The sequence below is a fragment of the Bacteroides ilei genome (genome assembly GCF_900128495.1).
GTDB classification, from domain to species: Bacteria; Bacteroidota; Bacteroidia; order Bacteroidales; family Bacteroidaceae; genus Phocaeicola; species Phocaeicola ilei.
The window spans coordinates 3,550,289-3,607,959 of record NZ_LT635801.1; the positions used below are offsets into that span (position 1 = coordinate 3,550,289).

The following is a 57,671-nucleotide window of genomic DNA, read 5'->3' on the forward strand; positions in this document are numbered from 1 at the left end:
GTGGCAGAGCTGAAAGCCATCAGCCAGAATACGGCTAAGGTTGTCTGGAAGAAATGAGTGGCGGGTATTGTAAAGGCAATTCCGGCCAATCCGGCTCCTATCAGCAGCTGCATGCTTATAATCCACCAGCGCTTGGTGCGCAGCAGGTCTACAAAGGGGCTCCACAAGGGTTTGATAACCCAAGGGACGTTCAGCCAGCTGGTATAAAGGGCTATATCGGTATTTGAAATACCCATTTTCTTGTACATGACCAATGATAGGGTCATGACTGCAATATAAGGGAGCCCTTCGGCAAAGTAGAGCGAAGGGACCCATAACCATGGTGAATGTTTTTTCATGTTGTTTTCACTTTAAAGCTGTTCCGGGAAAGGTTGTCAGTAAAGCTTACGTATGTCGGCACCTTCGTAATAGTGGAGTAGGATTTCATTGTAATTGTATCCTTGTTCACCCATGACGGCGGCACCTATCTGACAGAGTCCGACCCCATGTCCCCATCCGGCTCCGGTCAGTTCGAACCATTCTGGGATACCGTCCGGATCAAGCGGCCCTTTGTCGACAACGAAAGCAGAGCTGAAAAGATGCGTGTCTGAAAGGGTCCGGCGGATTTCAAGCTCTTTCCCGATAACCATTTCTTTCTCTGTTCCCATAATCTTCAGTTTGGAGATACGTCCCGATTTACCACGTTCTACAGGAATCAGGTCGAGTATATGTCCGTAGTCATTTTTTGTATTGGAACGGATCAGTCCGGCAAGTTCGTCCTGCGTATAATGGACTTTCCAGCGGTAAAAGTCGGTAGTTTCCTGGTCGTAGTTGTTCAGTATTTGCGAGATAACAGCTTTATCGTTGGTATTGCAGAAGCTTTCAGGACTGGTACGTATCCATTTCCCCGCTTCTTCTTCATTGGTTAGGTCGGGAACCTGTTTGTTGTCATTGCTGTCACGTATGCTGCTCAAGTAAGGATAATCTTTGTTTTCCCAGCATGTGCTGAACAGTTCCGTAACACCGCCGCAACATTTTGAGAAGCGGGCGTCACAGATGCTGTTGTTATACATGAGAACCTGTCCTCGGGTCGCTTTTACGGCATCGGCTACGGCCCGGTTCGATGCCATGGTGATGCCTTGGTAACGTTGACAGTGGTCATCGGCGCAGACATCAAAGATAGTATGGTCTTCACGGTCATACCAGCGGATATATTCTGTATCCGTTTTGATAAACGAAAAGAATCCTGTATCATGCTTGCTCATAGCCTTCCGTTTTTCAATCTGTGCCAGCAGCCAGCTTCGGGAAATGACGGCATGTGCTTTCAGAAATTCTAGGGAAGAGGTGGCGCTCATTTCCGAGGAGATTACACTTATCAGGTAGTCTTCAGCCGGAAGAATATTGATGGCGGTGATTTTCCCTTCATCGACAACCAGTTTCAATGTTCCACTGAAAATTTGTGTTTCCTGCCGTTCCCAGTGGAAGTTGATGCCTATGGTTACATCGTATAGTGAAAAAGAAGCATTGTCTTCAAGTGGGGTAAAAGTAAGCTCGCGGTATATATTCCCGTTCCAGCGGATACCACCTTCGTCGAATGAAACGGCTTGGTCACCGGATACGGTTTCTCCTTTTGCCAGGAAACGTGCGTTTAGGGTAAAGTGAATTTCTTGGGCGTTGACAATCCCTACACTTATTTCGGGTTCCTTCATGTTCGTTTATCTTATTTTTTGTAAGCAACTTCGTTATATATCTGCAGAATATCTGCCGGAGTCAGTTTGTCAAAATCTTCCTTTCGTGGAGTGACCAGTATCCCAGCCATGTCGAGTGCACCCGGGCTGACCAGTATTTGTCTGTCACCTTCAGCCGTATAACATGCGGGACGATGTTTTTCGCGTGGAAAATAGGCAATGGTAAAACCTCGTTTTTCATCCATCCAGGCAAAAAGGTTGTAACGCGGCTCGGGTTCATTCCCGTGCATCGGCAGAGATTTCAGATACCTGTCAATCAGTCCAGAGTCGGTTTCTGCTGTATGGTCGGTTATAAAGGCGTGGATAGGGCATATATAACCGTTTATGGAATAACTGCAGCAAGTATTGCCGTTTTCTGTCCTGACTTCCTCCTGTAATGTGGCTGTCTCCATCAGACTGTTCCATTGCCGGATGAAAGGTATGTCATGTTTGCGGGCGGCCTGGAAATGAAAATGATCGGGAGCTGAAGCCCCACATTTTGCTCCGTTATAGAAAAGGGCATAACCTTTTTCAAAGTTGTTTTCCAGCCATGATACCAGTCTACCAGGCAACTGGCGGTCGGTTTTGTCGGCCAGTGTCTGCCATTGATGCTTCTCACTGGAGATGGTCAGGTGTCTCGGCAGTATAGGATATGGGTTGACGCGCAGGATGAACGGCTCGTCGAGGCTGATGGTCAGTACATCCTGTTCGGCCGGTTTGTTATCGAGGCAGAGGAAGCAGGGACGGGCCTCAATAGTCTGTTTGTCGAGTTTGGCACAGGTAGAGACTGCACGGGCTGGATTGAACTGCACTTCAATGGTACATCCTTCTATCTCCATGTTGCGTATCTGTATATTGTCTAGAGCATTGTAATTGTTCCGGGCAATATCCCAGTGTGCCAGTTGCCGGTTGAAAAATTTTCTTCCTGCCGGTTCTTCTTTCGGCATAGCTTGCCGGATGCTGATTTCCAGGGTACGTAGACTATCTTTATAGGCATTGTTCCGGTTAATTTTGTCGATACTTAGTGCTGCATCTGAGTTTCCTTCCCAGCGCCGGCAGAGGTAGAGGACATCATAGATACGTCCAATATGGTATTCGCGTGAAAAGGCCAGTCCCAACGCATAATCTTCTCCGTAGCTGGTATTCGGTACCCGGATACGGCGGAGCAATGGAGTAAAGAATGCCCGTGGAGCACCCAATCCGTTTATACGGAGGGCATTGTTATGTCCGTTTTCATCGGTCCATTCCTTATGGTCGATTACTCCGGGGGGGAGTGTATTCAGAGAGAAGTCGGTCATCCGGTAGGAACCGATAACCATAGCGCATTTTTCAGTATGGAATTTGTTGATTATGGTCTGTAAGGTACTCCGGCTGCTATAGAGATCGTCGCTGTCGAGCTGTACGGCAAATCTTCCGCATTGCGGGTGATTGATACCGAGGTTCCAGCATCCTCCGATACCCAGATCCTTTCTTTGGGGAATGATATGGATGACTTTGGAATCTGATTTATAGCGGTCAATGATTTCAGTAGTCCCGTCGTCCGAATGATTGTCGATAATAATCAGATTGAATGGGAAATCAGTCTCCTGTTCAAGGACCGACTTGATGGCATCTTCGATGGTACGTACACGGTTGCGTACAGGAATAATGACAGACGCTTCATTATCGAAATTCCCTTCTGTAATGTCTATGATTTTTTTCCCAGGAGTAAGATAAGCGCCGATACGTTTCAGATAATGGGTGAATACCGCTTCACGTTCAATCTGTACTGCCCGGTTTCTGGGGTTGACATAATCGAACTGTTTTTCTCCCGATTTACGTACGTCCTCTTCTATTTCGGTATAGAGATATTCACGGATATGTGTAAGACGGAATGATTCGGAGAGTGCCAGACGGACGGCATAAAGGGCCGAGAACTCGTAATCAGGTTCTGTTCCGATTGTGTCAAGCGCTTTACGGAAAGCCTCTGTACGGAAAAGAATGACTGAGCCGAAATCGAAATCGTCACGTACACTTCCCGGTTGGTAATCGGTTACCGGGTGAGGTTGTTGTTTCTCTTCTATCAGCTGGTAGTGGTCGGAATAGACCATTCCACATTCCGGAGCGGATAGATAGTCGGTCATGCGTTCCAGGGCCATGTATCCCAGATTCAGGGTCTGGAGTTTGGTATAGACCAGCAGGCCGGGTGTCTGCGTAAGCGAAGCAATTTTTCTGAACGTTGCCGTAGAGGTCAGAGAGCCTACAGGCAGAGATTTGCATCCTTGGGGTGGGGCAGTTGGGGTATTCCCCGGTTGTGTCAGAAGATAAACATCCTTTACACAAGGACATGCAAGCAGATCTTCTATTGTTTTATTTTGTTGTGTTTCACCTTTGTAAGGTATAAAACATGTAATAGTTTTATTCATAATTTTATATATTTATAGAGACAAAGATAGGGAATATATCTTATTTTTCTCTAACTTTGTACGCTAATTGTATAGAAACAATAATAAAATGGGTGAGATGAAAGTTCCTTTGCTCGGCAAGACCTTGTCTGAATTACAGACAATTGTACATGATCTGGATATGCCTAGATTTACGGCGAAACAGATAGCTTCATGGCTGTATGAAAAGAAGGTCGGCTCGATTGACGATATGACAAACCTGTCGGTAAAGAACCGTGAGCGCCTGAAAGAGGATTATGAAGTAGGAGCAAATGCTCCTGTACATGAGATGCGTTCTGTTGACGGTACGGTCAAGTATTTGTTCCGTACTCCCGAAGGTGATTATATCGAATCGGTCTATATACCTGATGAGGACCGTGCTACACTATGTGTATCTTCACAGGTGGGCTGTAAGATGAACTGCAAGTTCTGCATGACAGGAAAACAGGGATATACCAATAGTCTGACTGCGACACAGATTCTGAATCAGATCTATTCAGTCCCGGAACGTGATACGTTGACCAATGTGGTTTTCATGGGAATGGGTGAACCATTCGATAATCTGGATGCCGTGCTCCGTGCGCTGGAAATACTGACAGCCGATTATGGCTATGCCTGGAGTCCGAAACGTATCACCGTATCTACGGTGGGCTTGCGTAAGGGACTGGAGCGTTTCCTGGAGGAGAGTGACTGCCATCTGGCCGTCAGTCTACATTCACCTTTCCCGGCACAACGTCAGGAACTGATGCCGGCCGAGAAAGCTTTTTCGATAACCGAAATCATTGAGATTCTCCGTAGGTATGATTTCAGTAAACAACGTAGGCTTTCATTTGAATACATTGTTTTTAAAGGAGTAAATGACAGCCTGATTTATGCGAAGGAGCTTATCAAATTGCTTCGGGGGTTAGATTGCCGTATTAACCTGATCCGCTTTCATGCCATTCCAAATGTGGACTTGGAAGGTACGGATATGGATTCGATGATAGCTTTCCGTGACTATCTGACTCGTCATGGTATTTTTGCCACCATCCGTGCGTCGCGTGGCGAAGATATATTTGCAGCTTGCGGCATGCTTTCTACAGCCAAGCAACAGGCGGAAAAAAAGAAAGAATGAAACCATTAATACTATAAATTATAAATATTATGAAACGTTTTGCATTTTATTTGAGTTTTGTGCTGGTTGTACTGGTGCTGGCTTCCTGCAAGAACAAAGAAGGGAAGGGAATTTTTACTCCAAACTCAAGCGGCCGTCCTTATGAAGTACTGGTGGTGGCCGATGATAAATGCTGGATGAGTCCCGACAGTGCTCTATACCATGTTTTGGATACCGATGTTCCGGGATTGCCGCAATCGGAGCGTTCGTTTGCGATATCTCGTATACGTCCTGCCTATTATGACCGTAGTATGCGTTTGTTCCGTAATATTATCATTGTAGACATCAACCCGAAGTTATATACACAGACTAAACTGAAATATGCCCGGGACGTTTATTCCGCTCCTCAGATGATTATGACTATCCAGTCTCCCAACCAAGAGGATTTTGCCGATTTCCTGTCGAAGAACGGCCAGTTGGTGGTAGATTTCTTTACCCGGGCTGAAATGAACCGGGAGGTGAAACTGCTGGAGGAAAAGCATAACAAGGTTATTTCTGCCAAGGTAGGAAGTATGTTTGACTGTGATATCTGGATGCCACTTGAGATGCAGTCATATAAACAGCAGGATAATTTCTTCTGGGCTTCAAGTAATCTGAATGACTTGAATTTCGTGATGTATACTTTCCCGTATACTGATAAGGATACATTTACCAAAGCTTATTTCATTCATAAACGTGATTCGGTGATGAAGATCAATCTGCCGGGTGAACGTGAGGGTATGTACATGCAGACTGCCGATTCTATGTTTGTTGAAGCAAGAAGTATTTCGGTAAAAGGTGATTACGCTTTTGAAGTCAAGGGCTTGTGGGAAATGAAGAACGATGCGATGGGAGGTCCGTTTGTATCGCATATGCGTGTTGACCGTGCTAACGGCCGTGTTGTAGTGGTTGAGGGTTTCGTATTCTTCCCGTCAGGAAAGAAACGTGACAAGATCCGGAAGTTGAATGCGGCTCTTTATACATTGAAGTTGCCTTCAGAAAAGGAAGTGTCGGAAATACCGGTCGACAAACATTTCACGGAAGAAAAGATAGATACTACTAAAGTGAAATAACCAGTAATAAAGAATTAGATAAATGGAAAATGACAAGATAAGAGTGGGTATCACTCACGGAGACATCAATGGAATCGGATATGAGGTCATTCTGAAGGCTTTTTCAGATCCGGGTATGTTGGATTTGTGTACACCGGTCATTTACGGCTCTCCCAAAGTGGCGGCATATCATCGTAAGGCTATGGATATCCCGACCAATTTCAGTATAGTATCTTCTGCTGCTGATATACAGGACGGGCGTGTCAATATTGTAAACTGTACGGATGAGGAGCTGAAGGTAGAACTGACCAAGCCTACAGAAGAAGCGGGGCGCGCTGCTCTGGCCGCTTTGGAAATGGCTTTGCGGGATTATAGGGAAGGCTTGTTTGACGTATTGGTGACAGCTCCGATCAATAAGCATACCATTCAGTCGGATTCTTTCCATTTCCCGGGACATACCGAATATATAGAGGAAAGGGTAGGAAATGGTGAAAAGGCTTTGATGATTCTTCTGAAGGGAGATTTCCGTGTGGCTCTTGTTACAGGACATGTGCCGGTGAGTGAGATTGCGAAAGATCTGACCAAGGAACTGATCATGGAAAAAATCGCTATTTTCCATAAGTCCTTAAAGCAGGATTTCGGTATTGATAATCCGCGTATCGCTGTTTTCTCCCTGAATCCTCACGCCGGTGATAACGGACTGATTGGTTCGGAAGAACAGACTGTCATTGTTCCGGCTATGGAAGAGATGATCAGAAAAGGGATCCAGTGCTTCGGCCCTTATCCGGCCGACGGTTTTATGGGATCAGGAAACTATCGTCTGTTCGATGGCATTCTTGCCATGTATCATGATCAGGGCCTGGCTCCGTTCAAGGCTTTGGCTATGGACGAAGGGGTAAATTTTACAGCTGGTCTTCCTATTGTCCGTACATCTCCGGCTCATGGTACAGCCTATGATATAGCAGGTCAGGGTATAGCGTCGGAAGACTCGTTCCGTCAGGCTATTTATGTAGCAATCGATGTATTCCGTAACCGGTGTATTGAAGAGGAAATCAATGCCCATCCGTTACGGAAGCAATATTACGAGAAACGTGATGACAGTGATAAATTGAAACTGGATACAATAGAAGAAGAGGATTGACATGAAATTTGCAATTATAGCGGCCGGGGAAGGTTCTCGACTTTCCCAGGAAGGAGTTGCATTGCCTAAACCGTTGGTACAGCTTAATGGTGTGGCAATGATAGACCGTCTGGTACATATCTTTGCGCAGAACGGGGCCGAAGAAGTGGTTGTGATAATCAATAATGAGGTAGAACAGACAAAGGCGTATGTGACTAGGATGAAGGAACGTGCAGAAGTCCCTTTAAGAGTTGTGATAAAGACTACTCCCAGTTCCATGCATAGCTTTTATGAACTGAGTCCTTATCTGAAGGATGACAGGTTCTGTCTGACCACGGTGGATACAATATTCCGGGAAAAGGAATTCGCTTCTTTTATCGAAGCCTTCAAGAAGTCGGACAAGGACGGTATGATGGCTGTTACGGATTATATTGACGATGAAAAGCCATTGTATATCTCAACTGATGACTCCATGAGGATTACAGGTTTTCATGATACGGCTGTTTCTGGCTGTAAGTATATATCCGGAGGTATCTATTGTCTGACACCGAAAGCTATCGGGACATTGGAACGGTGCATGTCGAAGGGCATGTCCCGTATGCGTAATTTCCAGCGGGAATTGATCGCAGAAGGATTGTGGCTGGATGCGTATCCGTTCAGTAAAATATTGGATGTTGATCATGCCAGTGATATAATCAAGGCTGAAACTTTTTTAAACTATAAAGAATAAAAACAGAGAAATGTTGGGAAGAGGAGAGAAAATTCGCTTACTCGGAGTCAGCCGAGGTAACGAGTATTCACCTAATCATGTAGGAAATGATGCTGCTATTTTTCAGGGAACGGCACATGAATTGGAAAAAAAAGGGTTTGATGTCGTAATCTGTCCCGAAAAACAGTTTGTAGAAGAGAATCTGGAGGCTGATATTATTTTTGATATGGCACGTGACCGTGCTACAGTCAATCGGCTGAAAGAGTTGGAAGATAAAGGAGCGTTAGTGGTCAATTCAGCATATGGCATTGACAATTGTGTCCGTAAGGAGATGACAGAACTGTTGATTGCCAATGGGGTACCTCATCCGGAAAGCTTCATCATTCCGACAGACGGAGCCTTTACACCGGATGTATTTCCTTGTTGGATTAAACGGGGAAATTCCCATGCCATTGTAAAGGAAGATGTAGTCTATGTGGAATGTAAGGAGGAGGCCGAACATGTTATGGCGGATTTCCGTCGCCGGGGAATTCCTGTAGCAGTGGTAAATGAACATTTGGTCGGTGATCTGGTCAAGTTTTATGGAGTCTTGGGGACTGATTTCTTTTATACTTTCTATCCGAGTGAACAGTCGCACAGTAAGTTTGGGCTGGAGGCCATCAACGGTGAGACAAGAGGTTATCCGTTTGATGTCAAAAAACTTCAAGAGTATGGAAACCGGGCGGCTACAGCTTTGGATGTGCCGATTTACGGAGGAGATTGTGTCGTTTCAAAGACCGGTGAAATCCGTATAATAGATTTTAATGACTGGCCTAGTTTCGCCCGTTGCCGTGAGGAGGCTGCGCCTAAAATTGCCGAATGTATATATAATCGTATCATGTCAAAACTGGAAAGAAAATGAGTGGGGAGAAAAAGGGACTTGAAGCGTCTTTCAAGTCGATGGATACCGAAGAGTTTTTGGATATTCATTTCAACCGTCCTATCGGTTATGTCTGGGCTTTGTTCTTTCAGCGTCTGGGGGTGCATCCGAATGTTGTGACTATCCTGTCTATTATTTTAGGCATAGGTGCAGCGGTTATGTTCTATTATCCGGATATGACGCATACCATCATTGGTATTTTGCTGTTGATGTGGGCGAATCATTATGACAGTTGTGACGGGCAATTGGCACGGATGACCGGTAAGAAAACCCGTTGGGGGCGTATGCTGGATGGCTTTGCTGGAGATATCTGGTTCTTTTCCATTTATTTTGCCATTTGTTTAAGGCTTACAGACCAGCCGTTGCCTTTTCATATCGGAGCGGAACAAGGTTGGACCTGGGGGATATTTATCTGGCTTCTGGCTCTTGTTTCCGGTACAGTCTGCCACAGCAAACAATGTACGTTGGCCGATTATTACCGGAATATCCATCTGTTTTTCCTGAAAGGAAAAGCAGGGAGTGAGCTGGATAATTTCAGACAGCAGCGGGAAATTATGCATAGCTTGCCATGGAAAGGTAATTTTTGGTGGAAAATGTTTCTTTACTTCTATGGTAATTATACCCGTCAGCAGGAGCAGATGACCCCTAACTTCCAGCGTTTCTATACGTTTGTGCAGCAGAAATACGGTGAAGATATCCCTCAGGATTTGCGGGATGAATTCCGTAAGGGTAGTCTTCCATTGATGAAATATACCAATATCCTCACTTTCAATACCCGGGCTATTGCATTGTATATCAGCTTGCTGATAGGGGAGCCTTGGCTGTATTTTGTTTTTGAGATAGTAGTGATGACATTATTGTTTGTTTATATGCACCGCAGACATGAGGCCATGTGTGCTGCTCTTTATGCAAAATACGCTGACAAATGAAAGAAAAGTTTAGAAATATATTTTGGTTCTTCGGTATATTTGCCATAATCGTGATGCTCTGCACCTTCGATATGGACTATCAGGAGTTGTGGCAGAATCTGAAGAAAGCCGGATATTGGTTTCCGGCGGTAATCCTTTTGTGGGTCTTTATTTATCTGCTGAATGCATGGTCATGGTATATTATTATCCGTGACGGGAAACATGCTGAGGTACCATTCTGGAAAGTCTATAAACTGACTATCTCCGGTTTTGCCTTGAATTATGCCACTCCTGTAGGACTGATGGGAGGGGAGCCGTACCGGATTATGGAACTTACTCCCTATGTGGGGGGAAGTAAAGCTACTTCATCGGTTATCCTGTATGTGATGATGCATATTTTTTCCCATTTCTGTTTCTGGCTTTTTTCTGTGTTTCTGTACATAGCCTTTGAACCGGTAAATGTAGGTATGGGAGTCCTGTTGGCTGTAGTCGGTGCTTGTTGTGTACTGGCTATCTATTTTTTTATGAAAGGATATAAACATGGTATGGCTGTGCGTACACTCAAGTTGTTGTGTCATGTTCCTTACATAAGGAAATGGGCGAGAAGGTTTGTTCAGGAAAGAATGGATAGTCTGGAGCGGGTAGACGCTCAGATTGCGGAACTGCACAAGCAGCGCAAACTCACTTTTTATGCGTCTTTTGGACTTGAGTTTCTTGCCCGTATCGCAGGTTGTCTGGAAGTATTCTTCATCTTGAATATTCTGACTTCCGATGTAAGTTTTCTGTCGTGTATATTAATTATGGCATTTACATCATTGTTTGCGAATTTGTTTTTCTTTTCCCCCATGCAGTTGGGGGCACGTGAAGGCGGATTCGCTTTGGCTACGGGAGGGCTGGCTATATCGAGTGCATTCGGTATCTATACCGGACTGATTACGCGTGTACGTGAATTAATTTGGATTGTTATCGGGGTGCTTTTGATGAAAGTGGGTAACGGCACCGGAAAAATCAATAAGAATGAATAAGTTGACAGATTTGAAAGGTATCATTTTTGATTATGGTGGTACCATTGATACGAACAGCCGTCATTGGGCGGAAGTTTTATGGGAGAAATATCAGCTTTCCGGTGTTCCTGTAACGAAGGAGGAATTCCGTGAAGCATATGTATATGGTGAACGTACGTTGGCAAAAGTTCCGTTGGTGAAACCTGAGCATAATTTTTTGGATGTACTCCGTATCAAGACCGGATTGCAGATAAACTATCTGGTGGAAAACTGTAAATTGGACGGCAGTGTTGCTGTAGGTAAGAGTTATGCTTTGAATATAGCTTCCGCTTGTTACCAGTATGTCATTGACGTTATGAAACGTACCCGTCCGGTAGTCAGAGAACTTTCAGGACGCTATAAGCTGGTATTGGTCTCCAATTTTTATGGGAATATACAGACTATATTGAAAGATTTTCAATTGTATGACTGTTTTTCAAGTATAGTGGAGTCATCCGTGGTTGGTGTACGTAAACCCGATCCTGCTATTTACCGTTTGGGCGTTGAGGCAATGGGATACGCTGCCGAAAATGTTCTGGTGGTGGGTGATTCTTTTTCGAAGGATATTGTACCGGCAAAGTCGGTAGGGTGTAAGGCAGCCTGGTTGAAGGGAGAAGGATGGGGAAATGAAGAGATTGATGAATCTCTTCCGGATCTGATCATTACTGATCTTCCCGAGTTGTTGGAGTACATACCCTGAATTATATTAAAGGATTTAATTTGATAGAAGATGAAAAATCAGCAGACAGCACTTGTCGCAAAACAATATATTATTCCGTTCATCCTTTTGACATCCCTTTTTTTTCTATGGGGGTTCGCACATGCAATATTGGATGTATTGAACAAACATTTTCAGGAACTGTTGTCCATTACGAGGGCCCATTCGGCCATGATTCAGGCAACCATGTATCTGGGATATTTCATAATGGCGGTTCCGGCAGGTCTGTTTATTGCCCGATTCGGATATAGGAAAGGTGTTGTATTGGGACTTCTGTTATATGGAATAGGGTCATTGTTGTTTATTCCAGGACAATATTGGATGTCGTTCAACTTTTTTCTGTTTTCCTTATTCGTTATCGGCTGTGGACTGACGTTTCTGGAGACTGCGGCTAATCCTTATGTGACTGAACTTGGTCCGAAGGAAACGGCTGCCAGTCGCTTGAATTTTGCCCAGTCATTCAATGGTTTAGGGTGCATATGTGCTCCTATAATAGCTGGTGTGATTCTGTTTTCGGACAACGGAGAAATAGGTGGTGGAAATGTAGCTCTTCCATATGCCGGTATGGGAGTCGTAGTCCTTTTGGTCGCATTGGTCTTTTCACGTGTGCAGTTGCCCGAAATCAGGCATGAGGTTGAGGTAGATACCACCGGCCGTAAAGTAGGATTGTGGTCACATCGTCTGTTTGTATTTGGTCTGGTGGCTTTGTTTGCCTATGAAGTGAGCGAGATATCCATCAACAGCTTTTTTATCAACTATGTGGTAGACCAACAATGGATGAGTGCCCGTGACGCTTCTCTGGTCCTTTCGTTCGGCGGCTTGAGTCTGTTCATGATCGGACGGTTTCTGGGCAGTTGGATCATGCGTAGGGTCTATGCGGAAAGAATGTTGCTTTATTGTGCTACCGGTACAGTGATAACTACTGTTGTGGTGATGTTCAATTTGGGATGGATTTCCATGGTTGCATTGATATTGGGATATGCTTTTGAGGCGATCATGTTTCCTACAATCTTTGCCTTGGCGTTGAAAGGATTGGGCGAACATACCAAACGGGCTTCATCTTTTCTTATGATGTCACCGGTTGGAGGTGTCGTTGGTCCGTTATTGATGGGATATGTAGCCGATATGACGACGATTGCCTTTGCTTTTGTTGTTCCTTTGGTCGGATACATGGTAGTGTGGGTATATGCCCGAAAAGTATTGTCTGTCCTTCATCGCTCCTGAAGGGGAGGAGCGTTAAAGGGCAATAGCTTGTAGTTTGCTTTCTCTGACAATTTTCAAGGCTTCTTCTTCCGTACCGCAGAATGGACCGGATTTGGCCAGTTTGATGGTAGACATGGCGGCGGCGAAGCAACCTGCTTCAGCATACGATGCATTCTGGTTGCGCATATAGAGATATCCCAGCATGTAGGTGTCTCCACATCCGGTCGCATCAACTATTTCTGTAGGCGGATAGGCTGGAATCTTATAGAATTTCCCTTCGGCCAGAATCAATGATCCTTCGCTGCCCAATGTAAGCAGAACTTCTTTTACTCCCCATTGGGCCAATAGGGTAGAAGCTTCTTCATAGTCTTTTGAACCTGTAAGGACTTCTGCTTCATGCTCGTTGACTTTCAGAATATCAATGTGTTTCAGTGCTTCTTTCTTGTCTTTCCAGTCGACCGGATAGACTTGTTCTCCTCTTACTTCGCGCAGATATCCTTGTGCATCGACCGAAAGGGTTCCTTTTTGGGAGAGGTATTTGATGACATCCAGTGAAAAATCATCCGATAGCAGACTTCCCAGGTGGTAAAAGCGTGCGTTTTCGTCTTTCAGGTCATTTACCGTAAAAGGGTCGGCCTTTGCCAATACCCGCTGTTTGCGGTTATTCTGGTTTTCCCCATAGATGTTTTCAAAATAGACCGTATGCCGACTGGGCAGAACTTTTACTTCAATTCCTTTTTCTCGAAGCTCTTCTACCGCTTTGATTTCGCTGGGAGCTAAGGCTGTTACCAGTTTATAGTTTTTCTTATTGTTCAAATGATTGATCCCATGTGAAAAATAATACGATGTACCTCCCGGCATGTATGTGGTTTGTTTGGGAGTGACAATTTTGTCTAATGTTATGTGTCCGATACAACAGATGTCATTCATTTTAACTGCAATTTTCTTTTTTACCCAAAATGACTGCAAATATAGTGCTTTTACCTTGATTTGTGGTAAGATTTCAGGTTTTTATCTCAGTTTTTATTTATGCTTGTTACCGTTTTGGAATACTTTTTGTTAGAGTGGAGAAGCGTATTTCTCTTTTTCTTGTCTGTTTTATCTGAAAAAATATCCAATTCTTCTGATTCTTGCAGATTTTTTTAGGGGAAAAGTAAATAAATTCAAAACAAAGTCTTACATTTGACAACATTAAAATTATATAACTTTGTGATTTAGGATAAAGAGAAAAACACATTTGAAAAATGGAAAAAATGAATGTAAAGCCAGCTACAGGTAAACTTGGTGTGCTGTGTGTAGGTTTAGGTGCAGTAGCGACCACTTTTATGACAGGCGTGTTGATGGTTCGTAAGGGACTGGCAAAACCTGTCGGTTCAATGACTCAATATGATAAGATCCGTGTCGGAAGAGGAGCCAATAAAAAATATCTTCACTATAATGAAATCGTTCCAATTGCAGATTTGAAGGATATCGTTTTCGGTGCATGGGATGTATATCCGGCCAACGCTTACGAGTCTGCCATCAATTGTGAAGTGTTGAAGGAAAAAGACATCAATCCGGTTAAGGATGAACTGGAAAAGATTGTTCCTATGAAGGCAGCTTTTGACCATAATTATGCCAAACGTCTGGACGGTAACAATGTGAAGGATTGTGCTACCCGTTGGGACATGGTTCAGGAGCTGCGTAAGGACATACATGATTTCAAGGAAAAGAATGGATGTAGCCGTATTGTCGTGCTTTGGGCTGCATCTACAGAAATCTATGTTCCTGTGTGTGAGGATGTCCATGGAACTTTGGCTGCTTTGGAAGAAGCCATGAAGAAGGACGACCGCGAGCATATAGCCCCATCCATGTGTTATGCATATGCGGCGTTGATGGAAGGTGCTCCGTTTATCATGGGGGCTCCTAATACAACAGTCGACATCCCGGCTATGTGGGAGCTTGCCGAGAAGACCAAGATGCCTATTGCGGGTAAAGATTTCAAGACGGGACAGACATTGGTCAAATCAGGTTTCGCTCCGATTATCGGTACCCGTTGCCTCGGATTGTCGGGATGGTTCTCAACCAATATTCTTGGAAACCGTGACGGATTGGTTTTGGATGAACCGGCCAATTTCCATACGAAAGAAGTAAGTAAGCTTTCTACATTGGAATCCATTCTGGTTCCGGAAAACCAGCCTGATCTGTATACCAATTATTACCATAAAGTACGTATCAACTATTATCCTCCACGTAATGACAATAAGGAAGGATGGGATAATATCGATATTTTCGGATGGATGGGATATCCGATGCAGATTAAGATTAATTTCCTGTGCCGTGATTCGATTCTGGCAGCTCCGTTGTGTCTGGACCTGGTTCTGTTGAGCGATCTGGCAGCCCGTGCGGGTCGTTATGGTATCCAGCGTTTCCTGAGCTTCTTCTTGAAGAGTCCGATGCATAACTATGAAGAAGGTGAGATTCCTGTAAATCATCTGTTCCAGCAGTATGTTATGTTGAAGAATGCCCTGCGTGAAATGGGCGGATACGAAGCTGATGAGGAAATAGACTAATGCATGTAAATATTTTTGTTTTCTGTTTTTACTATATATTTGCAGAGGCCGGTCCGTGAGGATTGGCCTCTGATGTTTGGAGGAATGTGGGTATTAACGTTTTTAAAATAGATTATTAAAATGGTTAATACTACATAAAAGTCGGTCTATTTATCATTTTTTCCATGTGCCTATTTGCCAAATAGAATTAAGAGCAGTAATTTCGCCTGAATTCTGTAGAAATTTAAGTGTAGCTAGATTGTTATTATGATAAAACAATTACTGTCGGTAATTATATTGTGGCTTTGTGCATTGAATGTCTTCGGGCAGATACATGGAGTTGTAACAGATTCCGATACAGGAGATCCGATTCCTTATCTTAATATATATTATGAGGGGAAAGGGGTTGGTACAATAACCGATATTGATGGTAAATACTCTATTGATTATCATGAAGGTTGGAATAAATTGACCTTTTCAATGGTAGGTTATGCCACACAGGTTATTTCTGTATCTGCCAGAACTGGAGAGTTGAATTTGAAGATGAAGTCGGATCTCGTATTGGATGAGGTTATTGTGAAGCCTAAAAAAGAAAAGTATTCCAGAAAAAATAATCCTGCCGTAGAATTGATGAAAAAGGTTATTAATGCCAAGAAGGCAAGTAACCTGGAAGAAAAGGATTATTACAGTTATAACAAGTATCAGAAAATCACTTTCTCTTTGAATAACATTACACAGGATTCTTTGAAGGAGTCGAATCTGTTCAAGAAATATCCTTTCTTCAGAGATCAGGTGGAAGTCTGTGATGTGACAGGCAAGAATATATTGCCGATTTCTGTTGATGAAACAGTTTCCCAGAAAGTTTACCGCAAGGAACCGCATAGTGAGAAGACTATTATCAAGGGTTTGAATTCGTCTGGTGTAAATGAACTTTTTAATACGGGAGATATGCTGACTACAGTCTTGAAAGATGTTTTTCAGGATATCAATATCTATCAGGATCGTTTCCGCTTTTTGCAGTATCCGTTTGACAGTCCGGTCTCGAATGCCGGTATCGGATTTTACCGCTACTATATCATGGATACGTTGGATATCGATAAGGAACGTTGTTTCCATCTGACTTTTGTGCCGAATAATTCACAGGATTTTGGGTTCACGGGACATCTCTATATCTTGGCCGATTCGACGTTCCGCGTCAAGCAGTGCATCATGAACCTTCCTAAGAAGACTGATATCAATTTTGTAGACCATATGGTGATAACTCAAAAGTTTGAGGAACTGTCTACCGGTGAATGGGTGTTGGCGGAAGACGACATGTTGTGTGAACTTTCTTACCTGAAAAAACTTCTTGGCTCATTCCAGGTAAGGCGGACAACCCGTTATTCCGATTTCGGTTTTGAAGAAATTCCGGATCGTATCTTTAAACGGAAAGGAGAGGAAATAAAGGATGTGAATGCCATGATGCAGGGGGATGATTTCTGGAATGAGTATCGTCCTACGCAATTGACCCGGTCGGAAAGTAAGATGGACCAGTTCGTAGATAATCTGGGCAAGATAAAAGGCTTCAAGTATATCATATTTGTGGCAAAGGCGTTTATCGAGAATTTTGTGGAGACAGGCTCAAAGGATCATCCAAGTAAGGTGGATATAGGACCGATCAACACTATCATTTCCGAGAATTATATTGACGGATTACGTTTGCGTGCTTCGGCACAGACTACGGCCAATTTGAATCCTCATTTGTTTTTAAGGGGATATTATGCATATGGTTTCAAGGATGAAAAGTCGAAATATAAGGGGGAAATTGAATATTCTTTCAATAAGAAGGAATATCTTCCGCGTGAGTATCCTATCAATTCATTGACTTTCTCTTATTCGTATGACAACATGTTACCGACGGATAAGTTTATGGCTACCGATAAGGATAACGTGTTTACTTCGTTTAAGGTCTGCACGGTAGACCAGTATAACTATGAACGTACGGCCAGTATCAAGTATGAACGGGAACAGTTGTCTGGATTGAGGACAACGGTCATTCTCAAACATTCCAATTATGAGCCATGCGGCAAGCTGTTTTACCGTACGATGGCTGGAGAAAGTTTGCTGAACGAGGCAATACAGAATGGAGAACTGACTGGTAATGATTGGGTGAAGTCACCTTATAATGTACATGACTTTACGGTAGCCGAAGCTACTTTTGCATTGCGTTATGCGCCAGGAGAAACTTTTGTGAATACAAAACAACGCCGTTTGCCGGTTAATCTGGATGCTCCGGTCTTCACTTTGTCGCATACGGTTGGCCTCAAAGGGGTTTTAGGTTCGGATTATACCTATAATATGACCGAAGCCGGTCTCTATAAACGGTGGTGGCTGAGCTCGTGGGGAAATATCGATACGCACCTCAAGGGAGGAATCCAATGGAATAAGGTTCCGTTCCCGCTGTTGATTATGCCGGCTGCTAACTTGTCGTATATCATTCAGGATGAAACGTTTAACCTGATCAATAATATGGAGTTCCTGAATGACCGTTACGCATCGTTGGATGTGTCATGGAATATGCAGGGCAAGCTGTTTAACAGGATTCCTTTATTGAACAAACTGAAATGGCGTGAGTTTATCGGAGTGAAATGTCTGTGGGGTAAGCTTACCGACAAGAATAATCCATTTCTGGCTGAAAATGCAAGTGATCCCGACCTGATGCTGTTCCCCGGCCATTATGATGAGAATGGAGTGTACAGAACGTCCAGTTATGTTATGGACCCTAAAAAGCCTTATGTTGAAATCAGTGTCGGAATTCATAATATATTCAAGCTGCTGCATGTAGAGTATGTACGCCGTCTGAATTACAACAATCTGCCTACGGCCAATAAATGGGGCATCCGGTTCATGATTCGTACGGTATTCTAATTTTTTTGCCAGAATTGCTGAGAGTCTTAAACTTTTTGTAATTTTGTCATTATAGAATAAAAGACATATGGTTAAATCAGAGATACAAAATATTAAGTTGCGGTTTGGCATTATCGGTAATACCGAAGGTTTGAACCGTGCAATCGATATAGCTATGCAGGTTGCACCGACCGATCTGTCCGTTCTGGTGACAGGTGAGAGTGGGGTAGGTAAGGAAAGCTTTCCTCAGATTATACACCAGTTCAGCCGTCGTAAACATGGTCCGTATATTGCCGTGAACTGTGGAGCGATTCCGGAGGGCACCATTGATTCGGAATTGTTCGGCCATGAGAAAGGGGCATTTACAGGAGCTATCAGTGACCGTAACGGATATTTTGCAGAAGCGAACGGAGGTACCATTTTTCTGGATGAGGTAGGAGAATTGCCTTTGTCTACACAGGCGCGTCTGTTGCGTGTACTGGAGTCTGGTGAATATATAAAGGTAGGTTCTTCCAAGGTGCAGAAAACCGATGTCCGTATTGTGGCGGCTACAAATGTGAATTTCAACGATGCTATTGCCGAAGGTCGTTTCCGCGAAGATTTGTATTACCGGTTGAATACGGTTCCTATCAAGGTTCCCCCATTGCGTGAGCGTCCGGACGATATTGTGCTGCTGTTCCGTAAGTTTGCATCCGATTTTGCCGAAAAGTACAGGATGCCTGCTATCCAGCTTACAGAAGATGCCAAGCGTGCGCTTACTGCTTATTCATGGCCGGGAAATATCCGTCAGTTGAAGAATATTACAGAGCAGATTTCTATTATTGAGACCAATCGGGACATTACGGCCGAAATATTGCAGAACTACCTGCCCGCCCAGCAAGTGTCCGGAGGACTTCCGGCGTTATTGGGTGTAAAAGGGACGTCAGGTGGGAAAGGATTTGAAAGTGAACGTGAAATATTGTATCAGGTTTTGTTTGATATGCGCAGGGATGTAACCGAACTGAAAAAGCTTGTACATGACATCATGGCCGAGCGTGCCGGTGGGCAGAGAGGGCATGTAGATGATGCTCCTGTACAATATATCCAGGATCCTCTCAGCCTGGTTCAGGAACCGCCTGTAGTTTCTGTTCCTTCCGTTAATCCGGCAATAGCTCCTGTCAAAAAGATTTCGAAGGTGACGACTCCGGTTCCTGAAGAAATGCCTGAGGTTCAGGATACGGAAGAATACATAGAAGAGAATCTCTCTTTGGATGAAGTGGAGAAGGAGATGATCCGTAAGGCGCTGGAACGCCATCACGGTAAGCGTAAGAATGCAGCTAATGATTTGAAAATATCAGAGCGTACGCTCTATCGCAAAATAAAGGAATATGGGCTTGATTAAGAAATATTGGAAAATAGCATCTTTGTTGTCGGTAACGATGGTTATGCTGGTGGCTTGTACAATATCCTATAAGTTCAACGGGGCATCCATCAATTATGATAAAGTGAAAACCATTTCATTCGAGAATTTCCCGAACCGTTCATCTGCTTTCGTGTGGGGTCCGATGGAATCGATGTTCAATACGGCCTTGCAGGATATCTTTATGCGCCAGACCCGTCTGAAACAGGTACGGCAGAATGGTGATTTGGAGTTATCTGGACAGATTGTGAATTATGATGCCTATAACAAAGGTGTGGGTTCGGACGGTTATTCAACGATGGTTGAATTACGTATGACTGTCAGTGTGAACTTTGTGAATAATTCGAACCATTCGGAAGATTTTACTGATAAACAGTTCTCGGCGAGCAGGGAATATCAGTCGTCTTTGCAGCTTTCATCGGTACAGGAAGAGTTGGTTGATCAGATGATCGATGAAATAGTGGACCAGATCTTTAATGCAACAGTAGCCAACTGGTAATTTGAAGGTGCCATGATACAGCAGCGTTTATTGGAATGGATCCGGCATCCGGAATTATTGGATAAGGAAAGTCTGCATGCATTGAGGGAACTATTAGCTCGTTATCCTTATTTTCAGACTGCCCGTCTGCTTTATCTGAAGAATTTGTTTTTGATACAGGACACTGATTTCAAGAAGGAATTAAGGAAAAGTGCTCTTTATGTCGCAGATTTGAGTATGCTTTTCTATTATATTGAAGGGGAACGTTTTGCCATAAAGAAGCACCCTTCGGCCGAAAGGAAGGAAAGGGTGTCCGATACTGACCGTACTCTGGACTTGATAGACCGTTTTCTTTCGGATATGCCAGACTGTCCGGATGAGGATAAATTACCGGTCCAGGCAGATGTGAATGTGGACTATACCTCAATACTTATGGAGGAAGATACTTCTGTGCCTGGTGATGTACCGCCTTTGAAGGGTCAGGAGCTGATAGATAACTTTATTGAACGTGATAAAGGGGTCGGTAAGAGTATGGATGCCGTCACGCTGCCTGATTCTCGACAGGATTATGTGGAAGATACCCGGTCGGAGGAGGAAACGGACGAGACCGAAGAAGAAGATTCCGATGAGCGGTATTTTACGGAAACCTTGGCTAAAATTTATGTGAAACAGAAGAGATATGACAAGGCTCTTGAAATAATTAAAAAATTAAATTTGAAATATCCAAAAAAAAATACTTATTTTGCAGACCAAATTAGATTTTTGGAAAAACTGATTATTAACGCTAAATCAAAATAAGAGAAAATGATTTATTATTTATTTGTAGGATTAATGGTACTTGCAGCTGTATTGATGTGCTTTGTAGTATTGATACAGAACTCTAAGGGAGGAGGTCTTTCTTCCAGTTTTGCAGCTTCAAACCAGATTATGGGAGTTCGGAAGACAACCGATTTTATTGAAAAACTGACTTGGGGTCTGGCTATTTTTATGGTTGTAGTAAGTATAGCTACGGCGTACGTGATTCCAAAGGCTGCAGAAGATTCGTCTGTTATTTTAGATCAGGCCGTAAAGGAACAGAAAACGAACCCGTTGAACGCTCCTGCCGGTTTTGCTGCTCCACAAGCTGGTGAAACGACAACTCCGTCAACAACCGATTCAACTTCTGCCAAATAATCCGGTAATTTTAATCGTTCAAGATATTATAGAAATGGCTTTCCACTTATGGAAAGCCATTTTTTTGTAATTGGGAATTGGGGAGGTTACGCATAATGATATAAAAAAGGCCATCCCGTCAATACGGGACAGCCCTTTTATAAGATTTTTTGCTTACGCCAGTAATTATTTCTTGAAATATCTGTTGTACAGACCTTCGAAACCTTTACCATGACGTGCTTCGTCTTTAGCCATTTCGTGAACTGTATCATGGATAGCATCCAGATTCAGCTGTTTAGCACGAGTTGCGATACGTTTCTTGTCTTCGCATGCACCACATTCGGCATTCATACGTTTTTCAAGGTTAGTCTTGGTATCCCATACACAGTCGCCCAGCAATTCAGCGAATTTTGAAGCGTGTTCAGCTTCTTCCCATGCATAGCGTTTGAAAGCCTCTGCTACTTCTGGATAGCCTTCGCGGTCTGCCTGACGGCTCATAGCCAGATACATACCGACTTCTGTACATTCACCCATGAAGTGATTGTTCAGGTCCTTGATCATTTCTTCGTCACAACCTTTTGCTACGCCGATTACATGTTCGTCAACGAACTGGAGACCGTCAACAGTTTCTTCCAATTCTTTGAATTTAGAAGCTGGAGCTTTACATAACGGACACTTTTCAGGAGCTGTTTCACCTTCATAAATGTAACCACAAACAGTACAGATAAATTTTTTCATGATTGTTAAAGTTTAAGTTATTAGTATATATTAATAAATTATATAAGCACAAGGCTTAAGTTCTAGTTGTTGTTCTTTGTCTGACATTCGGGGCAGATACCTTTATAATAATGGTGGATTTCATCAATAGTGAATCCGTTGTCTGCCAGTGTGCCGGCTTTCTTTTCTTCCTCTTGGATGGGAATATCATAGATCTTTCCACAAGCCTTACACTGGAAATGTGCATGTGTGCTTAAATCACCGTCGAAACATGCGTTCCGTTCGTCTATCGTAAGCATGCGGGCAGCCCCATGTTCAATAAACAGTTTCAGTGTATTGTAGACTGTAGTTTTCGAGAGGGTAGGGATATCTTTGCATAAGGCAAGGTAAATCTCATCTATGCACGGATGAGTCTTGTGCTTCAGCAAGTAATCCATAATGGCAATGCGTTGAACGGATGGCTTGATATTAAAACTTAGCAAGTATTCGTAAACGTTCATTTTAGTCTTATATATATTTGTAATTGTTACAATTTTAATTCAAAGGCAAAGATATAAACTTTTCTTTAAATCCAAAACATAAATCACTTTTTTTAGGTCGGAATTTAATATTGTTTATCTTTGCATCTGTTATATAAACAGTGAATATGAAATATGGTTTTGTGAAAGTGGCCGCCGCCGTACCTGCATTGAAGGTGGCCGACTGTCAGTTCAATGTCTGTGAGACTGAGAAATTGATTGTTGAAGCTGAAAATAAGGGAGTGCAGATAGTGGTGTTCCCTGAGTTGAATATAACGGGTTATTCCTGTGGTGATCTTTTTGCCCAAAATTTGTTGCTTGAACAGGCAGAGATGTCTTTGATGCAACTGTTGCAGAATACCCGCCAGCTGGATATCATTTCCATTATAGGTATACCGCTACGGGTAAGTTCCATGCTGTTTAATTGTGCTGTAGTGTTCCAGAGGGGCAAGATTCTGGCTGCTGTACCTAAAACTTATCTGCCTAATTATAAGGAATTCTATGAGAAGCGCTGGTTTGCTCCGGCCACGTCTTTATCGGAGGGTGTAACGGCACGTTTCTGTGGCCAGCAGGTGCCGGTAGGGACGGATGTGCTGTTTGAATCGGCCGATTTGTGTTTCGGTATAGAATTGTGTGAGGATGTATGGGCTCCGGTTCCTCCCAGCTCTGCCTTGGCGTTGAAGGGTGCCGAAGTTATATTTAATCTGTCGGCCGATACGGAGAATATCGGCAAGCACCAATACCTCCGTTCGTTGTTGGCCCAGCAGTCGGCACGTTGTCTGGCCGGATATGTCTTTTCTTCCTGCGGCTTCGGTGAATCGACTACCGATGTGGTGTTTGCCGGAAACGGGTTGATTTATGAAAACGGTATTCTGCTGGCTGCATCCGAACGCTTCTCGTTCAGTGAACAGCTGGTGGTGAGTGAAATAGATGTAGAGCGTCTGCGTACGGAACGTATCGTGAATACGACGTTTTCTGAGAGTATACGCAATTTCAAGGGTGGTGAAACGGTGAGGATTCCGGTAGATCTTTGTTCGGAGAAGGATACTGTATTGACGCGTCCGGTGGAGCCACATCCGTTTGTTCCGTGCGGAGGGCAATTGCTCGACGACCGTTGTGAGGAGATTTTCTCTATTCAGGTGGCCGGTCTTGCCAAGCGTTTGGTGCATACCCATGCCAGTAAAGTGGTGGTAGGTATTTCCGGCGGGTTGGATTCTACGCTGGCATTGCTTGTCTGTGTGAAGACTTTCGACAAGTTGGGGCTTTCACGTGAGGGTATAGTAGGTATAACTATGCCTGGTTTCGGTACCACCGACCGTACTTATCATAATGCTTTAAGCTTGATGAAGTCCCTGCAGGTTACTACGCTTGAAATTCCGATACGTGAGGCTTGTATCCAACACTTCAAGGATATCGGTCAGGATATGGCTGTGCATGATGTAACATATGAGAACGGACAGGCACGTGAACGTACCCAGATTCTGATGGATTATGCAAACAAGACAGGAGGTCTGGTGATAGGTACGGGCGACTTGTCTGAACTGGCTCTGGGATGGGCCACCTATAACGGCGACCACATGTCGATGTATGCGGTGAACACCAGTATTCCGAAGACATTGGTCCGTTACCTGGTCAATTGGGTGGCGATGACAGGAGTGGACGAGGAGTCGCGTGCCACTTTGCTTGATATCATTGATACCCCCATTAGTCCGGAACTGATTCCTGCCGACGAGAACGGGAATATCAAGCAGAAGACGGAAGATCTGGTAGGTCCGTATGAGCTTCATGATTTTTTTCTGTATCATTTTATGCGTTACGGTTCGCGTCCTGCCAAGATTTATTATCTGGCTCAGATTGCCTTTAAGGGTATGTATGATGATGCTACCATCAAGAAATGGCTGGTCAATTTCTGCCGCCGTTTCTTTAACCAGCAGTTCAAACGTTCCTGTTTGCCCGACGGACCGAAAGTGGGGTCTGTTTCCTTAAGTCCCCGTGGTGACTGGCGTATGCCTAGCGATGCCAGTTCTGCATTATGGCTGCAGGAGTGTGAACAGCTGTAATTTCTAGGATAGAAAGATGATATGGCTATAAATTTATTAGCCTGTCCGGACTTGTCGTTTCGACGGGGTCGGACAGGCTTTTTTGTTATTCTTTATTTGTGAAGTTGCAGGAAGTTTTCAATCCGTGCCATTCCTTCCTCTATATTTTCAAGCGAGTTAGCGTAGGAGAAGCGCAGACACCCTTCTCCCTGACTTCCGAAATCGACTCCCGGAGTTACACCTACATGAGCCTTTTCAAGAAGTTCGAACGCAAACTTGTAGGAATCGTCCGTATAGGCAGATGCATCAGTAAAGATATAGAAGGCTCCCTGCGGTTCGGATATAGGGGGCAAGCCTATTTCTGTCAGGCGACGGAGCATGTAGCGGCGGCGTTCATCATAGACTGTTCTCATCTGTTCCACTGCCGGATTACCTTCTTTCAATGCGGCGGTTCCAGCTTTCTGGGCTACACTCGGAGCGCATATGGAAAAATTCTGTGACATGATCTGTAATGTCCGGACATATTCTTTCGGGGCTATTACATATCCCAGGCGTGCGCCGGTCATGGCATAACGTTTGGAGAATCCGTTCAGGACGAATGCCTTGTCGGTATATTCCAGAATGGAATGTGCACGGCCTTCATAAACCAGTCCGTGATAGATCTCATCCGATATGACCGGGACTGGAAGTCCTGCTATTTCCTTAAGGGTTTCTTCCGGTAGGACGGCGCCTGTAGGATTCATCGGTGAATTGATGATAAGGGCGCGTGTTCGGGATGTGATTGCAGATTTAATTTTTTCGACATCGAAACGGAACTGGTTTTCCTTGTTCAGATTCACTTGAATAGGGACGGCTCCGGCAGCTTCGATGAAATTATGGTAGCAGGCATATCCCGGGTTGGTAATGATTGCTTCCGAGCTTGGTTCGCACAGCATGAGCATCAACATGAGCAGTGCGGGTGAGGTACCGCTGGTTACTATGATCTGTTCGGGCGATATCGTTACTCCATATTCATTCTGATAGAAACGGGATATTGCTTCCCTGAGTTCAAAGGCTCCCTGAGAATGGGTATAATGGGTATAGCCTTCACTGTATGCCTGTTGGGCTGCCAGGCGGGCACATGCCGGAATGTCAAAATCAGGTTCTCCAACTTCCAGATGAATAATGTCTATACCCTCTCTTTGAAGGGCATTTGCCCTTTCCAGTACGTCCATTACGAGGAAGGGTGTAAGCTTTTCGATATTTTTGTTCATGTCTTTGACTTGTTTGGCCACAAAGTTATTCAATTTTATCCTTTTGACGGATGTTTTATAGTTGTATGATAAAACTTTCCATAGTCCGTAAATCAATTTGCCACAGTTTTCCGGCAAGCACTTCACCGTATCCGGTTATAATCTTGATCACTTCATTGGCTTCGGCACATCCTACTATTCCTGGTGTAACTCCCATTACGCCTTTAGGAGGGAGTGGCATGCCTTGGGTTTCTGTTTCCGGAAGAAAATCATGGTAGCTTTTCCCGCCTTTGTAGTTGAATACGGATACCTGTCCGTCGAAAGCCCGTATGGCTCCGTATACATATACTTTATCCAGTTCCTTGCAAGTCTTGTCAATCAGGTAGCGTGTTTCGAAATTGTCACAGCCGTCTACTACAATGTCATACGCTGAAATCAGTTCCTTGGCGTTTTCTACTGTGAGCCGGGTGGGGTAGGCTATGATATGTACGTTGCGGTTCAGTGCACTTAATCGTTTCTGGGCCTGTGTTGCTTTGGGCAGTCCTAATTCCGGTTCGGAATAGAGGACTTGGCGTTGCAGGTTCGTTTCACTCACTACATCATCGTCTACCAAGCCTATAGTTCCTACACCGGCTCCGGTAAGATACAGGGCGATGGGAGAACCCAGTCCGCCTACACCTACAATCAGTACGCTGGCTTGGCCGAGTTTTTTCTGTCCTTCTTCCCCTATTTCAGGGAGCATGGTCTGGCGGCTATATCGTTCGTTCATAGTCAATGTCCTTAAATATGTGGAAATATTATCAGAAAAAGAAAGCCGGGTCCGAAAAGCCCGGCTTTCAATATGTCTGTTTTGGTTGTTTTTGTCCGTTTCCTTTATGCCTGGTGTGCAGTGGCGTAACCGTCGAAGGAGGCATCCCAGTCTTTCCATACCGGTTCACGTCCTATGGCTTTCAAGGCATTCTCTACTTCAACGGCGGTACGTTCGTCGCTTACGTGGAACTGCTCCAGTGCCTGCGGATAGGTAAAATATCCACCCGGTTCGGTCTTGCTTTCGGCACTCATGGTAGTTACTCCCAGCGTAGCCATATGGTCACGGATGTATGCCGGTTCACGTGTGGAATAAGAGATATCCACATCATGGTCAAAGATACGCATGGCAAATGTAGCCAGTGCCAGTTCCTTGTCGCTCATGATCACATTGGGTTGGAAACCTTCGTTTTCTGCCGGACGCATACGGGGGAAATTCACGCTGTACTTGGTTTTCCAGTAATGTTTCTGCAGATAACGCAGATGGTATGCCATCATGGTGACATCTGTACGCCAGTCTTCCAGCCCGATAAGTACTCCCATTCCGATTGAGTGTACTCCGGCCTGTCCCATACGGTCGAAACCGTTGACACGCCATTCGAATTTAGATTTCATGCCACGCGGGTGGTATATTTTGTAACGGGCTTTGTTATAGGTTTCCTGGAAACAGATCACACCGTTCAGTCCGTGTTTTACTAGTTCGGCATATTCTTCAGTCTTCAATGGCATGACTTCAATCTTCAGGTTCGAGAAGTATGGCTTTGCCAGATCGAGTGCCTTTGCCAGATAGGGGACACCAGCTTTGGCAGGGTTCTCTCCGGTCACGATCAGCAGATTCTCGAACGGAGCCAGTTTCTTGATAGCCTTGTATTCATTCTCTATCTCTTCGGGGGTCAGGATGGTACGTGCCATCGGGTTGCTGATGTGGAAGCCACAATACACGCACGAGTTGGTGCATGAGTTGGTAAGGTAGAGTGGGATGAACATTGAAATGGTTTTCCCGAAACGCTCCTCAGTATATTTACGGCTCAGCTGGGCCATCGGTTCAAGGTGTTTTTCGGCAGCGGGTGAGATAAGTGCCATAAAGTCGTCTACATCACAATGTGATTTGCCCAGTGCCCGGAGCACATCGGCTTCCGTCTTGGAGTAGATGGCTTTGGTCGTCTCCTCCCAGCTTATTTTTTCCAATTCGTCTGAAAACATAATATATTAATGTTTAATGGTTCTGTATTTGCCTTTGGTCAGGCTTTCTTGACATCCTTGATGTCACGGCTCAGTTTCATTGCGCAGAAATTCGGGCCGCACATCGTACAGTATTCGCCGTCGGTATGGCGCCCTTCCTGGAAATATTCCAGGGCGCGTTCCGGATCAAGACTCAGGTGGAACTGGTCACGCCAGCGGAATTCGTAACGTGCTTTGCTCAAGGCGTTGTCGCGGATCTGTGCACCCGGATGTCCTTTGGCCAGGTCGGCGGCGTGTGCGGCTATTTTATAGGTGATTACTCCTGTACGCACATCTTCTTTGTTCGGGAGTCCCAGATGTTCTTTCGGAGTTACGTAGCATAGCATGGCGGTACCCAACCAGCCTATCTGTGTGGCACCGATGGCAGACGTGATGTGGTCATATCCCGGAGCGATATCGGTAACCAGCGGGCCCAGGGTGTAGAACGGGGCGTTGTGGCAATGCTTGATCTGGCGTTCCATGTTTTCCTGGATCTTGTGCAGAGGCACATGTCCCGGACCTTCAATGAATGCCTGCACATTCTTGTCCCATGCACGGAGAACCAGTTCGCCCAAGGTGTCAAGTTCGGCAAACTGTGCTTCGTCGTTTGCATCGGCTATACAGCCCGGACGGAGACCGTCGCCCAATGATACGGCTACATCGTATTGTGCGAGGATATCGCATATTTCGTCGAAATGTTCATACAGGAATGATTCCCGGTTATGGATGAGGCACCATTTGCTCATGATGGATCCGCCGCGGCTCACAATTCCACAAAGGCGTTTGTCGGCCAGATGTACGTTGTGCAGGCGTATACCGGCATGGATAGTAAAATAATCCACTCCCTGTTCGCATTGTTCAATAAGTGTATCCTTGTAGATTTCCCAGGTAAGGTCTTCTACCTTTCCGTTCACTTTCTCCAATGCCTGGTAGATAGGTACGGTACCTACCGGAACCGGACAGTTACGTACAATCCATTCACGTGTTTCGTGTATGTTGGCTCCTGTAGAAAGGTCCATCAGGGTATCGCCTCCCCATTTGCAGCTCCATACCGCTTTGTCCACTTCTTCTTCAATGCTGGAGGTAGTGGCCGAATTCCCGATATTGGTGTTGATCTTTACCAGAAATTGGCGGCCGATAATCATCGGTTCGCTTTCCGGATGGTTGATGTTTGCCGGGAGGACAGCACGTCCGGCGGCTATTTCATCACGGACGAATTCCGGTGTTATGTAGGTTTCGATGCCCAGTTCACGGCAGTTCATGTTTTCACGGATGGCTACATATTCCATTTCGGGTGTAACGATTCCTTTTTTGGCGTAGTACATCTGTGTACAGCATTTGCCGGCTTTGGCACGGTAAGGCAAAGCTATGTGTTCGAAACGCAGGTGGTCCAGTGAACGGTCGTCACGGCGCATCTTTCCATATTCGGATGTGATGGAAGGAAGCTGTTCCACGTCGCCTCTTTCCAGAATCCAGCTTTCACGCATACGGGGAAGTCCTTTTTTCAGGTCGATCTTGATAGTCGGGTCACTGAACGGGCCGCTGGTATCATAGACATATACCGGTGCGTTCGGCGTCGTGACTTTCTCCCCGTTTACGATTTCTACAGTCGGTGTGAGGTTTACTTTCTGCATACCTACCTTGACAAACGGGTAGAGTGTTCCTTGCATGTAAGCCTTTTCGGCGTGTGCGTAAGCTTTTTTGTCTTTGTCTTTTTCCATAATATGTCTGTGGGGTTATTGGTTTAAGAAGGCTGTTAACGGAGAGGATGCGGAAGCTATCAGGTTTTCCGACTGTATACCCAATCCGGCTTCGTAGGCACGCCGGCCGGCAATGACAGCCTCTTTGAATGCTGTTGCCATTTCTACAGGGTTACCTGCTACGGCAATGGCTGTATTTACCAGGCATGCTGCAGCACCCATTTCCATGGCTTCAGCGGCATGGCTGGGGGCACCGATACCTGCATCTACAACTACCGGAACATTGCTTTGTTCAATGATGATACCCAGGAAGTCACGGGTCTGCAGTCCTTTGTTTGTACCTATAGGGGCAGCCAGCGGCATTACTGTGGCTGCTCCGGCTTCTTCCAGGCGCTTGCACAATGTCGGGTCGGCCTGGCAGTAGGGCAATACCACAAATCCCAGTTTGACCAGTTCTTCCGTCGCTTTCAGCGTTTCGGTCGAATCCGGGAGCAGGTAGCGCGGATCAGGATGGATTTCCAGTTTCAGCCAGTTGGTACCGAATGCTTCGCGTGCCATCTGGGCTGCAAATACAGCCTCTTCGGCGGTACGTACTCCTGAAGTGTTAGGCAACAGTTGGATATGGGGGTGAGTGATATGGCGGAGCATGTCATCTTCCTTGTTTTCAAGTTCGATTCGTTTCATGGCTACAGTTACCATTTCTGTGCCGGATGCAAGGATGGCATCTTCCATCACTTGGTTTGAGTTGAATTTGCCGGTTCCCAAAAACAGGCGGGAGTTGAATTCTTTGCCGGCTATAATCAGTTTTTCCATTGTTATATAGTTTAAAAAAGTCGTTTCTTCTTTTATTTATTAAGTTGATATGTGATATGTTGATATTGTTATAGGGCCATGATGCGTCTGGTTTCGGCTACGGGATCGTCGGCGCGTAATATGGTCCCACTCAGTGCAATGCCGGTGACTCCGGTATCCATGATAGACGGAATGTCATCATAGGTGATACCTCCTATGGCGACAATCGGAATCCGGATGCCGTTTTCTTTCATCCGTGAAACGATGGAACGGTATCCCTCCAGTCCCAATATAGGACTCAGGTTCTTTTTGGTCGTGGTGAAGCGGAAAGGTCCGCATCCGATGTAGTCGGCTCCCGCTTTGTAATGTGCCTCCACATCTTCGAATGTATTGGCTGTCCCTCCTATGATGAAGTCTTTTCCCAGTATGTTGCGGGCTTCGGCTATCGGCATGTCTTTTTTTCCCAGATGTACACCGTCGGCATGTATTTTTTTCACCAGCTCTACGTGGTCGTCAATGATGAATGTCGCATCGTATTGCCTGCACAGATCCTGTATGTACAGGGCTTCCTTTTCCAGTTCCTCGGCAGTTGCCTCTTTCATCCGGAGCTGTATCCAGCGGCATCCTCCTTCCAGGGCCATACGGGCCGAATCAGAATAAGAGAACCTGTCGGTAAAATGTGTGATGAATTGCAGTTCCATGGCCTTATCCTCCACAAGCTGCTTTGATGATAACCAGACTGTCATTCGGCTGCAGCTCCTGTTCGGCCCATTGTGCACGCGGAACCATGCGGTTATGCAGGGCGATGGCTACCCCTTTTTCCGGGAGCTCCAGCAGTTTGGCCAAATCGGCGATGGTATTTCCGCCCGTAAGTTCTGTCTCTTTGTTGTTTACTAGTACTTTCATATTAGTGTATATTAAAAAGGTGAAGAAAGTAATCCAAAGAGTGCTAGCGGATTCGAGAAGAGTGTCATGCTGTAACAATCCCTTCGGCGGTACTAACCGCATCAGGTTCGTAGGGTATGATCTCAGCCGCTTAATGGGCACCCCTTTGTCTTAACGTCTGCAAATATACGGTATTTTTTGAAACCTGAGGGCTGAACAGTGTTATTTTTCTGAAAGATGAAGCCGACTTTTCTTTATGTTATCTGTGACGGTTGTTTTTACAGCTTTTCCATTTTTGATATATTCTTTGTGTAAATGATAGGTATTTGCGTATTATGGTAGCAAAAAGATATTTTAATTGTAGTATTTAAAGCAAATTAATTTGTGTGTGTTTTTGATGATTTCAAAATGATAATATTGATATGATGGTATGTTTTAATTTGTTATTATAAGTGCCAATTTTATTTCAGAATGAAATGTCGGTTAAAAAATTCGACAAAAATAATGCTATTATGTGTTTTGTAAAGCAAAAAGACGTACATTTGCATATCGGTAATACAAAAAGTTACAGATAATCATATTTAAGTTTCAAAAGGATTGAAGATTGAAACTCGTAAGGTAATAAGTAATATAGGTATTAATTAAAATCTAAAGCAAATGAAAACGAAGTATCAGAAAGGAATGTTGTTGTTGGCGGCTGCCATGGCACTTCCGGCAGTTTCACAAGCTCAGGATGAGGTAGAGGCGAGCGTCGGTGTTGACCTTGTAAGCGGTTACATCTGGCGTGGCCAGGATTTGGGTAATGTAAGTATCCAGCCGTCGGCTTCTATCGGTTATAAAGGTTTCTCTCTGTCCGGCTGGGGGTCTGTAGGGTTCGAAAAGGAAGATACGAAAGAATTCGATCTTTGCCTCGGTTATTCTACCGGTGGATTCAGTGTATCGGTTACCGATTATTGGTTTAACAACGGTCCCGGTTACCTTCATTATGGAAGCCATAATACCAGCCATGTGTTTGAAGCACAGGTGGGCTATGATTTCGGTCCGTTGGCGGTAAACTGGTATACTAATTTTGCAGGAAATGACGGATTGAATAAAGACGGTGAACGTGCCTATTCTTCCTATATATCAGTGGCAGCACCGTTCCGCCTGGGCGGTCTGGACTGGACTGCTGAAATCGGTGCTACACCATGGGCCACTACATTCTATAACGGTGGAGCGAACGGTTTTGAAGTATGCGATGTCAGCGTAGGAGCATCGAAAGATATTACGATTACAGATTCTTTCTCACTTCCGCTTTTCGCTAAGGCCACCTGGAATCCGGCTACCGAGGGTGCTTATTTCGTAGTCGGTCTCAGTTTCTGAAAAAGCTGTTATCATTTATAAATAGAATACAAGATACAACAACTGGAGATGTGGTAGATTTTATGAAAATGTTATTGATGGGTTTTTAGTTTAGGTAAAAAGACAGGATAACTTTTTTGGTAAAACAAACAAGATACAAATACAATTATGAAGAAGATAGAAGCGATTATTCGTAGAACCAAATTTGAAGACGTAAAGGAGGCCTTGCTGGCTGCCGATATCGAATGGTTCTCATATTATGAAGTTAGAGGGGTAGGAAAAACCCGTCAGGGACGTATCTATCGTGGGGTAGTGTACGACACGAGTTCAATTGAACGTACACTTGTTTCTATTGTAGTCCGTGACAAGAATGTGGAAAAGACTATACAGGCTATCTTGAGCGCTGCTCATACCGGTGAGATTGGAGACGGCCGTATTTTCGTGATTCCAGTAGAAGATTCTATCCGGATCCGTACAGGCGAACGGGGTGATATAGCCTTGTATAATGCAGAGCAGGAAAAATGATCTGCACCGTTCGGATGAAACAGGTAATAAAGATGTTGTACTAAAAAGATGATTTATATGAAAACGATAGATAAGGGTATGCGTACTGCATACCGGAAAGGTATAGTTGCCTTATTGTTGGCATTGCCTTTGACGGCAATGGCTCAGGATACTGCCGAGGCTGCGGGCAGCACTGATACGGTGGCCGAACTTGCAACAGGTGTGAATACGGTATGGATGCTGCTTGCAGCAATGCTGGTGTTCTTCATGCAGCCGGGATTTGCATTGGTTGAAGCTGGTTTTACCAGAACGAAAAATACAGCTAATATCCTGATGAAGAATCTGGTGGATTTTATGGTAGGTTCTTTGTTGTTCTGGTTTATCGGTTTCGGATTTATGTTCGGTGTGGGAGGATTTGTAGGTGCTCCTCATTTCATTGATCTGGATATGATGGACAGCATTATTGACAATGGGTTACCTATAGAAGGCTTCCTTATTTTCCAGACTGTATTCTGCGCCACTTCCGCTACAATCGTATCGGGTGCAATGGCTGAACGTACCAAGTTCTCCATGTATCTGGTATATACCATAGCCATCAGTGTATTGATCTATCCTATTTCAGGACACTGGACTTGGGGTGGAGGCTGGTTGATGAACGGCGATGAAGGTTCATTCATGATGAATACTTTCGGATATGCGTTCCATGACTTTGCGGGTTCTACTGTGGTTCACTCTGTAGGTGGCTGGATTGCTTTGGTAGGTGCTGCCATCCTTGGTCCCCGTTTGGGTAAATACGGTAAGGACGGAAAATCAAGAGCTATTCCGGGACATAATCTGACTATTGCATGTCTGGGTGTGTTCATCCTCTGGTTCGGATGGTTCGGATTCAACCCGGGATCTCAGTTGGCTGCTGCTACATCAGGTGACCAGACTGCTATCTCACATGTGTTCCTTACTACTAACTTGTCGGCTTGCGCCGGAGGTCTTTTCGCTTTGATCGTGAGCTGGATCAAGTACGGCAAACCTTCCTTGTCACTGACATTGAATGGTATTCTGGCCGGTCTGGTCGGTGTAACTGCAGGCTGTGATCTTGTATCCCCGCTGGGATCAGTCATTATCGGTGCGGTTTGTGGAACAGTCATGATTTACTCGGTTGAAATTCTGGATCACAAGTTCCATATCGATGATCCGGTCGGAGCTTCTTCCGTACACGGTGTATGTGGTAGCTTGGGTACTATCATGACCGGTTTGCTTGCTGTAGACGGCGGTACTTTCTATGGAGGCGGATTTGGCTTCCTCGGTGCACAGATTTTTGGAGCATTGGTTGTAGGAGCATGGGCTGCTGTAATGGGATACATCATCTTCAAGATTCTTGATAAAGTTCACGGTCTGCGTGTTCCGGCAAGAGTTGAGGAAGAAGGATTGGATATCTACGAACATGGAGAATCCGCTTACAACAATTAATGATATAGATTTATCCCGGGCGGGCTTGGCCGCCTTCCCGGGAACTGATAAAGAGAAAAGTCTTTTTTTATTATAACAACTAATTAATGAAGTATTATGTCAAAATTAAGATTCAGAGTCGTTGAAAAAGCGTTTCAGTCGAAACCTGTGGAAGTACCCGCTCCAAGCGAACGTCCGAGCGAGTATTTCGGAAAGTATGTGTTCAACCGTGAGAAGATGTTCAAGTATCTGCCTAGCAAGGTATATGCCCGCTTGGTAGATGCTATGGATAACGGTGCTACCCTTGACCGTGAAATTGCCGATCAGGTAGCTGAAGGCATGAAGCGTTGGGCCATGGAACTGGGCGCTACACACTATACTCACTGGTTCCAGCCGCTGACTGAAGGCACAGCCGAAAAGCATGATGCCTTTGTAGAACACGACGGCAAGGGTGGAATGATGGAAGAGTTTTCAGGAAAACTGCTGGTTCAGCAGGAACCGGATGCTTCTTCTTTCCCTAACGGTGGTATCCGTAACACATTCGAAGCCCGTGGCTACAGTGCATGGGACCCGTCATCTCCTGTATTCGTAGTGGACGATACATTGTGTATCCCGACCGTATTCATTGCCTATACAGGTGAATCACTTGACTACAAGGCTCCGTTGCTGAAGGCTTTGCGTGCCGTAAACAAGGCTGCGGTAGATGTATGCCATTATTTCAATACTGACGTTAAGAAGGTAGTTGCCTACCTGGGATGGGAACAGGAATATTTCCTGGTCGATGAAGGACTTTACGCCGCACGTCCCGACCTGCTGCTTACAGGCCGTACACTGATGGGACATGAAGCTTCTAAGAACCAGCAGTTGGAAGACCACTACTTCGGTGCTATTCCTACCCGTGTAGCTGCATTCATGAAGGATCTTGAAATCCAGGCTCTGGAACTGGGTATTCCGGTCAAGACACGTCACAACGAGGTTGCCCCCAACCAGTTCGAGCTGGCTCCTATCTTCGAAGAATGTAACCTGGCAGTCGACCATAACATGCTTATCATGTCACTGATGCGTAAGGTTGCACGTAGCCATGGATTCCGCGTACTGCTCCATGAAAAACCGTTCAAGGGTGTAAACGGATCAGGTAAGCACAACAACTGGTCATTGGGAACAGATACAGGCATCCTGTTGATGGCTCCGGGAAAGACATCGGAAGAGAACCTGCGCTTCATCACATTCATTGTCAATACATTGATGGCGGTATACCGTCATAACGGATTGCTGAAGGCTTCCATCATGAGCGCCACTAACGCTCACCGTCTGGGCGCTAACGAAGCACCTCCCGCCATCATCTCTTCATTCCTGGGTACTCAGTTGAGTAAGGTACTGGATCACATGGAAGACAGTTCAACCAATGAGCTGATTTCATTGGGAGGCAAGCATGGTATGAAGCTGGATATCCCTCAGATTCCGGAACTGCTCATCGACAATACCGACCGTAACCGTACTTCACCGTTCGCCTTCACCGGTAACCGTTTCGAGTTCCGTGCCGTAGGTTCTGAAGCGAACTGTGCCAGTGCAATGATTGCCCTGAACACAGCCGTAGCCGAACAGCTTACAGAATTCAAGACTGCTGTCGATGCATTGATCGAAAAGGGTGAACCTAAGGTTTCAGCTATCATTCAGGTTATCCGTGAATACATCAAGATCTGTAAGCCTATCCGTTTCGACGGCAACGGTTACAGCGAAGAATGGAAGGAAGAAGCTAAGCGTCGTGGTCTGGACTGCGAAACAAGCTGTCCGGTTATCTTCGACCAGTATTTGACTCCTGAGTCAATCAAGATGTTCGAGAGTGCCGGCGTAATGACACGTAAGGAACTGGAAGCCCGTAACGAAGTGAAATGGGAAACCTATACAAAGAAAATCCAGATTGAGGCACGTGTATTGGGCGACTTGGTTATGAACCATATCGTTCCGGTAGCAATCAGCTATCAGAGCAAGTTGATTGATAACGTGTTCAAGATGAAGTCTATCTTCCCGGAAGAGGAAGCCGACAAACTTTCTGCCGAAAACAAGGCTATTATCAAGGAAATAGCAGAACGTACTACCTTCATCAAGGAACATGTTGATGCTATGATTGAAGCCCGTAAGGTTGCCAACAAGATTACCGATGAACGTGAAAAGGCCATTGCATATCACGATACCATCGCTCCTATGCTGGAAGAGATCCGTTACCATATCGATAAGCTGGAACTGATCGTTGACGACCAGATGTGGACATTGCCTAAATACAGAGAGCTGCTGTTTATAAGATAAAGGATAGATTAGAATTACCTCTAATTCTTCTTATTGGTTGTTTGATGAAAGAGGCCGGATTCCTGTGAGGGAGTCCGGCTTTGCTTTTTGTTGGCCGCTATGGATACATGGCCGTTCATTTTGAATGTCCGGCCATCTTTTTGTGTATGGATTTCTAGAAAAAAGGGCTGGAGAATTAATCCGGATGTCATTTATTTGTAAAGATGGATTTTTTTTGCGAATATTGCACCTTATTATGATATATAAAACCTATTTCAGGTTTATTATATGAATTTGTAAACAGATTTCAATAGATGATTTGAGTATGCCCCTGCTGACGTTACATGAACTGGAACAGACGTTTCCTGCCTTTAAAGGAAAAGTTGGCCATGCTTTCGCTAGATTTGTGATGAAAGTGCTTGCCATTGATTCTATCAATGATCTATACGACAGGTACAGTTCACTGCAGGGACCTGAGTTTACAGAAGCTCTGTTGAAGGATGTGGGAGTGAGTTATGAGGTGAAAGGTGTTGAAAGGATCGGGCTGTTGGGCGACAAGCCTTTCATTACAATCAGCAATCATCCGTATGGAGGGATAGACGGAATTGTCCTTATAGACCTGTTCGGACATTATAGAAACGACTATAAAGTGATTGTCAATAAGTTTCTGGCCAGGATCGAGGCCATGGACATGAATTTCATCACGGTTACTCCAACAGGAAAAGTCCGTTCTACACCGACACGCGACAGTATTCTCGGCATCAAGATGGCTATTGAACATGCCCGTTCGGGAGCTCCGTTAGGTATATTCCCTTCGGGAGCAGTCTCCGATTTGAGTCTGAAAGACAGATGTATCAGGGACCGGAAATGGCAGAAGCCGATTATACGCATGATAAAGGAACTTCGTCTCCCTATACTTCCAGTGAAGTTCCTGGATGGGAATTCATTGGTATATTATCTTTTGGGGCTGATAGACTGGAGAGTCCGTTTGTTGAAACTTCCTTCCGAACTTCTGAATAAAAGAGGGAAGAGAGTGCGTCTTGTGATAGGGGATGTCATAACAGCCGAAGAACAGGACCGTTTTCCGGATTTGGATGAATTCGGAAATTTTTTGCGCCACAATGTCTATCAATTGAAGTGGGAACAATGAGTATATAACTATTAACATAAAAATATATATGGATATAAAGCATGAAAAATCCGTTAGAATACAGACTTCCGTTTTGAATGGGCTGGAAAAGAAGGTTCTGGTTTATCTGGCTGGCAAGCAGCCTGGTTGGGTGACTTCCAATTTTCTGACAGCGATAGGGACGATAGGTGCTGTCATTATTGGGGTAGGCTATGTCCTTGGAGGAGAAAACATTAATTTCTTGTGGATCAGCTCTCTGGGATTTCTGATAAACTGGTACGGTGATTCCCTTGACGGGACTTTGGCGAGAGTCCGTAACACCCAGCGTCCTTTATTCGGATATTATATTGACCATACGTTGGATGCCGTGAATGAGCTGATTATGTTCTTGGGGCTCGGATTATCCGGACTGATACATTTCGAACTGGCACTTCTTATATTCATTGTCTATCTGATGCTTACGCTGAATGTAAGTATCAATGCACATCTTAAAAAAGAATTCTGCCTGACTTATGCAGGGATGGGACCTACAGAGTTCAGGATCATAGCTGTCATAATCAATACGATATTGATTTATGCCACTCCTATCAGGGAGTTTGCTATGAATGTCCATATATCAGGAAATAACATATCTCTCAGGGCATTGGATCTGGCAGGCATAGTGATTCTTGTCGCTCTTGTCATCATCTATATTTGTACTATTCTGAAGGATATACATGATTACTCCTTGAGAGATCCGATGCCAGGCAAAAACAGACAACAATCGAACTGATCGGTCCGATTGTTGTCTGTTTTTATATTCTCTTTTTCTCCTATGTTATTTCAGAAAAGGATCAATGACGGAAAGAAGATCGGCCTTTGACAAAGCACCGCTCTGCCGCCACAGTATCTGACCGTTGCGGAACAGGATAAGTGTCGGTACAGCCTGGATTCCATATTCTCCGGCTGTAGTGCCGAACTTATCTACGTCAATTTTGACGATCCGGATTTTATTGCCCAGAATTTCCTTTACTTGCTCCAATATCGGATGCATCATCTTGCATGGTTGGCACCATGTGGCAAAGAAGTCTGCCAGAACAAGCTTGTCGCCTGCTATTACGTCTTTAAATGTTTCCATACTTTGTTTTTTATTTAATTGTTTTGTCAGAATCTTATTGCAATATCTCTTCCGAACGGTGCCAGTGAAAGTCCCGCTATCTTGAAATGCTGCTTACCGAACGGTATGCCTATTATCGTGATAAACAGCAGTACACCGAAGAATATATGTACAAGAAAAGTCCATAATCCTCCGAAAATCAGCCAGATAATGTTCATCGGTATTCTGATGCAACCTATTGGACTGTCTGTTTTCCTTATTTCGGCTCCAAACGGCCAGAGGCACAACAGGCCAATCTTGAATGTCTGTAAGGCCAGTGGAAATCCGATAATGGTAATAGCCAGTGCAAGGCTTCCTGTAAAGTATCCGATAGCCGCTTCAAGTCCTCCGAAAATCAGCCAGATGATATTTCCCAATATTTTCATAATTCCTTTCAATGAGATCTTTGTCGGGTAATTTATTCATTTACCTTATTGCAAATCTGTATATTTCTGCTTAGCCGACAAAATAAAAACGGGTAATAAGGTACTCCCGTTTATACAATTTAACTATATACGGGGCTTAGAGGGATCCGTCATAACAATAAAGCCGGAGGTTTTGCCCCCGGCTTATATGTAACATCAGATATAGTTGTATTATATCCGTCGTGGCTTAAAGCCAGGCACGGATCCGTTTCATCGCTTCGATACAGTCTTCACGTTTACCGAAAGCGGTAAGGCGCAGATATCCTTCGCCGCTGGGGCCGAATCCTACTCCCGGCGTACTTACGATATTTGCTTCGTAAAGCAGCTGGTCGAAGAATTTCCATGAGCTCAGGTTATCGGGAGTTTTCAGCCAGATATAAGGAGCGTTTACACCGCCGTAAACCTTCAGGCCCGATTCGGTAAGGCCTTCACGCATAATGCGTGCATTTTCCATGTAGTAGTCGATGGTAGCCTTCACCTGTGCCTGTCCTTCGGGAGTATAGATGGCTTCTGCTCCCCTCTGGGTGATATAGCTGGTACCGTTGAACTTCGTGCATTGTCTGCGGTTCCACAATTTGTTCAGAGGCACCCGTTCGCCTGTCAGTGTAGCGGCTGTCACTTCTTTCGGTACAACGGTATAGCCGCAACGTACACCGGTAAAACCGGCTGTCTTGGAGAAACTGCGGAATTCGATGGCACAACGTTTGGCACCTTTTATCTCATAGATGGAATGAGGTACATCGTCTTCACGGATATAGGCTTCGTATGCGGCGTCGAAGAAGATGATGGTATCATTGGCCAGTGCATAGTCTACCCATTTCTTCAGTTCCGATTTGGTCAGGGTCGTACCTGTAGGGTTGTTCGGGTAGCAAAGATAAAGGATATCTATGCGTTTGTCCGGTATGGCAGGGATGAAGTTGTTTTCGGCTGTACATGGCAGGTAAGTAACATTGCTCCATTTGCCGTCTGCCTGCAGATCGCCCGAGCGTCCGCACATCACATTGCTGTCTACATATACCGGATAGACCGGGTCGGTTACCCCGATGCTGTTGTCATGGCGCAGTATTTCACCTATGTTTCCGGTATCGCTCTTTGCACCGTCACTGACAAATACTTCCGATGGGCTCAATGTGATGCCTCGTGCAGCATAGTCGTGCTTGATGATTGCCTCAATCAGGAAATCGTATCCCTGTTCAGGACCGTATCCATGGAATGTCTCTGCCTTTGAAAGCTCGTCTACAGCTTTATGCATGGCTTCGATGGAAGCGGCTGGAAGCGGCTGGGTCACATCACCGATACCCAGACGGATCAGTCGTTTGTTGGGATGGGTTACTTGAAAAGCTTTTACTTTTTGTGCGATATCCGAGAACAGATAACTTCCCGGTAATTTCAGGAAATGTTCGTTAACTAATGCCATATATTATTGTTTGTTTGCTGTTTATGTCTTTATTGTCCTTTGTCTTTCAGGTTTGAAGGGGGAGTGGGATTATAACTCTATCTCTCCTTCAAAAACGGTTGTAGCCGGTCCGGTCATGAAAATGTGGTTGTTGTCCTTCCAGTCTATATGGAGTACACCTCCGTCCATTCTGATGTCACTGCTGCGTCCAGCCTTCCGGTTCAAGGCGGCAGCTACAGCCGTTGCGCATGCGCCGGTACCGCAGGCCATGGTAATGCCCGAGCCGCGTTCCCATACTCTCATGCGTATACTGCCGTCTGTACATATCTGTGCGAACTCGATGTTGCAACGCTCGGGAAACAGCGGGTGGTGTTCCAGTTTCGGACCGATCTCTGTGAGCGGTATTTGCATCACATCGGGTACAAAGATAACAAAATGCGGGTTTCCCATGCATACATAAGTGCCGGTATATTTGACACCGTCGGCTTCCACTTCACCGGCTATCATACCTCCGGTCTGTGTGGCAAGCTGTTTTTTGTTTTCCAGGATAGGTTCACCCATGTCGACGGTAGCCGATTCCACTTTCCCGTCTTTGACGTGCAGTTCCAGAATCTTGATTCCTGAAAGCGTATCGATGGTGACTGTCTCCTTGTCGGTCAGATGATGGTCGTATACAAACTTTCCTACACAACGGATACCGTTTCCGCACATCATGGCTTCCGAACCGTCATTGTTGAATATACGCATGGAAAAATCGGCCTTGTCCGACTTTCCGATCAGGATCAGTCCGTCGGAACCGATGCCGAAGTGGAACTTGCTCCATTCAACGGATGTCTGCGCCGGCGATTCGATCGGATTGTCGGGTGTATAGACATATATATAGTCATTGCCCGCACCATGCATTTTAGTGAAATGAATCTTCATAAAGGTCGCTTTTATTTTTGGTATGCCTCTTCGTGGACTCCTGCAACGGCACGTCCGCTCGGTTCGTTCATGTTCTTGAACGATTCGTCCCATGCCAGTGCTTCGGCGGTAGAGCAGGCTACGCTCGGTACGCTCGGTACACTTTTGGCTGCACTTTCACTGGGGAAGTATTCCTCGAAAATTGTACGATAGTAATATTCTTCCTTGTTACGCGGTGTATTGATCGGGAAGCGTTCGGCGGCGTGAGCCATATCTTCATCCGATACCTGCTGTGACGTGATTTCTTTCAGTGTATCGATCCAGCTGTATCCTACACCGTCACTGAACTGTTCCTTCTGGCGCCAAGCCACACTCGCAGGCAGCAGGTCGGCAAACGCTTCACGCACGATTTTCTTTTCGATGGTCTTTCCCGGACACATCTTGGCTTCCGGATTCAGGCGCATGGCCACGTCAAGGAATTCCTTGTCGAGGAATGGCACACGTCCTTCCACGCCCCATGCAGCCAGTGACTTGTTGGCGCGAAGGCAGTCGTACAGATACAGTTTCGACAGTTTCCGTACCGTTTCTTCATGGAATGCTCTGGCATTCGGAGCCTTATGGAAATACAAGTATCCGCCGAACACTTCATCGGCACCTTCACCGCTCAATACCATCTTGATACCCATGCTTTTGATGACACGGGCCAGCAGGTACATCGGGGTAGAGGCACGTACGGTGGTGACATCATAGGTCTCGATAAAATAGATCACATCGCGTACGGCATCCAGACCTTCCTGGATGGTATAGTTTATTTCATGATGGATGGTTCCGATGTGTTGGGCCACTTCACGCGCCTTCACCAGGTCGGGAGCACCTTTCAGTCCGATGGCGAAAGAATGGAGCTGAGGCCACCATGCGTCCTTCTTCCCGTCCGATTCGATACGGCGGGCGGCGTATTTCTTTGCGATAGCCGAAATTACGGAGCTGTCCAGACCGCCAGAAAGCAGTACCCCGTAGGGGACATCACTCATCAGCTGGCGTTTTACCGCAGCTTCCAGGGCATCGTGCAGTTCCTGTACCGATGCAGGGTTGTCTTTTACGGCATCATATTCAAACCAGTCGCGGGTATACCAGCGGGTCATCTTGCCTTCCTTGCTTGAGTAGTAATGTCCCGGAAGGAACGGTTCGTAGCTGTCGCAGAAACCTTCGAGGGCTTTCAGTTCACTGGCACAATATACTTTTCCGTCCTTGTCATACCCTATATACAGAGGAATGACACCGATAGGGTCGCGCGCGATAAGGAACTCATCCTTTTCCTCGTCATAAAGTGCGAAGGCGAAGATACCGTTCAGGTCTTCCAGAAAATTGATTCCTTTGTCACGGTAAAGGGCAAGTATCACTTCACAGTCGCTTCCGGTCTGGAACTCGTATTTATCTTTATATTGTTTACGGATGTCACGGTGGTTGTAGATTTCACCGTTTACGGCCAGAATCTGTTTCCTGTCGGGCGAATACAAAGGCTGTCCGCCGCTTTCCGGGTCTACGATAGACAGACGTTCGTGGGCGAGGATAGCCGATTTTCCACAATAGATACCGCTCCAGTCCGGTCCGCGGTGACGGATCTTCTTGGCCATTGCAAGAGCCTTGTTACGTAATTCGGGCTTCTGCTCTTTTATATTGAATATAGCTGCTATTCCACACATAAGTATTTTGTATTTGTAAGCCGATGCTCCAATGAGCATCGGCTTGGTTGTTCTTTATAACTTATAACGATTTCAGATAGTTGTCGATGTCTGCCGCAGCCTTACGTCCGCCGGCTATACATTTCACTACCAGGCTGGCACCGGTTGCCGCATCCCCAGCCACGAATACGTTCTTGGGGAATTCGGGAAGCTGCTGTTTCAGGAATCCCATGGCCAGCAGTACCAGGTCGGCCTTCAATATTTCCTTTTTTCCTGTAGGTTTCATGGTAGGGCGGCTGCCTTCTGCTGCCGGAATCCATTCCACTTCTTCCACTTCCACACCGCACACATGACCGTTCTTTCCGATGAACTTGTTCGAATTGAGGCTCCAGCGCCGGATACATCCTTCTTCGTGGCTGGAACTGGTCTTCAATACGAGGGGCCATTGCGGCCACGGAGTTGCCGGATTATAGCCTACAGGCGGTTTCGGCATGATTTCAATCTGGGTTACACTTGCGGCACCCTGGCGGTTACTTGTTCCTATACAGTCGCTTCCGGTATCACCTCCACCGATAACGAGCACGTGCTTTCCCTTGGCAGTGATACGTTCGTCCTTCGAGAAGGTCTGTCCTGCCAGTACCCGGTTCTGCTGGGCCAGCATTTCCATTGCGAAATGGATTCCCTGCAGTTCCCGGCCCGGAATCTGAAGGTCGCGGGCCTGTGGGGTACCTGTACAGATGCAGTATGCGTCGAAACCTTCCGGCAACTTGTTGTAGTCGACCGGTGTGCTTGGCTTGAATACGATGCCTTCCTCTTCCATCAGTTTCAGACGGCGGTCTATGATGCTTTTGTTCAGCTTGAAGTTCGGAATACCGAAACGTAACAGTCCGCCTATGTATTCGTCCTTCTCAAATACGGTAACCGCATATCCTTTGTGGTTGAGCTGGTTCGCTGCAGCCAGTCCGGCCGGTCCGGAACCGATCACTGCAACCTTCTTTCCGTTGCGGTGGTATTCCTTAGGAATGACGAAACCTTCACGGAAAGCGGCTTCGATAATGGCAGCCTCGTTCTCGCGGATGGTTACCGGTGAGTCGATGGTGAGTTTCAGAACACAACTTTTTTCACAGAGAGCCGGACAGATACGGCCGGTAAACTCCGGAAAGTCGTTGGTCATGGTCAATATTTCATAAGCTTCTTTCCAATGTCCTTTGTATACGGCGTCCTGGAATTCTGGAGGACGGTTAGATATCGGACATGCCCAGTGGCAGAACGGGACACCGCAGTCCATACAACGCGAAGCCTGCAATTTGCGGTCGCTGGTATTCAGAGTCTGTTCCACTTCGCCGAAATCGGCTATACGGTCGTGTACCGGACGGTATCCTGCTTCCTGGCGAGGTACAGTTAAGAATGCTTTTGGATTTCCCATATATATAGTCTAATTTTTCTAGGTTGATGATTCGGTTAATAATCTCTCTGAACTTCTGCGATCTTCTGTTGCAGCTTGCGCATCTGTTCTTCTGCCAGAACTTTCTTGTATTCGATAGGAGTTACCTGGATGAATTCATCTACGTAACGTCCCCAGTTGTCGAGCATGGTACGTGCCAGCTGTGAACCTGTATACAGGTAGTGTTGGCGTATCAGTTCATGCAGCTCTTTGCGGGCCGTAGAATCTTCGAGCAGTGAAAGCTCTACCATTTCCATGTTACAGAAGTAGTCGAAGTTATGGTTCTTGTCCCATACATAAGCTACACCGCCACTCATACCTGCGGCAAAGTTTCGTCCGGTTTCTCCCAGTACTACGACGCGGCCTCCGGTCATGTATTCACAGCAGTGGTCGCCTACACCTTCCACTACGGCGATAGCTCCCGAGTTACGTACGGCAAAACGTTCACCGGCACGGCCGTTGATGTAGACTTCACCTCCGGTGGCTCCGTAAAGCAGTGTGTTACCTACAATGGTGTTCTTTTCGGCATCGAAGTTACTGCGTACAGGCGGCTGTACGGAGATATGTCCGCCGCTCAGACCCTTGCCCAGGTAGTCGTTTGCCTCACCTTCCAGCTTGAAGCTGATTCCGTGTGTAAGGAATGCTCCGAAGCTTTGTCCGGCAGAGCCCTTGAACTTCACGTTGATGCTTTGGTCGGGCAGACCTTCGTGTCCGTAACGGGCAGCTACGGCACCCGAAAGCATTGCACCTACCGAACGGTCGGTATTCGAAATGGCGTATTCCAGTGAAACCTCCTTCTTGTTTTCCAAAGCTTCTTTGGCAGCCTCAATGATGCTTACGTCCTTTACGAATTCGATATCGTGGTGCTGTTTGGTTACATTATGCAGAGCCGAACCGTTGTCAACCTTATGCAGGATGCGTTCGAAGTCAAGCAGGGAAGCTTTGGTTCCGAACGGAGCCTTCTTGATTTCAATCAGGTCTGTACGGCCTACAATGTCTTCCAGACGGGTGAATCCCATATCAGCCAGGTATTCACGTACTTCCTGTGCCAGGAAGCGGAAGTAGTTGACTACATATTGATAATGGCCGCGGAAATGTTCACGCAGTTTCGGATCCTGTGTAGCTACACCCACCGGGCAGGTATTGGCATGGCATTTACGCATCATGACGCAACCCAGTACGATAAGTACGGTAGTTCCGAATCCGAATTCTTCGGCACCCAGCAGAGCCATACTGATGATGTCACGTCCGGTCTTCAACTGTCCGTCGGTCTGCAGGCGTACCTGTCCACGCAGTCCGTTCAGAACCAGTGTCTGCTGTGTTTCGCTCAGACCTATTTCAGGAGAGATTCCGGCATATCGCATGGACGATGCGGGTGATGCACCTGTACCGCCTTCGGCTCCTGAAATCACAATCAGGTCGGCTTTGGCCTTGGCTACACCGGCAGCGATGGTTCCGATACCGCTCTCGGCTACCAGCTTCACGCTGATCATTGCCTTCGGGTTCACGTTCTTCAGGTCGAAGATGAGCTGTGCCAGGTCTTCGATTGAATAGATATCGTGATGAGGCGGAGGTGAAATCAGTGAGATACCCGGAATGGAGTGACGTGTCTTTGCGATGATCTGGTTTACCTTGAAGCCCGGCAGCTGACCTCCTTCACCCGGCTTCGCACCCTGTGCCACCTTGATCTGGAGCTCTTCTGCGTTCACCAGGTATTCGGTCGTTACGCCGAAACGTCCTGATGCGATCTGCTTGGTCTTGCTGCATAGTGAGATTCCGTCGAATGTCTCGTGGAAACGTTCAGAGTCTTCACCGCCTTCACCGGTGTTGCTGCGTGTGCCCAGTTTGTTCATCGCCAGTGCCAGCGCTTCATGCGCTTCCTTGCTGATGGCACCGAATGACATTGCACCGGTCACGAAATGTTTTACGATGCTCTCTACCGGTTCTACCTGGTCTATTGAAATCGGGTTCCGTTTGAATCCGAAGAAGTCACGCAGGAATATCGGACTTTCCTTTTCATCGACCGAACGGCTGAACTCCTTGAATTTCGCATAGTTGCCGAGCCGTGTAGCCAACTGCAGCTTGCTGATGGTTTCCGGGTTCCATGCATGTTTCTCACCGTCTTTGCGGTAAGAGAACTGTCCGATGTTCGGCAACAGGTCGTCCATTTCTTCCGGATCGAAGCCCAGATCATGGAACTTGATATAGTCTTTGGCAATTTCTTCCAGACGGATACCTCCGATGGTGGAAGTCGGGGTGCCGAAATATGCTTTCAGCAGTTCTTCGCTCAGGCCTACAGCCTCAAAGATTTTGGCTCCGCGGTATGAACGGATCGTACTGATACCCATTTTACTCATTATCTTATACAGACCCTTGCATACAGCCTTGATATAATTCTTCTCGGCCGTTTCGTAGTTCATCTGTACATCGCCTTTCTTTACCAGATCGTCCAGGATGGCAAATACCATGTACGGATTGATGGCGCTGGCACCATATCCCAGCAGCAGGGCGGCATGCATCACTTCACGTATTTCACCGCTTTCCACTACCAGAGCGGTCTGTACACGTTTCTGTACAGATATGAGGTGATGGTGTACGGCACTTACCGCCAGCAGTGACGGGATGGCTGCATGATCCTTGTCGATACCTCTATCGGAAAGGATGATATAGTTTACACCGTCGTTTACCGACTGTTCCGCCTTCTGGCAAAGGTCGGTCAAGGCTTCCTGAAGTCCTGCTTTTCCGCGTTTCACTTCAAACAGGGTAGGAAGTTTTACGGTATTGAATCCTTTATAACGGATGTTACATAAGATATCCAGTTCGCCGTTGGTCAGGATAGGATAGGGCAGACGTACCATCTTGCAGTGCTTTTCGCTCGGAATCAGGATGTTGGTACCTACCGCACCGATGTATTCGGTAAGTGACATGACCAGCTCCTCACGTATCGGGTCAATGGCGGGATTGGTTACCTGGGCAAATTGCTGACGGAAGTAGTTGAACAGGAGCTGAGGCTGGTCTGAGAGTACAGCCAGCGGAGTGTCGTTACCCATTGATGCCGTCGGTTCGGCTCCGTTTGTACACATCGGTGTCAATGTCCGTTCAATATCTTCACGTGTAAATCCGAAAGCACGAAGTTTGCGCTCGAAATCAGATACAGTATTAGGAACCTTACGTCCGCTTTTCAGTGTATTCAGCTCAATGCGGTTGGTCGACAGCCATTGGCGGTACGGACGAGCTGAGGCAAGTTGTTCTTTCAGTTCCCCGTCATAATAGATACGTCCTTCCTGTGTATCGATCAGCAGGATTTTTCCCGGTTGCAGGCGTCCCTTTTCCTTGATGCTTTCGGGCTCGAAGTTGATGACTCCGGCTTCGCTGGCTACCACCATCATGTCATTACGTGTGATAAGGTAGCGTGCCGGACGTAATCCGTTACGGTCGAGCATACCTCCTGCATAACGGCCGTCGCTGAACAGCAAGGCAGCAGGTCCGTCCCACGGTTCTATCAGGATAGAATGATATTCATAAAATGCCTTCAGGTCTTCACTTATCGGATTCTTGTCGTTGAATGATTCGGGCACCAGCATGGCCATGGCATGCGGAAGGCTCAATCCCGACATGACGAAGAATTCCAGAACATTATCAAGTGAAGCACTGTCACTCATACCCGGCTGGATAATAGGCCGGATGTCTTTGATGTTTCCCAGTGTAGGGGTTGACAGTACGCTTTCACGTGCATCCATCCAGGCACGGTTACCACGGATGGTATTGATTTCGCCATTGTGTGCCAGCAGGCGGAAAGGCTGTGCCAGACTCCAGGTCGGGAAGGTGTTCGTACTGAAACGTGAGTGTACGATAGCCAGTCCGCTGGTGAAGTAAGGCTGGGTAAGGTCGGTGAAGTATTCACGCACCTGTACTGACGAAAGCATACCTTTATAGATAATGTTCTTGCTTGAAAGCGAAACAATGTAGAAATCTTTATGGTTGACCCGTTTCTCTATCTTTTTACGTATAATATATAATGTACGTTCCAGGTTCTCCGTATCGGTGGATCCTGTAATGAATACCTGGCGGATGGCCGGTTCCGTTTCGGCCGCACTCTTACCAAGTATGGAAGAATTTACAGGAACTGTACGCAGATGCATCAGAGAGAGACCTTCACGCTCAATCTCTTCTATCATGATGCTGAGGATATGGCTCTGTTCCTTCTCATCTTTCGGAAGGAAAACCAATCCTGTACCATATTTACCCTTTTCTGGAACCGGAATTCCTTGTAAAAGGATGAACTCATGGGGAATCTGCAGCATGATTCCGGCACCGTCGCCGGTCTTGTTGTCGGCTCCTTCGGCACCACGGTGTTTCATGTTTTCCAGTACCTTCAGAGCAGCGTCTACAAGCTCATGCGATTTGTTACCATGTATGTTTACAATCATTCCTACCCCACAAGCGTCATGCTCATTTTCCGGAGAATAGAGGCCGGTTTGTTGCCCGTGTTCTACGTTGGCAATGTCTTCTTTGATAAAAATACCCTCTTTCATTGGCGTTTGCTTACTTTTTATTGTTATTCTGTAGTAATCATTTTCTAATTGCTTACAAAAGTAATAAAAGAACTGCCAATTCGTTTTATAATTTCTGCCTTTTCTATTCTAAAAAATGACATAAAAAGCTTGTGATTACAATCTGGGTATTTTTTAGATAATTATGTTTTGATTTATTATTTAATGGCCGTATTTTCCTTACGGATTGATATGTGCTAAAAATAAAAAACAGATTTTTCTCTATATTCTTTTGGAATAGCAGACCGGATTTTACAGACATATTGTAAACGGATATCTCAAAAATGCTTCCTTTTTGTATGAAATGGAGGAAATGGCAAATAAAAAAGGGAGTCTTAAACTCCCTTTTTGTACACCCTCAGGGATTCGAACCCTGGACCCACTGATTAAGAGTCAGTTGCTCTACCAACTGAGCTAAGAGTGCATTGCTGTTTTTTTTTGAGGTTCCTGGCGGATTCGAACCGCCGTACACGGTTTTGCAGACCGCTGACTAAGCCACTCATCCAAGGAACCGTTGTTCTTGACAACTGTTTTTCTCAATTGCGATGCAAAGGTAAGACTTATTTTTGAATCTGCAATATCTGGGAGGATAAAATTTGATGTTTTTCTGCTCTTTTTCGGACATGCAAGTGCCTCTGCAAGCCTTTCTGGACGGGAAAAACGGAGGTAAGTCGATAGAAATCAGAAGCAAAGTGGCAAATGTGGAAACCGGGTCCGGTATCTGTCCCGGAAAAGGAAAAAAGCTTCATAAACCGTTTTTTTCTGTATGGAGCGGTTCATGAAGCTTTTTCCGGGGTTGCCGTTATATGACGCCTTCGGTTATTTGTTCTTCAGTTCATATTCCAGACTTGCCATGATGAACGGGCCGATGGCTTTTCCTTCATTATTTACGATGGTAACGTCCTTACCGCACAGGTAATAGTCGGCACTGCCGTCGCGCGACGGGTCTTTGGCCGGTCCCAGGCCTGCCGAGCGGCAGCTCTGGTTCAGATTGATGGTTCCATCTTCATTTTTTGTGACGAATGTCTTCAGCAGACCTTGGTATGCTTTTTCAGCAACCCCGGCAAAACTGTCCGGGAGTATACCCAGGCGTATTCCTTTCAGGTATGCGTAAGTGAACATGCTCGATGCCGATGATTCCAGGTAGTTGGCTATGCCGCATTTGCTTTTGTACGAGTCGTCGTATTGCAGCAGTTGGTACCACGTACCGCTTTCCTTGTCCTGCCAGCGTTCCAGCCCTTTGGCCACCTGGAGGGTTATCTGTTTCAGTTCGGCATAGTCGGGGTGTGATTGGGGCATGTCTTCCAGTACATCTACCAGCGCTGCGAAGTACCATCCCATGGCGCGTCCCCAGAATTCCTTGGAGCAGCCTTTGAACGGTTCCGTCTTGTTTGCCCAGAATGAATTGGCGTCGTCCGGATCGTACGACCATGCGTGGTAGTTCAGCTGCTTATCCTTGTCATAAGTATGGCGGTTCACACTCTTGAACTGGTTGGCTATATCGCTCCATGCCCCGGCATTGTCCGGGTCGAACTCACCCTGCCATTCGGCATAGAAAGCCGCTCCCATGTACAGTCCGTCCAGCCACATCTGGTTAGGGTAGATGTCTTTGTGGAAGAAACAGCCTTTGGCGTCGCCGCTTTGGATACGTGAATATTCATTTACCAGGTAGTTATGCAGGTAGTCGGCCGCTTTCTTGTAGCGGTCGGCGTTGTGGGTGCCGTTTTTTTCGTCCAGCGCCTTTTCATGTTTATATAGGGCGAAGAGCACCTTGCCCGAGTTGATATTGTCTATGTTCCCTTTCTTGAAGTTCTTGAAAGTCCCGTCCGGGTTGATGGCATTGTCGGCGTATGCTTTGGCCCATTCGTAATACCGGGTAGTCCAGTCGGCATATTGATATTGTTCACACAGGTTCAGGAGAGATTTGGCTACCAGTCCGTTTACATAGTCCCAGTTTTTGCCGTGAGTCCATTGTTTGCCTTGTGAATCGGCCATTTCCTGCGAGTAGCGGGTTTGTGCTCCGGCCGTGAGTGATGCCATGAACAGACATACGCTTAAAAATAGAGTTTTCATGGTTGAATAAAAGATTATAGAGTTATTATAAAATAATTGGTTTCGGTTTCTGGCGTTGAATATACGAAAAAACCGGCAAATGCAAACAAAAAAGGCCGGCTGATTCATCAGCCGACCTTTTCTAGGAGGTTCCTGGCGGATTCGAACCGCCGTACACGGTTTTGCAGACCGCTGACTAAGCCACTCATCCAAGGAACCGTTTTTCCTGTTTGACGGACAACCGTCCGCCTTATTGCGTTGCAAAGGTAATACTAATTTTTAAATGTGCAATACCTTCTGTTAATTTTTTCCTCCACCACATTCCGGGCATTGCGTTTTCTTGCCATGCGGGCATCCGGGGCATCCGCTGCAACAGCATGAATGTGAAGAAGATTTCTTACCGAATGATCTGAAAATGTTTTTCCCTGCATAGACTATGCAGAGAAAAACAATCAGATATACCATGATGTTTTGTATGTCCATATATTCTTATACCATTATATTATTATAAAAACAGTCGTCCTGTCTGATAAACCACAAAGGTAACTATCCAGGCCAGTATGGTGGTATAGGCTGCCGTAAATATGGCCCATTTCCATCCGCCGGATTCATTCTTGATGGCGGCAATCGTGGCGATGCACGGGAAATAGATGAGTACGAACAGCATGTAGCAGAAGGCCACCAGCGGCGTTATCGGGATTCTTTCGGCCAGGTTTACGCTTTCCACATCTTCATCATTCGTATACAGTACACTTAGTGTACTGACCACCAGCTCTTTAGCTCCGATTCCGGAAAGGATACCGATTCCCATTTTCCAGTCGAAGCCCAGCGGTTCGATGACCGGTTCGATGGCTTTACCTATTTTCCCGATGTAGGAGTTTTCCTGCTGTTCGGCAGGTGTAGCATATGCGTCATGATTCGGGTAGTATCCCAGGAACCAGATGATGATGGAAGCTATCATAATGATTCCTCCCATCTTTTTCAGGTATTGGGCACCTTTCTCCCACGTGTGACGGAGTACCGATTTTGCCGTAGGCATACGGTATGGCGGCAGTTCCATAACGAAAGGAGTGTCGTCTCCCTTTACGATGAATTTGGAGAAGATGCGCGCCATGAGTACAGCCAGCAGGATTCCGATGGCATAGATGGAAAGCAGTACCAGACTTGCGTGGTTAGGGAAGAACGCGCCTATCAGCACCAGGTAGATAGGAAGCCGCGCACTGCACGATATCAGCGGAGTGACCAGCATGGTTACCAGTCTCGACTTGCGGCTTTCCACTATACGTGATGCCATAATAGCCGGAACGTTACATCCGAATCCCATAATCAGCGGAATGAACGATTTGCCGTGAAGCCCCATCTTGTGCATGATCTTGTCCATGATGAAGGCCGCCCGCGCCATGTATCCCGAGTCTTCCATGAAAGAGATGAACACATACAGCAGCAGGATGTTGGGCAGGAACACGATTACACCGCCCACACCGCCTATGATACCGTCGGCTATCATGTCTTTCAGCGCCCCTTCGGGCATGTAGGTATGTACCAGGTTTCCTATTTCTCCTACTATCCAGTCAATCCAGTCCTGCGGATAGGCCCCCAGTATAAAGGTACACTGGAACATGAGGTAAAGGAATACAAAGAAGATAGGGTATCCCCAGATCTTGTGGGTCACGATGCTGTCTACAATCCGGGTAAACATTTCCGTATCGTGGTTGTTGTTCGTGAACGTTTCCTGCAGCGCTCCCGAAATGAAGCCGTATTTGGCGTCGGTGATGGCCTGTTCACTGTCTTCGTTTGTGACCAGCCGGATGCGTTCGGCTTCACGCTGCTTTATTTCCATGATTTTGGCGGCGTTCGGCAGCGTTGAGATTACGTTTTCTTCAATGTCCTTGTCGTTTTCCAGCAGCTTGATGGCCAGGAAACGGGTGGAATATTTGTGTCGGATCTGTTCGTTCTTGCCGATTTCAAGCTTGATGGCGTCAATGCTGCGTTCCAGTTCCGGTCCGTGGTTGATGTGGATATGCCGTATGAAATATCCTCCTCCCTGATTCAGATGGTCCTCGGCATGGGTACCGTATTTATGGTCGGATACATACTTGTCATGCCACTCACGGTATTCTTTCATCGCCTCGTTCTTGATGCTGTCTTTCTGTCCGAAGAAATCGGCACCTTCATACAGGCTGATGATGACATGGAACAGTTCGTCAATACCTTTGCCGTTACGGCTTATTGTAGGGACTATAGGCACACCCAGCAGTTCTCCCAGCTTGATGTGGTCCAGCTTGTTGCCGCTGTGTTCCAGCGCGTCGTACATGTTCAGTGCAATCACCATCCGCACGTTCATGTCAATCAGCTGGGTAGTGAGGTAGAGGTTCCTTTCCAGGTTTCCTGCATCTACTACGTTGATGATCACATCCGGCGTTTCGTCGATGATGTGCTTCCGCACGTACAGTTCTTCGGGGCTGTAGGCCGAGAGCGAATAGGTTCCGGGAAGGTCGATCAGGCGGAAATGGTAACCCTGGAATTCAAAGTCGCCTGCCTTGGCGTCGACCGTTACACCGCTGTAGTTTCCCACATGCTCGTGTCCGCCCGAGGCGATGTTGAACAGTGAGGTCTTTCCGCAGTTAGGATTACCCACCAGCGCCACGTTGATGGTACGGCGCTTGCCCTGGGCTATTTCTTTCATCTGTTCTTCCGAAACCGGTATGTCTTCCGAAATAGGGGTGTGGAATTGGGTTTCTCCCAGCACTTCGCGCGCTTCTTCCTCGCTTACCACTTCAATCATTTCGGCTTCCTGGCGGCGGAGGGAGATTTCATATCCCATAATCTTGTATTTGATAGGGTCCTTCAGGGGGGCGTTCAGCACCACTTCAACGGTCTTTCCTTTGATGAAGCCCATTTCAACGATACGCCGACGGAAACCTCCATGTCCCATCACTTTTATTATTACACCTTTTTCTCCGGTCTTTAAATCTGATAACTTCATGGTTTTCTATCTAATTTTGTCGCAAAGATATAAGAATAGGGCCTAGTTTGCAAGTTATTTAGACCGTTTTTAAATAAAACGGAAACCGGTATGCTAATTTAGAATGATGGAAATATTCAAACTGTTGTTTTTCAGTATTTTATAATTTAAGCTACCGATGCGTCGGGTAATTTTCTAAATTGTCGGGCCGCACTGCCGATGAATTTCGTATCTTTGCGTCATGTTCAGAAGGAAAGTCATACGGTTTATAGAAGAGAAAAAGATGTTTTCTTTTTCGGACAAGGTACTGGTGGCCTTGAGTGGGGGAGCCGATTCGGTTGCCTTGCTGCGGGTCTTGCTGCAGGCCGGTTATACCTGTGTGGCCGCCCACTGTAATTTCCATCTGCGTGGTGAGGAGTCTTGCCGTGACGAAGCCTTTGTCCGGGACTTGTGCGGACGGTTGCAGGTACCTCTGCATGTCACTCATTTCGATACGGAAGGCTATGCGTCTGTCCATGGCGTGTCTATCGAGATGGCTGCCCGTGAACTGCGTTACGCCTGGTTTGAAGAAGTGAGGACAGCCGAAAAGGCGAAGGTAGTGGCGGTGGCCCATCACCGTGACGACAGTGTGGAGACTTTTCTGTTGAATCTGGTGCGCGGTACAGGGATCAACGGGCTGAAGGGCATGATGGCGGTCAACGGGACAGTGGTCCGTCCGTTGCTTGAAGTGAGCCGGAAAGAGATACTGGAATACCTGCAGGCTTTGGGGCAGGATTATATGACCGACAGCACCAACCTGGCCGATGAATTTACCCGTAACAAGCTGAGGCTGGACGTGATTCCGCTGCTGGAAGAGATAAACCCTTCCGTTCCGGAAGCCATATCCGAAACGGCCCGCAGGCTGGCCGATGTGGAACGGGTGTATCGTAAGGGCGTATCCGAAGCCTGTGCAAGGGTGACTACCGGTGAAGGGAAATACAGCATTGCCGGAATCTTGTCGGAGGTTTCGCCGCAGGCAGTCCTGTTCGAACTCTTGCATCCTTATGGTTTCAACGCCTCCCAACTGAAAGACATCGGCAGGAGCCTGGAGACAGAATCGGGACGGCGGTTCTATTCGGACGGTTATGTCCTGCTGCGCGACCGGGATTCCCTGTTGCTGAGAAGGAAGGAAGAACTGCAGGCTGTAAAGACATTCCGTCTGTGCAGTTCGGTGATGTTACGCGGAGCCGGATTCGAACTTCCGAAAGATCCGCAGACGGCCTATCTGGACGCCGATGCCGTAAAAGGGGAGCTGACGTTACGCCGGTGGGAGTCGGGCGACCGTTTTGTACCCTTTGGAATGAAAGGTTTCAAGAAGGTGCGCGATTACCTGCGCGACCGCAAGTTTTCACTGTTCGAAAAAGAAAACCAGTATGTGGTGTGCGAAGGAGAGAATATCGTATGGCTGGTCAATGAACGGACGGACAACCGTTACCGGGTGACGGACAATACACGTAGGATACTGGTTCTGAGAGTTTCGGAAGGTGAGTGATCCGTCCCTGTTTTTCCCGTTTCAGAAAAGAACAAGGTCTTTTCTGAAATTACCTTGAATTTCTCTTTGAAATACCTTGTTCTTTTCTGTCAGATTCCTTGTTCTTTTTCTTGACATACCTTGATCTTTTTTGGGAAAGATCTTGAATTTTTGTAAAGCTTGATGAAATCCGGCTAGGGGTGTGTTGTTTAACTTTTGAATGAATTTGAATGAATGGGTAATGTAATATTGTTAAATCAATAATTCTTTATTGTATGGACACAAATCAATTGTCAGTTCTTTGAGTTGTTCATTCGAGAGATGCATATTTTTCAAAAGATTCAACAGTTCTTCCTGGCGTGGCTGCCCCAGTGTCATGCGATACAAAGCAAGTACCTTGATGAGATGCTCGTATTTATATCGGTCGCGGCTGAGCGGGTAAAGCGGAACAATGCGCTCAATATATTCCAATTTAGCCTGTTGTTCTTCCGTTAGTTCTGCAACAGGCAGGCACCAATAAGGAACAATATCCGAATGTGTACCTTTCAAATTTGAATAGGCCATAGAGAACAGTTCATCCCAAGTATGATAAGTTTCACTGCCATACAATTTTACCACATTCCTGCGAATAGCCAAGCACTTAAAACGGTTGATACGACCTTCTCGTTGTTCCAGGTCTACAGGATTGGAAGGTAGGTTCCAGTGAACAATTTTTCTGGCATACCAATGAAAATCAAGACCTTCCTGGCCGATAGAGGTTGTGGAAAGCAGGAATGGACGGAAAGGAGAGTTGAATGCCTTACGGATATTGGTGGTACGTGCGACAGATTTGTCTGTGACTGTCTTATCAATAAATGGGATAGCAAAGTGGCAACGCATCAGTTGTTTTTTCTCTTCCTTACCCAAAGAATCAGTGGTGTCTATGCTGAGATTGCTTGTGCCGATAATGGCATCTGTGACTACTTGTCCCAGTTTCTTATCCTCTGTTTGTGTCATGTGCAGATATTCATCGAGTACAGCCTGCAGATTCCCCATCGCACAATAATCAAGGACTGATTCGTAATAATCATCATCGTTCTTTTTATTGTATATCAAGTCTATCACAGCTGCACTTTCAGGCTTGTTGAATACAGAGACTACTGCTTTGGCCACCATCTGGGCATCTTCTTCATTGCCAGATTGCCGATAAGCACATACCGCCGGTGAAGCGATGGCAATGTCCGTCATCACATCCAATGCATTTGAAGGTACATACAAGCCGGTCAAATCTTCTACTGGCTTTCCATCCAGTATTTTCATGAGCGTAAGAACAAGTCTGGCGTTGTTTCGCCCTTGTTGTGGAAGGGTACGTATAAGTGAATTCCGCACAAATTCTTCTTGAATTCTCTGTTTGATAATTTTCCGGATTGAGGAAAGTTTCTCTCCATAAAATGTGGCAGGAGAGAAAATATCGGCTAAGGTTCGGCAAGGATACTCCAATATTCCGTCGGCTCTTAAACGATTCTCACCGTAACGGTTCTTCTTTTGAGAGGTATAGCGTATCTCTGGTTCTGTTTTCTTTAATTCTCCAAAAGTATATAACTCCGAATAATATGACATCATGATGGAAATCA

At 45.9% G+C, this 57,671-nt stretch carries 45 protein-coding genes, 3 tRNA genes, 1 pseudogene and 1 riboswitch (2 of these 50 running past the window's edge); of the genes and pseudogenes, 23 read left to right on the forward strand and 26 right to left on the reverse strand.

Annotation, left to right across the window (positions count from 1 at the left end):
* From BQ7489_RS15210 to BQ7489_RS15220, 3 genes and pseudogenes are all read right to left on the reverse strand, one after another.
* Positions 1–338, reverse strand: a pseudogene (locus BQ7489_RS15210) (MFS transporter) (it extends 932 nt beyond the left edge of the window).
* Positions 339–374: 36 nt separating this feature from the next.
* On the reverse strand, positions 375–1,688 hold the full coding sequence (locus BQ7489_RS15215; protein ID WP_072531762.1) for a SpoIID/LytB domain-containing protein: 1,314 nt from the start codon (positions 1,686–1,688) through the stop codon (positions 375–377).
* Positions 1,689–1,699: 11 nt separating this feature from the next.
* On the reverse strand, positions 1,700–4,111 hold the full coding sequence (locus BQ7489_RS15220; RefSeq protein ID WP_072531763.1) for a DUF4922 domain-containing protein: 2,412 nt from the start codon (positions 4,109–4,111) through the stop codon (positions 1,700–1,702).
* 97 nt (positions 4,112–4,208) lie between these two features.
* Here BQ7489_RS15220 and rlmN point away from each other — a divergent pair, with 97 nt between their 5' ends.
* The 9 genes from rlmN to BQ7489_RS15265 are packed head-to-tail and all read left to right on the forward strand — an operon-like array spanning position 4,209 to position 12,954.
* Positions 4,209–5,243, forward strand: coding sequence for a dual-specificity RNA methyltransferase RlmN (gene rlmN, locus BQ7489_RS15225; RefSeq protein WP_113745302.1), 1,035 nt, complete (start codon positions 4,209–4,211; stop codon positions 5,241–5,243).
* Positions 5,244–5,272: 29 nt separating this feature from the next.
* Positions 5,273–6,334 carry a DUF4837 family protein gene (locus BQ7489_RS15230; protein WP_072531765.1) on the forward strand — a complete coding sequence of 354 codons (1,062 nt, stop codon included), beginning with the start codon at positions 5,273–5,275 and terminating at the stop codon, positions 6,332–6,334.
* 22 nt (positions 6,335–6,356) lie between these two features.
* Positions 6,357–7,454, forward strand: a complete 1,098-nt coding sequence (pdxA, locus tag BQ7489_RS15235; RefSeq protein ID WP_072531766.1) for a 4-hydroxythreonine-4-phosphate dehydrogenase PdxA — start codon at positions 6,357–6,359, stop codon at positions 7,452–7,454.
* A 1-nt stretch (position 7,455) separates the two neighbouring features.
* Complete coding sequence (locus tag BQ7489_RS15240) at positions 7,456–8,163, forward strand: nucleotidyltransferase family protein (protein ID WP_072531767.1); 708 nt, start codon at positions 7,456–7,458, stop codon at positions 8,161–8,163.
* 10 nt (positions 8,164–8,173) lie between these two features.
* Positions 8,174–9,043 carry an ATP-grasp domain-containing protein gene (locus BQ7489_RS15245; protein ID WP_072531768.1) on the forward strand — a complete coding sequence of 290 codons (870 nt, stop codon included), beginning with the start codon at positions 8,174–8,176 and terminating at the stop codon, positions 9,041–9,043.
* The gene (locus tag BQ7489_RS15250) at positions 9,040–9,990 is read left to right on the forward strand and encodes a CDP-alcohol phosphatidyltransferase family protein (protein ID WP_072531769.1); all 951 of its coding nucleotides are present in this window, start codon (positions 9,040–9,042) and stop codon (positions 9,988–9,990) included. Before BQ7489_RS15245 ends, BQ7489_RS15250 begins: the two co-directional genes overlap by 4 nt.
* Positions 9,987–10,994: a lysylphosphatidylglycerol synthase transmembrane domain-containing protein gene (locus BQ7489_RS15255; protein ID WP_072531770.1), complete on the forward strand. Its 1,008-nt coding sequence runs from the start codon at positions 9,987–9,989 to the stop codon at positions 10,992–10,994. The genes BQ7489_RS15250 and BQ7489_RS15255 overlap by 4 nt, the downstream gene beginning before the upstream one ends.
* Positions 10,987–11,712 carry an HAD family hydrolase gene (locus BQ7489_RS15260; protein WP_072531771.1) on the forward strand — a complete coding sequence of 242 codons (726 nt, stop codon included), beginning with the start codon at positions 10,987–10,989 and terminating at the stop codon, positions 11,710–11,712. The genes BQ7489_RS15255 and BQ7489_RS15260 overlap by 8 nt, the downstream gene beginning before the upstream one ends.
* Before the next feature lie 30 nt (positions 11,713–11,742).
* On the forward strand, positions 11,743–12,954 hold the full coding sequence (locus BQ7489_RS15265; RefSeq protein ID WP_072531772.1) for an MFS transporter: 1,212 nt from the start codon (positions 11,743–11,745) through the stop codon (positions 12,952–12,954).
* Between the two features lie 12 nt (positions 12,955–12,966).
* On the opposite strand, the gene BQ7489_RS15270 is transcribed toward BQ7489_RS15265, so the two are convergent.
* The gene (locus BQ7489_RS15270; protein ID WP_072531773.1) at positions 12,967–13,863 is read right to left on the reverse strand and encodes a PfkB family carbohydrate kinase; all 897 of its coding nucleotides are present in this window, start codon (positions 13,861–13,863) and stop codon (positions 12,967–12,969) included.
* A gap of 314 nt (positions 13,864–14,177) precedes the next feature.
* Here BQ7489_RS15270 and BQ7489_RS15275 point away from each other — a divergent pair, with 314 nt between their 5' ends.
* From BQ7489_RS15275 to secG, 6 genes are all read left to right on the forward strand, one after another.
* Positions 14,178–15,485: an inositol-3-phosphate synthase gene (locus BQ7489_RS15275; protein ID WP_072531774.1), complete on the forward strand. Its 1,308-nt coding sequence runs from the start codon at positions 14,178–14,180 to the stop codon at positions 15,483–15,485.
* Positions 15,486–15,731: 246 nt separating this feature from the next.
* Positions 15,732–18,371 carry a DUF5686 and carboxypeptidase-like regulatory domain-containing protein gene (locus BQ7489_RS15280; RefSeq protein WP_072531775.1) on the forward strand — a complete coding sequence of 880 codons (2,640 nt, stop codon included), beginning with the start codon at positions 15,732–15,734 and terminating at the stop codon, positions 18,369–18,371.
* A gap of 67 nt (positions 18,372–18,438) precedes the next feature.
* Positions 18,439–19,731, forward strand: coding sequence for a sigma-54 interaction domain-containing protein (locus BQ7489_RS15285; RefSeq protein ID WP_072531776.1), 1,293 nt, complete (start codon positions 18,439–18,441; stop codon positions 19,729–19,731).
* A 37-nt stretch (positions 19,732–19,768) separates the two neighbouring features.
* Complete coding sequence (locus BQ7489_RS15290) at positions 19,769–20,248, forward strand: LptE family protein (protein WP_374044786.1); 480 nt, start codon at positions 19,769–19,771, stop codon at positions 20,246–20,248.
* Positions 20,249–20,260: 12 nt separating this feature from the next.
* Positions 20,261–21,025: a hypothetical protein gene (locus BQ7489_RS15295; RefSeq protein ID WP_072531778.1), complete on the forward strand. Its 765-nt coding sequence runs from the start codon at positions 20,261–20,263 to the stop codon at positions 21,023–21,025.
* Between the two features lie 9 nt (positions 21,026–21,034).
* Positions 21,035–21,400 (forward strand): preprotein translocase subunit SecG, encoded by a 366-nt coding sequence (gene secG / locus BQ7489_RS15300; protein WP_072532232.1) that lies wholly within the window; start codon positions 21,035–21,037, stop codon positions 21,398–21,400.
* A gap of 165 nt (positions 21,401–21,565) precedes the next feature.
* On the opposite strand, the gene BQ7489_RS15305 is transcribed toward secG, so the two are convergent.
* On the reverse strand, positions 21,566–22,117 hold the full coding sequence (locus BQ7489_RS15305) for an NADH peroxidase (protein WP_072531779.1): 552 nt from the start codon (positions 22,115–22,117) through the stop codon (positions 21,566–21,568).
* 62 nt (positions 22,118–22,179) lie between these two features.
* Positions 22,180–22,596, reverse strand: coding sequence for a Fur family transcriptional regulator (locus tag BQ7489_RS15310; protein ID WP_072531780.1), 417 nt, complete (start codon positions 22,594–22,596; stop codon positions 22,180–22,182).
* A 146-nt stretch (positions 22,597–22,742) separates the two neighbouring features.
* Here BQ7489_RS15310 and BQ7489_RS15315 point away from each other — a divergent pair, with 146 nt between their 5' ends.
* Positions 22,743–24,674: an NAD(+) synthase gene (locus BQ7489_RS15315; protein ID WP_072531781.1), complete on the forward strand. Its 1,932-nt coding sequence runs from the start codon at positions 22,743–22,745 to the stop codon at positions 24,672–24,674.
* Between the two features lie 92 nt (positions 24,675–24,766).
* On the opposite strand, the gene BQ7489_RS15320 is transcribed toward BQ7489_RS15315, so the two are convergent.
* From BQ7489_RS15320 to thiS, 7 genes are all read right to left on the reverse strand, one after another.
* Entirely contained in the window at positions 24,767–25,906 is a 1,140-nt protein-coding gene (locus tag BQ7489_RS15320; protein WP_072532233.1) for a pyridoxal phosphate-dependent aminotransferase, read from the reverse strand.
* A gap of 55 nt (positions 25,907–25,961) precedes the next feature.
* Positions 25,962–26,654: a HesA/MoeB/ThiF family protein gene (locus BQ7489_RS15325; RefSeq protein ID WP_072531782.1), complete on the reverse strand. Its 693-nt coding sequence runs from the start codon at positions 26,652–26,654 to the stop codon at positions 25,962–25,964.
* A 104-nt stretch (positions 26,655–26,758) separates the two neighbouring features.
* Positions 26,759–27,895 (reverse strand): 2-iminoacetate synthase ThiH, encoded by a 1,137-nt coding sequence (gene thiH, locus BQ7489_RS15330; protein ID WP_072531783.1) that lies wholly within the window; start codon positions 27,893–27,895, stop codon positions 26,759–26,761.
* 38 nt (positions 27,896–27,933) lie between these two features.
* Complete coding sequence (gene thiC / locus BQ7489_RS15335) at positions 27,934–29,634, reverse strand: phosphomethylpyrimidine synthase ThiC (protein WP_072531784.1); 1,701 nt, start codon at positions 29,632–29,634, stop codon at positions 27,934–27,936.
* Positions 29,635–29,649: 15 nt separating this feature from the next.
* Positions 29,650–30,426 carry a thiazole synthase gene (locus BQ7489_RS15340; protein WP_072531785.1) on the reverse strand — a complete coding sequence of 259 codons (777 nt, stop codon included), beginning with the start codon at positions 30,424–30,426 and terminating at the stop codon, positions 29,650–29,652.
* Positions 30,427–30,494: 68 nt separating this feature from the next.
* Positions 30,495–31,121, reverse strand: coding sequence for a thiamine phosphate synthase (locus tag BQ7489_RS15345; protein ID WP_072531786.1), 627 nt, complete (start codon positions 31,119–31,121; stop codon positions 30,495–30,497).
* Complete coding sequence (gene thiS / locus BQ7489_RS15350; RefSeq protein WP_072531787.1) at positions 31,111–31,311, reverse strand: sulfur carrier protein ThiS; 201 nt, start codon at positions 31,309–31,311, stop codon at positions 31,111–31,113. The genes BQ7489_RS15345 and thiS overlap by 11 nt, the downstream gene beginning before the upstream one ends.
* A 61-nt stretch (positions 31,312–31,372) precedes the next feature.
* Positions 31,373–31,466, reverse strand: a riboswitch (TPP riboswitch).
* A 481-nt stretch (positions 31,467–31,947) separates the two neighbouring features.
* Between thiS and BQ7489_RS15355 the strand changes: the two genes are divergently transcribed.
* From BQ7489_RS15355 to BQ7489_RS15380, 6 genes are all read left to right on the forward strand, one after another.
* Complete coding sequence (locus BQ7489_RS15355; protein WP_072531788.1) at positions 31,948–32,652, forward strand: hypothetical protein; 705 nt, start codon at positions 31,948–31,950, stop codon at positions 32,650–32,652.
* A 147-nt stretch (positions 32,653–32,799) separates the two neighbouring features.
* On the forward strand, positions 32,800–33,156 hold the full coding sequence (locus BQ7489_RS15360) for a P-II family nitrogen regulator (RefSeq protein ID WP_072531789.1): 357 nt from the start codon (positions 32,800–32,802) through the stop codon (positions 33,154–33,156).
* A gap of 57 nt (positions 33,157–33,213) precedes the next feature.
* The gene (locus BQ7489_RS15365) at positions 33,214–34,599 is read left to right on the forward strand and encodes an ammonium transporter (protein WP_072532234.1); all 1,386 of its coding nucleotides are present in this window, start codon (positions 33,214–33,216) and stop codon (positions 34,597–34,599) included.
* Positions 34,600–34,695: 96 nt separating this feature from the next.
* Positions 34,696–36,885, forward strand: coding sequence for a glutamine synthetase III family protein (locus tag BQ7489_RS15370; RefSeq protein WP_072531790.1), 2,190 nt, complete (start codon positions 34,696–34,698; stop codon positions 36,883–36,885).
* 304 nt (positions 36,886–37,189) lie between these two features.
* A complete protein-coding gene (locus BQ7489_RS15375; protein WP_072531791.1) occupies positions 37,190–38,014 on the forward strand; it encodes a 1-acyl-sn-glycerol-3-phosphate acyltransferase in 825 nt (274 codons plus the stop codon).
* A gap of 28 nt (positions 38,015–38,042) precedes the next feature.
* Complete coding sequence (locus tag BQ7489_RS15380) at positions 38,043–38,765, forward strand: CDP-alcohol phosphatidyltransferase family protein (RefSeq protein WP_072531792.1); 723 nt, start codon at positions 38,043–38,045, stop codon at positions 38,763–38,765.
* A 45-nt stretch (positions 38,766–38,810) separates the two neighbouring features.
* Here the strand turns inward: BQ7489_RS15380 and trxA are convergent, their stop codons facing one another.
* The 12 genes from trxA to feoB all read right to left on the reverse strand — a co-directional run bounded on the left by trxA (position 38,811) and on the right by feoB (position 54,569).
* Positions 38,811–39,110 (reverse strand): thioredoxin, encoded by a 300-nt coding sequence (gene trxA / locus BQ7489_RS15385; RefSeq protein WP_072531793.1) that lies wholly within the window; start codon positions 39,108–39,110, stop codon positions 38,811–38,813.
* 26 nt (positions 39,111–39,136) lie between these two features.
* Entirely contained in the window at positions 39,137–39,514 is a 378-nt protein-coding gene (locus BQ7489_RS15390) for a YccF domain-containing protein (RefSeq protein ID WP_072531794.1), read from the reverse strand.
* Between the two features lie 226 nt (positions 39,515–39,740).
* Positions 39,741–40,970: an LL-diaminopimelate aminotransferase gene (locus BQ7489_RS15395; protein ID WP_072531795.1), complete on the reverse strand. Its 1,230-nt coding sequence runs from the start codon at positions 40,968–40,970 to the stop codon at positions 39,741–39,743.
* A gap of 69 nt (positions 40,971–41,039) precedes the next feature.
* Positions 41,040–41,873: a diaminopimelate epimerase gene (dapF, locus tag BQ7489_RS15400; RefSeq protein ID WP_072531796.1), complete on the reverse strand. Its 834-nt coding sequence runs from the start codon at positions 41,871–41,873 to the stop codon at positions 41,040–41,042.
* A gap of 11 nt (positions 41,874–41,884) precedes the next feature.
* On the reverse strand, positions 41,885–43,555 hold the full coding sequence (gene asnB, locus BQ7489_RS15405; RefSeq protein ID WP_072532235.1) for an asparagine synthase B: 1,671 nt from the start codon (positions 43,553–43,555) through the stop codon (positions 41,885–41,887).
* A 61-nt stretch (positions 43,556–43,616) separates the two neighbouring features.
* Positions 43,617–44,960, reverse strand: a complete 1,344-nt coding sequence (locus BQ7489_RS15410) for a glutamate synthase subunit beta (RefSeq protein ID WP_072531797.1) — start codon at positions 44,958–44,960, stop codon at positions 43,617–43,619.
* 35 nt (positions 44,961–44,995) lie between these two features.
* Complete coding sequence (gene gltB, locus BQ7489_RS15415; protein WP_072531798.1) at positions 44,996–49,513, reverse strand: glutamate synthase large subunit; 4,518 nt, start codon at positions 49,511–49,513, stop codon at positions 44,996–44,998.
* A 369-nt stretch (positions 49,514–49,882) separates the two neighbouring features.
* A tRNA-Lys gene (locus BQ7489_RS15420) sits at positions 49,883–49,955 on the reverse strand.
* 17 nt (positions 49,956–49,972) lie between these two features.
* Positions 49,973–50,044: transfer RNA gene (locus BQ7489_RS15425), tRNA-Cys, on the reverse strand.
* Positions 50,045–50,350: 306 nt separating this feature from the next.
* Complete coding sequence (locus BQ7489_RS15435) at positions 50,351–51,604, reverse strand: glycoside hydrolase family 88/105 protein (protein WP_072532236.1); 1,254 nt, start codon at positions 51,602–51,604, stop codon at positions 50,351–50,353.
* A 126-nt stretch (positions 51,605–51,730) separates the two neighbouring features.
* Positions 51,731–51,802: transfer RNA gene (locus BQ7489_RS15440), tRNA-Cys, on the reverse strand.
* A gap of 286 nt (positions 51,803–52,088) precedes the next feature.
* Positions 52,089–54,569: a ferrous iron transport protein B gene (gene feoB, locus BQ7489_RS15450; protein ID WP_072531801.1), complete on the reverse strand. Its 2,481-nt coding sequence runs from the start codon at positions 54,567–54,569 to the stop codon at positions 52,089–52,091.
* A 220-nt stretch (positions 54,570–54,789) separates the two neighbouring features.
* On the opposite strand from feoB, the gene tilS reads away from it, so the two are divergent.
* Positions 54,790–56,079 carry a tRNA lysidine(34) synthetase TilS gene (gene tilS, locus BQ7489_RS15455; protein WP_072531802.1) on the forward strand — a complete coding sequence of 430 codons (1,290 nt, stop codon included), beginning with the start codon at positions 54,790–54,792 and terminating at the stop codon, positions 56,077–56,079.
* A gap of 231 nt (positions 56,080–56,310) precedes the next feature.
* Here the strand turns inward: tilS and BQ7489_RS15460 are convergent, their stop codons facing one another.
* Positions 56,311–57,671, reverse strand: partial view of a DEAD/DEAH box helicase gene (locus BQ7489_RS15460; protein ID WP_072531803.1) — the 3' portion only. 1,609 nt of this gene lie beyond the right edge of the window; the window shows 1,361 of its 2,970 coding nt (coding positions 1,610–2,970); the start codon falls outside the window, past its right edge; its stop codon occupies positions 56,311–56,313.

Coding starts and splice junctions, on each gene's coding strand:
- rlmN (WP_113745302.1), top strand. CDS start 4,209: ATGAAAGTTCCTTTGCTCGGCAAGACCTTGTCTGAATTACAGACAATT.
- BQ7489_RS15230 (WP_072531765.1), top strand. CDS start 5,273: ATGAAACGTTTTGCATTTTATTTGAGTTTTGTGCTGGTTGTACTGGTG.
- BQ7489_RS15395 (WP_072531795.1), bottom strand. CDS start 40,970: ATGGCATTAGTTAACGAACATTTCCTGAAATTACCGGGAAGTTATCTG.
- BQ7489_RS15275 (WP_072531774.1), top strand. CDS start 14,178: ATGGAAAAAATGAATGTAAAGCCAGCTACAGGTAAACTTGGTGTGCTG.
- BQ7489_RS15295 (WP_072531778.1), top strand. CDS start 20,261: ATGATACAGCAGCGTTTATTGGAATGGATCCGGCATCCGGAATTATTG.
- gltB (WP_072531798.1), bottom strand. CDS start 49,513: ATGAAAGAGGGTATTTTTATCAAAGAAGACATTGCCAACGTAGAACAC.
- trxA (WP_072531793.1), bottom strand. CDS start 39,110: ATGGAAACATTTAAAGACGTAATAGCAGGCGACAAGCTTGTTCTGGCA.
- BQ7489_RS15375 (WP_072531791.1), top strand. CDS start 37,190: ATGCCCCTGCTGACGTTACATGAACTGGAACAGACGTTTCCTGCCTTT.
- BQ7489_RS15355 (WP_072531788.1), top strand. CDS start 31,948: ATGAAAACGAAGTATCAGAAAGGAATGTTGTTGTTGGCGGCTGCCATG.
- BQ7489_RS15265 (WP_072531772.1), top strand. CDS start 11,743: ATGAAAAATCAGCAGACAGCACTTGTCGCAAAACAATATATTATTCCG.
- BQ7489_RS15240 (WP_072531767.1), top strand. CDS start 7,456: ATGAAATTTGCAATTATAGCGGCCGGGGAAGGTTCTCGACTTTCCCAG.
- pdxA (WP_072531766.1), top strand. CDS start 6,357: ATGGAAAATGACAAGATAAGAGTGGGTATCACTCACGGAGACATCAAT.
- thiS (WP_072531787.1), bottom strand. CDS start 31,311: ATGAAAGTACTAGTAAACAACAAAGAGACAGAACTTACGGGCGGAAAT.
- BQ7489_RS15285 (WP_072531776.1), top strand. CDS start 18,439: ATGGTTAAATCAGAGATACAAAATATTAAGTTGCGGTTTGGCATTATC.
- BQ7489_RS15250 (WP_072531769.1), top strand. CDS start 9,040: ATGAGTGGGGAGAAAAAGGGACTTGAAGCGTCTTTCAAGTCGATGGAT.
- BQ7489_RS15315 (WP_072531781.1), top strand. CDS start 22,743: ATGAAATATGGTTTTGTGAAAGTGGCCGCCGCCGTACCTGCATTGAAG.
- BQ7489_RS15255 (WP_072531770.1), top strand. CDS start 9,987: ATGAAAGAAAAGTTTAGAAATATATTTTGGTTCTTCGGTATATTTGCC.
- BQ7489_RS15360 (WP_072531789.1), top strand. CDS start 32,800: ATGAAGAAGATAGAAGCGATTATTCGTAGAACCAAATTTGAAGACGTA.
- BQ7489_RS15340 (WP_072531785.1), bottom strand. CDS start 30,426: ATGGAAAAACTGATTATAGCCGGCAAAGAATTCAACTCCCGCCTGTTT.
- thiC (WP_072531784.1), bottom strand. CDS start 29,634: ATGGAAAAAGACAAAGACAAAAAAGCTTACGCACACGCCGAAAAGGCT.
- BQ7489_RS15325 (WP_072531782.1), bottom strand. CDS start 26,654: ATGAACGAACGATATAGCCGCCAGACCATGCTCCCTGAAATAGGGGAA.
- BQ7489_RS15365 (WP_072532234.1), top strand. CDS start 33,214: ATGAAAACGATAGATAAGGGTATGCGTACTGCATACCGGAAAGGTATA.
- thiH (WP_072531783.1), bottom strand. CDS start 27,895: ATGTTTTCAGACGAATTGGAAAAAATAAGCTGGGAGGAGACGACCAAA.
- BQ7489_RS15320 (WP_072532233.1), bottom strand. CDS start 25,906: ATGAACAAAAATATCGAAAAGCTTACACCCTTCCTCGTAATGGACGTA.
- BQ7489_RS15390 (WP_072531794.1), bottom strand. CDS start 39,514: ATGAAAATATTGGGAAATATCATCTGGCTGATTTTCGGAGGACTTGAA.
- BQ7489_RS15305 (WP_072531779.1), bottom strand. CDS start 22,117: ATGAAAAAATTTATCTGTACTGTTTGTGGTTACATTTATGAAGGTGAA.
- BQ7489_RS15370 (WP_072531790.1), top strand. CDS start 34,696: ATGTCAAAATTAAGATTCAGAGTCGTTGAAAAAGCGTTTCAGTCGAAA.
- BQ7489_RS15270 (WP_072531773.1), bottom strand. CDS start 13,863: ATGAATGACATCTGTTGTATCGGACACATAACATTAGACAAAATTGTC.
- BQ7489_RS15280 (WP_072531775.1), top strand. CDS start 15,732: ATGATAAAACAATTACTGTCGGTAATTATATTGTGGCTTTGTGCATTG.
- asnB (WP_072532235.1), bottom strand. CDS start 43,555: ATGTGTGGAATAGCAGCTATATTCAATATAAAAGAGCAGAAGCCCGAA.
- BQ7489_RS15260 (WP_072531771.1), top strand. CDS start 10,987: ATGAATAAGTTGACAGATTTGAAAGGTATCATTTTTGATTATGGTGGT.
- BQ7489_RS15435 (WP_072532236.1), bottom strand. CDS start 51,604: ATGAAAACTCTATTTTTAAGCGTATGTCTGTTCATGGCATCACTCACG.
- BQ7489_RS15245 (WP_072531768.1), top strand. CDS start 8,174: ATGTTGGGAAGAGGAGAGAAAATTCGCTTACTCGGAGTCAGCCGAGGT.
- feoB (WP_072531801.1), bottom strand. CDS start 54,569: ATGAAGTTATCAGATTTAAAGACCGGAGAAAAAGGTGTAATAATAAAA.
- BQ7489_RS15380 (WP_072531792.1), top strand. CDS start 38,043: ATGGATATAAAGCATGAAAAATCCGTTAGAATACAGACTTCCGTTTTG.
- tilS (WP_072531802.1), top strand. CDS start 54,790: ATGTTCAGAAGGAAAGTCATACGGTTTATAGAAGAGAAAAAGATGTTT.
- BQ7489_RS15290 (WP_374044786.1), top strand. CDS start 19,769: ATGGTTATGCTGGTGGCTTGTACAATATCCTATAAGTTCAACGGGGCA.
- BQ7489_RS15215 (WP_072531762.1), bottom strand. CDS start 1,688: ATGAAGGAACCCGAAATAAGTGTAGGGATTGTCAACGCCCAAGAAATT.
- BQ7489_RS15220 (WP_072531763.1), bottom strand. CDS start 4,111: ATGAATAAAACTATTACATGTTTTATACCTTACAAAGGTGAAACACAA.
- BQ7489_RS15410 (WP_072531797.1), bottom strand. CDS start 44,960: ATGGGAAATCCAAAAGCATTCTTAACTGTACCTCGCCAGGAAGCAGGA.
- BQ7489_RS15310 (WP_072531780.1), bottom strand. CDS start 22,596: ATGAACGTTTACGAATACTTGCTAAGTTTTAATATCAAGCCATCCGTT.
- dapF (WP_072531796.1), bottom strand. CDS start 41,873: ATGAAGATTCATTTCACTAAAATGCATGGTGCGGGCAATGACTATATA.